The sequence below is a fragment of the Bacillus cereus group sp. N6 genome (genome assembly GCF_016483705.1).
Taxonomy (GTDB): domain Bacteria; phylum Bacillota; class Bacilli; order Bacillales; family Bacillaceae_G; genus Bacillus_A; species Bacillus_A wiedmannii.
Window position 1 is genome coordinate 1 of sequence record NZ_JAEHBI010000034.1, and the last position, 57,671, is coordinate 57,671.

Below are 57,671 nucleotides of genomic sequence, written 5' to 3' on the forward strand. Positions count from 1 at the left end.
GCGGAAGTAGTTCAGTGGTAGAATACAACCTTGCCAAGGTTGGGGTCGCGGGTTCGAATCCCGTCTTCCGCTCCAATAAAATTTAACATGGCGGCATAGCCAAGTGGTAAGGCAGAGGTCTGCAAAACCTTTACCACCGGTTCAAATCCGGTTGCCGCCTTTCTTTTGTGCCGATGTGGCGGAATTGGCAGACGCGCACGACTCAAAATCGTGTTCCTTCGGGAGTGTCGGTTCGACCCCGACCATCGGTATCATGAACGGCGAAAAAAATTCTATACAATTAGTATAGAGTTTTTTTGTATTTTCTTTTCATTATATGACAAAATAAGTACAAAAAGTGTACGGTGAGTAGACTGCGAAACATTAAAAGGATAAAAACAAACATTCATTTTTATCCTTTTAATTGTGATATTCTATAAAATTCCAGCAAAATATTGTATATACAATATTCCCTTCGAGCACTCTAGAGAGAATTTCTCCAACCCGGTGACATGAAGTTAAATCCGACAGCACCAGTAGATATTAGTACATTATCAACGGTTAAGTTTGTAATTTCTAAAAACCTCTTTTCAAACTCTTCTTTGTTGTACTTGTACATAGTTGAGTGGCACGCCCACATGTGCGTTGAAGTACTCAACCAATCTCCTAATTCCTTTAATTCAGGAAATGACTCAAATTGAATTGGTTCATCTAATTTCATGAATCTCACTTGATAGATAGTTGGGTTTAACTTCTCTCCTATTCCTTTCAGACCATGTGCTTTTTTCTCATCTGAATGTGTCATACTTCTCCCTCCATCTCTCTTCAAATTTTTTCCTTTTTTTATTATACAACAATAGAAAGTAGTTATGGGAATATTATGGAAATATGTATCGGCTATATAAAAAGACTCTAACATTTCTGTTAGAGTCTTTTTTGTTAAATTATACTATGTGCTTCTAAAATTCGTAATAAATGTAGAAATTCATGTATAATATAACTTGTCGAAAGAACAAAATGATAGTAATTTATATTATGTCTGTAATATGAATCAAAAATGAACTTTTTATATTTCTTTTAAAAATGTGTTGAATACACATTATATTTCACATTAATATTTTTATGTAGATTTAAAACGGGAAAGAGAGTGGAAAGTATGGGTCGTAAATGGAATAATATTAAAGAAAAAAAAGCATCAAAAGATGCAAATACAAGCCGTATATACGCGAAATTTGGACGTGAGATTTATGTGGCAGCAAAACAAGGCGAGCCAGATCCAGAATCAAACCAAGCGCTTAGAGTTGTATTAGAACGTGCGAAAACATACAACGTACCAAGAACAATTATTGATCGTGCAGTTGAAAAGGCAAAAGGCGGTTCAGAAGAAAATTATGACGAGCTTCGTTATGAAGGATTCGGACCAAATGGATCTATGGTAATTGTAGATACACTTACAAATAACGTAAACCGTACTGCAGCAGATGTACGAGCTGCATTTAGCAAAAACAGTGGTAACATGGGTGTAAACGGTTCTGTAGCTTACATGTTTGATGCGACAGCTGTTATCGGTCTTGAAGGTAAAACATCAGATGAAGTTCTTGAAATTTTAATGGAAGCAGATGTTGATGCACGTGACATTCTAGAAGAAGAAGATTCTGTTATCGTGTATGCTGAACCTGATCAATTCCATTCCGTACAATCTGCACTTAAAGATGCTGGTGTTGAAGAATTCACAGTTGCAGAATTAACAATGCTTGCACAAAGTGATGTAGAACTTCCTGAAGAGGCTCAAGTACAATTTGAAAAAATGGTTGATGCATTAGAAGATCTAGAAGATGTGCAACAAGTTTACCACAACGTAGACTTAGGAGAATAATACGATAGAAGCCCCTGTTCATTTAACGGATAGGGGCTTTTTTTCATGAAGTTAATTAAGAGGATGAATTAGTAAAGGTATTTTGTTTTAGACAGGAAATATGCTTATAGGGATATATGAAATAATCATTATTTCTAGGAGGTTTAATATGGAACATAAAACACCAAAGCATATCGTTGCTGTAGCAGGTTATTTAACAAATGAAAAAGACGAAGTGTTATTAGCTAAAGTACATTGGCGATCGGATACGTGGGAGTTGCCAGGAGGACAGGTGGAAGAAGGAGAAGCGCTCGATCAAGCTGTTTGTAGGGAAATAAAAGAGGAAACAGGATTAACGGTGAAGCCTATCGGTATTACAGGAGTTTATTATAATGCTTCCATGCACATTCTAGGTGTTGTTTTTAAAGTGGCATACGTGAGCGGTGAAATACAAATTCAGCCTGAAGAAATACAAGAGGCTAAATTTGTTGTTTTAAATGAAGAGAATATAGATGAGTATATAACGCGTCCTCATATGAAATCCAGAACGCTTGATGCGATGAGAGCAACACATTGTATTCCGTACGAAACGTGGGAAGTGCAGCCATATAATTTAATAGGTAGATTGTGAAGAAAAGAGTAGCCGGTTTGAGATACAATCAAATCACTACTCTTTTTTGTATACTGTTTAAGAAAAAGGTCAAAATAATAATAGTGCTAGTATTGATTTCAGGAACGTTTGTTCTGTATAATGTATGATATATTGTATACATTTAGATTACTAGATACTTACAAATATATATTTTTGTAGATGATATAATGAAAATAGGATGTTTTAATAGGGAAGTATAGGCTTAAGGTATACTCTGTTATTGGTTTAGCATAATCTATATTCAATATTTCAGATGAATAGTAGATAAAAAAGGACTGTGATACAATACTTTTTTATACCTTACAATGATGTAAGGTACGTGTAAGAGAAATCGATGGGATATTTTTTTACAACAAGGTATTCTTAAAGTAAGAGTTATACGCTGTGTGGAAAAGAGGTGTTTAAGATGAAAGAACGAGTATTATCTAGGGTGAACTATCATCAAAAAGTTGCATTAAATCCAATGACTAAATTCTTTTATAAAGCCATTATTTTATTATTATTGTTAAGTTGTACGTTATTATTCATTGGAAATATAATGATCGAGCAAAGTGATATTAGTAAATTACATGTACCTGCTAAGTTAGAGGTGCCAGAATCATTAACACATGCATTTATTGCGACAGAAGATAAAAGGTTTTATCATCATAACGGTTTAGATTATATAGCGATTGTCAGAGCGTCTGTTGAGAATATAAAAGCTGGTGGTGTTGTGCAAGGCGGAAGCACAATTACACAACAGTTATCCAAAAATGCCTTTTTAACGAATGAACGTACATTTTCTCGTAAGTGGAAAGAAATTTTTTATACGAAAAAAATTGAACGTACATTTACGAAGGATGAAATTTTAAAATTGTATGTAAGTAATATTTATTACGGAGAAGGAGCATGGGGAATTGAAAAAGCAGCAAACCTTTACTTCGGTAAAAAGGTGAGCCAATTAACGTTGGCTGAAAGTGCAATGATGGCTGCTGTAGTAAAGGCACCCGCTTATTACTCACCTGCACAAAATTATGATAAGGCCGTAGAGAGACGAAATGTCGTTTTGAGATTAATGGAGAAAGAAGGCTATATCAATCATAATGAGTATGTGCAAGCAGTTAGTGAGAAGTTAGTAATTCGTCATGATATAAAAACAGAGCAGTCGATGTTAAAGAGTGCTCGTGAAAAAGCAGTAAGCTAAAGGAAGTTCCTACATAGGAGCTTCCTTTTTTTGGATAAATTGTGACAAATTGTGACACAATATCGTCACAATTATTGTGTTTTTGTAATTTATGTGAGCGTGTTCATTGCGTGACGTATATAAGTGTTGATATTATGTGTATTGTGTACAATGCTGTATACAGAATATGAATTTAAAGAGGAATGTATATGAAATCAAATAAACTCATGGCTCTTGGTGTAGTTTTTTCTATCGCAGTATTGATTGTAATCGGAACAATTGCGTATAGCATCATAAATGACAAAAAAGATAAAGGGAATGAGATGTTTGCTTATTCCACACAACAATCTTTAGGGAAAGATGATGCCCCAGTTAAGGTAGTTGAATTTGGAGACTTCAAATGTCCTGCTTGTCGTACTTGGGATGTAACAGTATTACCACGATTAAAAGAAGAGTATATCGATAAAGGTAAAGTGCAGTTATACTTTATTAACTTCCCATTTATCGGAAAAGACTCTGATTTAGGTGCAGCAGCTGGTGAAGCAATTTATAAACAAGATCAAGATTCATTCTGGATTTTCTACGATGAGATTTATCAAAGTCAAAAGAAAGACACGGAAGAATGGATTACAGAAGAATTACTTCTTAACATTGTGAAAGAGAAGCTTCCGAAAGTTGATGTAGAACAATTTAAGAAAGATTTACACAGTAAAGAAATAAAAGAAAAAGTACGTAAAGATTCAGATCGTGCTCAAAAATTAAAAGTTCAAGGTGCTCCTTCAGTATATATAAACGGAAATCTTGCAAACCCTGATTTCGATAGTATGAAGAAGGCGATTGATAAAGAATTGAAAAAGTGATGAGATACTCATCACTTTTTCGACTTTTTTCGATAAAATTCTTGCTTCCGTTTTTTTTACATGCTATACTACTTTACATAAGTTATTCTAATATCTTATATTTATTTCATATTTGCGGGTGTAGTTTAGTGGTAAAACAAGAGCCTTCCAAGCTCTGGTCGAGAGTTCGATTCTCTTCACCCGCTCCAAATTTTATTAAATGTTTTTCTATAAATTGTGATCAACGCAGTGTTTCGTTTCTAAGATAAACGAGGCATTGCGTTTTTTAATGTTTGAAAAACATAATTGTATGCGAAAATAGAAGTAAAGAATAGTATTCCAAAAGTGAATTGCTAACCAATATAGTCGTTACATAAGGGATGGATTCATCTGAGGAGGCGATTAGGAATGGATTTTGAACAATTAAAGCAAGATGTCATTGCGTATAGTAAAACAATTGGTATAGATAAAATAGGCTTTGCTAGTGCCTCACCATTTGAGGAATTAAAGCAGAGGTTAATCCAGCAACAACAATTAAATTATCAATCGGGATTTGAAGAGTCTGATATAGAAAAGAGAACGAACCCACAGCTTCTACTACCTGGTGCAAAATCAATTATTGCGATTGCATTAGCGTATCCTTCAAAATTAAAAAATGCACCATTAAGTAAGCGCGGAGAACGCCGCGGTATTTTTTGTCGTGCCTCTTGGGGACAAGATTATCATCTTGTTTTACGAGATCGTTTGCAAAAATTAGAAGCATATTTAATCGAAAAACTTCCCGATATAGAAGTTAAGTCAATGGTTGATACGGGTGAATTAAGTGATCGAGCTGTTTCGGAGCGTGCCGGTATTGGATGGAGTGGTAAGAATTGCGCTATTATTACACCTGAATTTGGTTCGTATGTATATTTAGGAGAAATAATTACAAACGTTCCCTTCCCACCAGATCAGCCGATAGAAGATCAATGTGGAAGTTGTACAAAATGTATTGATGTTTGTCCTACAGGCGCTTTAATACAAGGAGGACAGTTAGATTCGAAGAAATGTATTGCATTTTTAACACAAACGAAAGGATTCCTACCGGAAGAATACCGCGACAAAATAGGAAATCGTATTTATGGATGTGATACATGTCAGACTGTTTGTCCGAAAAATAAAGGAATGGATTTTCATAATCATCCTGAGATGGAACCAGATCCTGAGTTAGTTAAGCCGTTATTAACACCACTTTTAACAATTAGCAATCGTGATTTTAAAGAGAAATATGGAATTATGTCTGGTTCATGGAGAGGTAAAAAGCCGTTGCAACGAAATGCAATTTTGGCACTTGCGCATTTTAAAGAGGCATCAGCAATTCCAGATTTAATTGGTGTTATGAAAGACGATCCAAGACCAGTACTTCGCGGAACAGCAGCATGGGCACTTGGGAAAATTGGTGGAGATGGCGTGGGCGAAGCTATTGAAAAAGCGATGCAACGTGAGAAAGATGAAGAGGTTCTTCATGAAATGAATCGCGGACTTGAATTGTTAGCGCAGAAAAAAGAGTAGATAATATCTCCCTTCTTCATATTGTAATATGGGAGGGAGACGAAATGGTTGTAAAAATAAATATTGAAAAGCAAGTACAACAATTTTTAGCATATGTAACAGAGAAACGAACAAATGTAGATGGTATTGCTGAAGATTTATTACAAATAGCACAGAGAAAGAAACAATTGTTTCAAAAGCGTAATGCAGAGATAGTGAAAGCAACTGCGGATGTTTCTTTCATGAGACAATTAAATAATAGCAATCATCAAGAAATTGATTATCAAATACATTTTAAATATTTAATTAAGCATAAAGAATTATTTTATATCGAAGAGGAACAACTAAAACGAAGAGTTTGTTTAAATAATAGTCGGGTAATAGGTGATTATGCTATTGAAGTGCCAGAAGCAGTTGGAATGAGTGAGACGTTAGAAAGGGAAGTTACAAAAGAGAAGTATGGTTCTTATCAGTACAACCGTTTAGAGGCAGTTAAATATGCAGAGCGTTGGTGGGATGATCGAAACCCTGTATATCGTAATTTCCCTGATAATTGTACGAATTTTATTTCTCAATGTCTTCATACTGGAGAAGTACCAATGAATGGATATCCTAATATTCGCAAAGGATGGTGGCAAAGGGAGAATCAGTGGAGTTGGAGCTGGGCTGTCGCACACTCTTTTTATTGGTATTTGTCAGGTGCTACAACAGGGCTTCGAGCTGAAGCGGTAGAAAGGCCAGAGGACCTTATTCTTGGTGATGTCATCGCTTATGATTTCGAGGATGATGGTAGGTGGAATCATACGACGATTGTAGTAGCAAAAGACGCAGATGGTATGCCACTTGTAAATGCACATTCAGCGAATAGCCGTCGGCGTTATTGGAACTATGAAGATTCTAGTAAATATACACCACAAATGAAATATAAATTCTTTCATATTATTAATGGGTAGAGATTTTTCGCTCAAGTGGTATAATACGTAGGAGACAAAAAACAGAGGTGAATATCGCGTGGGAGTACATGTTGTTTTATATCAACCAGAAATTCCAGCAAATACAGGGAATATTGCTCGTACTTGTGCAGCAACTGGAACAGAATTACATTTGATTAGACCGCTTGGATTTTCAACGGATGATAAAATGTTAAAGCGTGCAGGATTAGATTATTGGCAGCACGTGAAAGTTACGTATTATGATTCAATTGAAGAATTTTATGAGAAAAATAAAGACGGTGAATTCTTCTATTTAACAAAGTATGGCGAGAAAGCTCATACAGCATTTGATTATAGCAAACGTGAGAAGGATTACTATTTTGTATTTGGAAGAGAAACAAACGGCTTACCAGCTAATGTAATCGAAGAAAATTTCGATCATTGTTTACGTATTCCAATGACTGATAAAGTGCGCTCATTAAATTTATCTAATACAGCAGCTATTTTAATTTATGAAGCATTCCGTCAACAAAATTATCCGGGATTAGATTTAGAAATTGTTTATTAAAAGTCGCCATATGGCGACTTTTTTTCTAAAAATAAAAATAATATGTAATCATACATTTAAAAAAGGGTACATATTCATATAGAATGGGATATATGAATAAAAATAGATTAGACGGGTTGAGATAAATATGAAGGAACAATATAATAATCAAAATACCTTTTTAAGTATGATAGATATGGATTTAATAAGAAGAGGACTATTACATGCTATTCAAGATTTAGTATTTATTGTGAAAGTTATGGATGAGGAAACCTTTAAATATATTTATGTAAATAAGATAGGTATGGATTATGCGAAGCTAGGCGAAGAATGTTATGGAAAAACGTTTGCTGAAGTATTATCAGAAGATACGGCGGAAATATTGCGAGTGCAATATGCAAAAGTAGCGAGCGAAGCGAAAGCACATACCTTTTGTGATGTAGTTAGTTTACCAAAGGGTGAGTTACATTATGAATCTTCACTTAATCCTGTATTCGACGAAGAAGGAGTATGTCAGTTTATTATTTGTATTACGAGGGATATCACAGCTCAGATTGAGGAAAAGGCAGAGATAGAGGAAAAACAAATGTTGTTTAAGTCGTTATTAGAATATAATAATGACTCCATTATATCTATGGATTCTATAGGTAGAATTACATATGCAAATCCAGCAACGTATGAAATATTTGGATATCGATATGAAGAATTACATAATAAATTTATTTTTGAATTTATTAATAAGGAATATGAAAAAGATTTTCAAATTATATTTAAAGGAGCCCTGCAAGGAAGGGCAAAACAAATTGTTTCAAGGAAATATGTTCATAAAGAAGGGTACGAGCTCTATATTTCTTTGAGAACTATTCCGATTATTGTGAACGCCGAAATTGTTGGGGTATATATTGTTACGAGGGATGTTACAAGGCAAGTATTGAATGAAATGCGAACAGAATATTTAGCTTATTATGACCAATTAACAGGATTAATGAATAGAATTTCATGTGCAAATAAGTTAAATGTTTTTTTAAATGATAATACAGAGTTTGCACTTGTTTTTATAGATTTAGATGAATTTCACCTTATTAATGATACTTTTGGTCATAAAGAAGGAGATAAAGTATTACAAAAAGTTACAGAATGTTTAAGCAGTCTTCAAATAGACGGTATGCACTTATTTAGAGAACACGATGATCAATTTGTTATGTTAATAGAAAATATAACGAAAGAACGTGTAGAGATAGTTGCAAAAAGCATACTAAAAAAGATTAGTGAACATTTTGTAATCGAAGAAGAGGACGTCTATTTAAGTGCGTCAATCGGAATTGTAATGGCTCCAACAGATGGAGAGGATGAAAAAATATTATTCCAAAGAGTTGATGCTGCTTTGGAAAAAGCAAAAGAAAAAGGAAAAGGGCATTATCAGTTTTATTGCAGTGGATTAGATTGTGAGCGTGAACAAAGATTTATAATAGAAAACCAATTGCATCGTGCTATAGAAAAAAATGAATTCTGCTTGTATTATCAGCCACAAATGAATATTGAAACGAAAAAAATAGCGAGTATGGAAGCTTTAATAAGGTGGGAGAATAAAGAATTGGGATTTGTCTCTCCCAATCAATTTATTCCGCTAGCAGAAAGAACAGGATTTATTATTAAGCTTGATGAATGGGTAGTAAATGAAGTGTGTCGGCAAATACGTGAATGGTTAAATAAAGGATATGAAGTTGTCCCGATTGCAGTTAATATTTCAGCCAGGCACTTTCGCTCGATTACATTAATAGAGATGATTACACGGGCGTTACATAAGTACAATGTACCAGCTCATCTATTAGCGATAGAGGTTACAGAAGGAGCCCTTATGCATAAAGACATATCGAAAAGGGTATTGCTACAATTAAAAGAACAAAATTTAAAGATTCATTTAGATGATTTTGGGACGGGATATTCATCTTTAAGTTATTTAAAAACGTATCCAATTGATACGTTGAAAATCGATCGTTCTTTTATGGAAGGTATACATGTGGATGAACGTGATACGAATATTACAGCTGCAATTATTCATTTAGCTCATACTTTGGAATTGAATGTAATTGCAGAAGGTGTAGAAAAGGCGGAACAAATACAATTTTTGAAGGAAAAGAATGTGAAGTTTGTGCAAGGTTATTATTATAGCCGACCTTTATCAAAATATGATGTGGAAAATGTGTATTATAAATGATTGATAAAAAAAGTGATGTGCTAAGAAGCACATCACTTTTTTTGTGTACCGGGTTTATCATTGTAACCAGATGTGAAAATAGCTGTAAGAAATGTGAGTGATACACCTAAAATTAATAATAATTTCATACTAATATCCCTCCTATTTTTCAGTTTACGAATCTTAAATATGAATCAAAATGTATGTAAGGTTCTTGGAAGAAAAGAATTTATTTAAAATGAATAGAGGTGTAAAAACTTTAATACCTATATTATACAGAATTTTCTTTGAATTTTGGAGAGAATTTTATAGCACTACTGTATATTTCATTTTGATTTAAAGAATGTTTAAGGACATCCTAGCATACCTTTTATAATAATCCGATTGAACAAGGAGATGGGGGAGGAGCTATAATGGATATTCTAAAAAAGATTGAACAGCATCGAGCAGCAGAAGAACGGTTACAATGGGAAGGTACGTTTGCGGAGTATTTAGAGCTTGTGAAGGAAAGACCATGGGTGGCTCAAACAGCACACTCTCGCATTTACAATATGATAAAAGATGCTGGAATCGAAGAAGTAGATGGTAGAAGAAAGTATAACTTCTTTAGTAATCAGCTATTTGGATTAGAGGATGCTTTAGAACGTCTTGTGGAGGAATATTTTCATCCATCTGCAAAACGATTAGATGTTAGAAAACGTATTTTATTATTAATGGGTCCTGTTAGTGGCGGGAAATCAACATTAGTTACGATGCTGAAACGAGGATTAGAAACATATTCACGAACAGATCGAGGCGCAATTTTTGCAATTAAAGGCTGCCCAATGCATGAAGATCCACTGCATTTAATTCCGCATCATTTACGGGATGATTTCTTTGGTGAGTATGGAGTTAGAATTGAAGGGAATTTATCGCCATTAAACGTAATGCGTCTAGAGCAAGAATATGGTTCAAGAATTGAGGATGTAGTTGTAGAGCGTATTTTCTTCTCGGAAGATCGCCGTACAGGGATTGGTACATTTAGCCCGTCTGATCCTAAATCACAAGATATCGCCGATTTAACAGGTAGTCTGGACTTTTCAACAATCGCAGAATATGGTTCAGAATCAGATCCACGAGCGTATCGCTTCGATGGAGAATTGAATAAGGCAAACCGTGGGATGATGGAATTCCAAGAGATGTTAAAATGCGACGAGAAGTTTTTATGGCATTTATTATCGCTTACGCAAGAAGGGAATTTCAAAGCGGGAAGATTTGCGCTTATTTCAGCAGATGAATTAATTGTAGCGCATACGAATGAAACGGAGTATCGTTCCTTCATAGCAAACAAGAAAAATGAAGCATTGCACTCAAGAATTATTGTAATGCCAGTTCCATACAATTTACGAGTGAGTGAAGAAGAACATATTTATGAAAAAATGATTCGTGAAAGTGATGTATCCAATGTGCATATTGCACCGCACACACTTCGCGTTGCAGCAATGTTTACGATTTTAACTCGTTTAAAAGATCCGAAGCGTCCAGATATTGATTTAATTAAAAAGATGCGTTTATATGATGGAGAAACGGTAGAAGGCTATAATGCGATTGATGTAGAGGAGCTGCAACGTGAATATCAAGATGAAGGTATGAGAGGTATTGACCCTCGTTATGTTATTAACCGAATTTCTTCTACAATTATTCGAAAAGAGGTACCATCTATTAACGCATTAGATGTACTTAGATCGCTCAAAGACGGGTTGGATCAGCATCCGTCAATTAGTAATGAAGATCGAGAGCGTTATATGAATTTCATCTCATTAGCGAGAAAAGAATATGATGAAATTGCGAAGAAAGAAGTACAAAAAGCATTCGTGTATTCATATGAAGAATCAGCGAAGACACTTATGGATAATTACTTAGATAACGTTGAAGCATATTGCAATAAATCGAAATTACGTGATCCATTAACAGGTGAAGAAATGAGTCCAGATGAAAAGCTAATGCGCTCAATTGAGGAGCAAATTGGAATTTCAGAAAATGCTAAGAAAGCATTCCGTGAAGAAATTTTAATTCGCATTTCTGCTTATGCGCGTAAAGGAAAACGCTTTGATTATAATTCACATGAGCGTCTTCGCGAAGCGATTCAGAAAAAACTATTTGCTGATTTAAAAGATATAGTGAAAATTACAACATCAACGAAAACGCCAGACGAAAATCAGCTTAAGAAAATCAATGATGTTGTTGCACGCTTAATTGATGAGCACGGCTATAATTCTTCATCTGCGAATGAATTATTACGCTATGTAGGTAGTCTGCTAAACCGATAGTTTGATAACAAAACGCTGTCTCTTGTATTTTGCGGGACAGCGTTTTATTATCCATTTATATGTGTAAAGTGTCATACCTTGTCCAAATGTAATAAATTAAGATACAATTTCATGAATTTATTGTCAATTATTTTTACAATATGCATATGATAGAGTAACCAACCATTCATACGAAAAAAGCCAACACAATACAATATGTTGCAAAGTGTAAATGTGTGCAACTATGCATTGTGTTTCTTTCTTATCAACGGCTGAATATTTCTTTCTAGTATGTGAGTGGCAAAATTTTGTTTAGGATGCTCGGAGTATTATATGAAAAACGTTATATATGTTTATGGGATGAATTTCGATGGGCAGTTATCTTTCATTCTAGCTTGCACAGTATAAAACAAAATTTCTAGCTTACTGTTCATAAGGGAAGACAATTACAGTAAGGAGGGAAAGAAATGGGTGAAGAAAACCAACCAAATTATACGATTTCACAGGAAAACTGGTCCCTCCATCGCAAAGGATATGACGACCAACAACGCCATCAAGAAAAAGTACAAGAGGCAATTAAGAATAATTTACCCGATCTTGTAACAGAAGAAAGCATAGTTATGTCTAATGGTAAGGATGTTGTAAAAATACCGATTCGTTCTTTAGATGAATATAAGATTAGGTACAATTATGATAAAAACAAACACGTTGGGCAAGGAAATGGTGACAGCAAAGTTGGTGATGTCGTTGCGAGAGATGGATCAGGTGGTCAAAAGCAAAAAGGACCAGGAAAAGGGCAAGGAGCAGGGGACGCGGCTGGAGAAGATTATTATGAAGCTGAAGTCTCTATTTTAGAATTAGAGCAAGCATTTTTCAAAGAGTTAGAGCTGCCTAATTTAAAGAGAAAAGAAATAGATGAAAACCGGATTGAACATGTTGAATTTAATGACATTAGAAAGACTGGATTATGGGGAAATATCGATAAGAAACGAACGATGATATCCGCATATAAACGAAATGCGATGCGTGGTAAAGCCTCTTTTCATCCGATTCACCAAGAAGATTTAAAGTTCCGTACTTGGAATGAAGTATTAAAGCCAGATTCAAAAGCTGTTGTATTAGCGATGATGGATACGAGTGGATCGATGGGAATATGGGAGAAATATATGGCACGTAGCTTCTTTTTCTGGATGACGCGATTTCTACGAACGAAGTATGAAACAGTAGATATTGAGTTTATTGCCCATCATACGGAGGCAAAAGTAGTTCCAGAGGAAGAGTTTTTCTCAAAAGGAGAAAGTGGCGGAACGATATGTTCTTCTGTATATAAAAAAGCACTCGAGCTAATTGATAATAAATACTCACCAGACCGCTATAATATTTATCCATTCCATTTTTCAGACGGTGATAATTTAACATCAGATAATGCTAGATGTGTAAAGCTTGTCGAAGAGTTAATGAAGAAGTGTAATATGTTTGGATATGGGGAAGTGAACCAGTACAACCGCCATAGTACCCTCATGTCAGCCTATAAAAATATTAAAGATGAGAATTTTAGATATTATATTTTAAAGCAAAAAGCAGACGTATTCCATGCGATGAAGAGCTTTTTTAAAGAAGAAACCGGAGAAAAAATGGCATAACCCCCTTAAAAAGGGGTTATTTTTTTGTTAACTTTTTATTTTTTTAGTTGACATTGATAATGAAAATCATTATCATTTATTCGAGATATGATTACATTTAGATTTATATATTTTGGAGGAGATGTAAAGTTGAAAAAAAATAAAAGAAAACATATAAATGCGATGATTATCGCTGCGGCGTTATCACTTCCATTTGCCACGTATTCAACGCCTGCTTTAGCGGCAGTAGCAATTGAGGCTAATAAAAAGGGCTATGCTTTAGAAGATGGTACATATGATGCTGTTATGAAAGCATATAAAGATAAAACGAATGAGGAGTCTATGGCAGCTGTTTATATAAAGGATCCTAAGTTAACGATTGAGAATGGAAAGAAAATGGTAACGGCAACGTTAAGTGATAGTGATTTCTTCAAATACTTGAAAACAGAAGATATTCATACTCCTGGTGTGTTTCATGATGTAAAAGTAATATCAGAAGATAAAAAGAAAAACGGAACGAAAGTGATTCAGTTTGAAGTAGGAGAATTAGGAAAAAGATATAATATGCAAATGCATATTTATATTCCGACAATGGCCTATGATAATAAATATCAAGTGCAGTTTGAAGTAAATGCTTTAAATTTAGAAAATAATGTTCCAGAAAAGCAAAAGGAAAATAAAGAGGATCAACAGGATGAAGACGGAAATGTAATATTAGATAAGCAATTACAAAGGCATATTAATAAGTATAATTTAAATAGAGAGAATCTAAATACGCCAATAACTAAGGAAGATTTATTAAAAGTTAAATCTTTAATAGTCGTTGAAGCGAAAAGTAAAGGAATACAAGACGTAACTGGTTTAGAATATATGACGAACTTAGAAACCTTAACATTGGAAGAAGTTAAGTTAGAAAATATACAATTTATCTCGAGTTTGAGACAATTGAAATCATTAAGTATAACTTATGGTGAACTTAAAGATATTGGACCTTTGGCTGAGTTAGAACATATCGAAAGTTTAAGCTTGAGAAACAATAAAATCTCGGATTTAAGCCCATTGAGTCAAATGAAGAAGATCAAAATGCTAGATTTAAATAGTAATTATATAAAAGATATTAAACCATTATTTACAGTAACAACTTTAAAGACTTTGACTGTAGCAAATAATCAAATTAGTAATGCTAATCTTGCTGGGATTGAGCAATTGAAGAATGTGAAGAGTTTATCTTTAAGCAACAATGGACTGACTAATATTGAACATATTACACCAATGAAAAAGTTAGTAGAGTTAGATCTTTCTAAAAATGAATTAGAAAACATCGAACCTGTATCAAGATTGTCTACCGTACAATCACTTAATTTAGAAGAAAACTATATCTCAGACATAACGCCACTTAGCCACTTAACAGGTTTATACGATTTAAAGCTAGGGTCAAATGAAATTCGTGATGTTAGACCGGTTCAAGAGTTAGGGAAAAGAATGTACATTGATATTCAAAGACAAAAAATCTTTTTAGATGATGTAGAAAAAGATAAGGAAGTTAAAATACCTATCTATAATTTACAAGGAGAGCCACTCGATACTGTTCAATTAAAGAATGGAGATGGAGTAGTTAATAATGGTTCTGTTAAATGGAGTACTACTGGTGAAAAAACATACGAATTTCTGTTGGATATAAAACCAGAAGAGAATCGTATTAAGTTTAATGGAACAGTAATTCAAAATGTTGTTGAAAGGTTAGATGAAATAAAAGGAAATGATGAACAAAAGGAAAATATAATTCTTGATAAAACTTTACAACAACATATTAATAAAGAGAATTTAGGTAGAGAGAATTTAAACGCTCCTATCACAAAAGAAGATTTATTGCAGATTAAAAAATTAGAGATACTTAAAGAAAAAGGGGAAAATATAAAAGATATAACAGGTTTAGAATATATGATGAACTTAGAAAAACTTACTTTAGAAGGAGTAGGTTTGAAGAATATTGAATTTATCTCAAACTTAGAAAAGTTGAACGATGTGAATGTATCTCATAATCAGATTGAAGATATAACACCACTATCTTCATTAAAAAGTTTACAGTGGTTAAATCTTGCTGATAATCAAATTAAAGATGTTTCAGTTCTTAGCCCAATGTTAGACCTACTCAGTTTAAAATTAGCTGGAAATGAGATTCGTGATGTAAGGCCGTTAATACAATTAGGCCAATGGTTTTCAATTGATGCCGGCAGACAGAAAATCTTTTTAGATGAAGCAAAAGTAAATGAAGAAATTCAAGTTCCTGTATATGATTTAGAAGGAGAAATTATTGAGAATATTAAACTGACAAGTGAGGGTGGAACATTTAATAACCGAGTAATAAAATGGAGTACTCCAGGTGAAAAGGTGTATAAATTTGATTTAGATTCGGATGAAATTAGTATAAGTTTTAACGGAACAGTAATCCAGAATATAGTTGAAAAAGAAGAAGAAAAAGAACCAGCAAAAGAAGTTGAAGAATCAAAAGAAGAGCCAAAAGAACCAGCAAAAGAAGCTGAAGAATCAAAAGAAGAAGAAAAAGAACCAGCAAAAGAAGTTGAAGAACCAAAAGAAGAAGTGAAAGAACCAAAAGAAGAAGTGAAAGAACCAACAAAAGAAGAAGTGAAAGAACCAACAAAAGAAATTGAAGAATCGAAAGAAGAAGAAAAAGAGCCAACAAAAGAAGTTGAAGAATCGAAAGAAGAAGTAAAGGAACCGTCAAAAGAAGTTGAAGAATCGAAAGAAGAAGAAAAAGAGCCGGTAAAAGAAACAGGAAAAGAAATTGAAGGTTCAAAAGACGCAGTAAATCAATCCGCAGTAGTTCAAGAAAAAAACGTGGATAATCAAGTTGTGGCAGAAAAAGTAGTAGCGAATCAAAGTGTGAAAGAAAATAAACCAGCAGTTACTAAGCAAGAAGAAAGTAAGAAATCGCTAGGAGCAACAGGTGGTCAAGAAAATAATGTATCTTTATTTGGTGGCTTAGCATTAGTTCTTTCAGCACTGAGTATGTTTGTATTTAGAAAGAGATTATTTAAGAAATAAAAACGCTTAATCTTATTATAATGTAAAACAGTTATATAAGGTGTTAAGAAGAAAGCATGTTTACAACACTATATAATAGAGTAAAACCCATTCGTATGAAAATTATATTTCATACGAATGGGTTTTATTTAATTTATTTTGCAGCCCTCAGTAATAATGGATTCAGGACTAATCGGAGGACCGAATTCTTCTTTAGGAGAGGTGCTAATCGTTACATAACCTTCTTTATTTTTTGCGGAACTTCTTTTGCTTGTAAATTAACATCTTCTTTTCGAAGCTCCTTAAAGAGCGAAATGACCATAAGAACAACTACGATAGAAAATGGTAGCGCGGCAATTATAGCTGCTATTTGCAGTGCATTTAATCCTCCAGCTTGTAATAAAATAGCAGCAATTATCGCGATTGTTAATCCCCATATAAGTTTTAAACTATTTTTCGGTGATAAGCTTCCGTTACTCGTTTGCATTGAAACAACAAATGTTGCCGAGTCAGCAGAAGTAACGAAAAATGTGGCTACTAAAATTAACCCGATAATTGTTAAAAATGTAGAGAACGGTAGGTGTGAAATAACAGCAAATAATCCAATCTCTGTACCATTTTTTGCGATTTCATCAGCTATACCAAGCGATTGGAACATTTCCATATGGATAGCGGTACCGCCAAATACTGCAAACCAAAATGTACAGATAAGAGTTGGGACTAATACAACTCCAATAATAAATTCTTTTATTGTACGCCCTTTAGAAATACGAGCGATGAATGTACCGACGAATGGAGACCAAGATATCCACCATCCCCAATAGAAAATAGTCCAGTTTTCAATCCAAGAAGAAGATTTTTCATTAAATGCTCCTAAATTTAATCCCATACTAGGTAAAGCTCCGATATAAGAACCTAGTGTAGATGTGAAATATTTCATAATAAATACAGTCGGTCCTAAAAGTAAAAAGGAGACGAGTAAAATACCTGCAAGAGAGAAATTTAAGTTACTCAAATATTTAATCCCACGATCTAAGCCTGTTTGTGCACTTGTTAAATATAAAACAGCGAAGATGGCGATAAGTACAAGCTGTGTAAGTACAGTGTTATGAATAGAAGGGAATAAATAGCTTAATCCTCCGGCGATTTGTTGAGCACCAATCCCAACAGATGGCACAATACCGAATACTGTGGCTAAAACAGCCAAAATATCGACTGTTTTTCCGATAGGAGAATTTTTCGATCGATTAAATAATGGAGTAACTGTAGCCCCAATTGTGCTACCTTTTTGTTTACGGAATGTGAAATATGCAATTGTTAAAGCAACCATCGCGTATAGTGACCACGGAAAGAGTCCCCAGTGGAAAAATGAATATTGCATAGCGAGTTTGGCGCTTTCCTCTGTACCTGCTTTTCCTGTTAATGGATCTGTAAAATGTGCAATCGGTTCAGTGATTCCATAAAAGAGCAATCCAATTCCCATTCCTGCTCCAAACAACATGGATAGCCAAGATGGATAACTATACTGTGGTTTTTCTCCATCTTTACCAAGACGAATAGAACCGTACTTAGAAAATGCTAAATAAGTGGCTAAAATAATCATTGCGGTCATAAGTAGAGAGTAAAACCATCCAAATTTATTGAGGATAAATGAGTTTAAGGAAGATGTAACACTTTGCAAATCATAGCCTTGTATCCAACTTGCCGGGGTAATTCCCCATATAATGAATAATGTTGTTAGCAAGATGGAGATATAAAATACACTGTTTTCTTTTTTTATCATAGAATCCCACCTTTGTTTAATAAAGTTAACAATTATATTAACTATAACAATTAAAAGATTAATTGTCAAAAAATTCGATTTTTATCTTGTGTAAAAGGACAGTTTAATCGCTATGGATTCATAATTATTGGAGGTTAGATAAAGGTAAGTCTGTTCACGATATGTACAAAATATAGGAAGAAATAATATGAAATATTGCATTTTATATTGTTGTATCTAGATTTTATGTTAAATTCTTCAAGGGAATATATAAATAGGGGGCAATGATATGAACAAGAAATCAAAGATTAATAAAGTGATGCTTAGTATTAGTACAATGGCGCTATCGTTAGGAGCAATTCAAACGAATGTATCAGCAGAAGAAAAGGTGCCATACAATGTATTGCATTCGAAACCAGTTGGGATTGAAAAACCAGTAGATGAGATTGGACATGTTTCTAAAGCAGAGGAAACATTATCGTTTCAAGAACGTTTAAAAGTAGGAGACTTTTCACAGCGACCAGCATCTATTATGAAGAGCTCAGAAGTAAAGCAAATTAAAGAAAGCTATTCAATGGTTGATTTAAACAAAATGAATAATCAAGAATTGGTTGAAACGCTAGGAAGTATTAAATGGAATCAAATTACAGACTTATTCCAGTTCAATGAAGATGCAAAGGCTTTTTATAAAGACAAAGGGAAAATGCAAGCAGTTATAGATGAATTAGCTCACCGAGGTAGTACGTTTACGAAAGATGATTCAAAAGGAATTCAAACGTTTACAGAAGTGTTACGTTCAGCTTTTTATCTCGCATTTTACAATAATGAATTAAGTGATTTAAATGAGAGAAGCTTCCAGGATAAATGTTTACCTGCTTTAAAAGCAATTGCAGCCAATCCAAACTTTAAGCTTGGTACATATGAGCAAGATGCAGTCGTATCTGCATACGGTAAATTAATTAGTAATGCTTCAAGTGATGTGGAAACGGTTCAATACGCATCGAATATTTTAAAACAATACAATGATAATCTTCATACGTATGTAGACGATCGTATGAAAGGACAAGCTGTATACGATATGATGCAAGGTATTGATTATGATATGCAATCTTATTTATTTGAAACTCGTAAAGAAGCAAAAGATACAATGTGGTACGGGAAAATAGATGGATTTATTAATGAAATAAATCGTATTGCTCTTTTAAATGAAGTAACACCAGAAAATAAGTGGCTCGTTAATAATGGAATTTATTTTGCTAGTCGTTTAGGGAAGTTTCATAGTAATCCAAATAAAGGTTTAGAGGTTGTTACACAAGCAATGCATATGTATCCGCGTTTAAGTGAGCCGTATTTTGTTGCAGTAGAACAAATTACAACAAATTATAACGGAAAAGATTATAGCGGTAATACTGTAGATTTAGAGACGATACGTAAAGAAGGAAAAGAACAGTACTTACCAAAAACGTATACATTCGACGATGGATCTATCGTATTTAAAACAGGAGATAAAGTATCAGAAGAAAAAATTAAGAGACTATACTGGGCTGCAAAGGAAGTAAAAGCACAGTATCATCGTGTAATTGGGAATGACAAAGCATTAGAGCCAGGTAATGCAGACGACGTATTAACGATAGTAATCTATAATACTCCAGACGAATATCAGTTAAACAGACAACTGTATGGATATGAAACAAACAACGGTGGCATTTATATAGAAGAAACAGGTACATTCTTTACATATGAGCGTACGCCAGAACAAAGTATTTATAGTTTAGAAGAGTTATTCCGTCATGAGTTTACTCATTATCTTCAAGGGAGATTTGAAGTGCCAGGTTTATTTGGAAGAGGAGATATGTATCAAAATGAGAGATTAACTTGGTTCCAAGAAGGAAATGCAGAATTTTTCGCAGGATCTACTCGTACAAATAATGTAGTACCGAGAAAGAGCATCATTAGTGGATTATCATCTGATCCTGCAAGCCGTTATACAGCAGAGCGCACATTATTTGCTAAATATGGTTCTTGGGATTTCTATAATTACTCGTTCGCATTGCAATCTTATTTATATACACATCAATTTGAAACATTTGATAAAATTCAAGATTTAATTCGTGCAAATGACGTGAAAAATTATGATGCCTATCGTGAGAATTTAAGTAAAGATTCTAAACTAAATAAAGAGTATCAAGAGTATATGCAACAGCTAATTGATAATCAAGATAAATATAATGTACCGGAAGTAGCAGATGATTATTTAGCTGAACATGCACCAAAATCGTTAACAGCAGTAGAGAAAGAAATTAGTGATACGTTGCCAATGAAAGAGGCAAAAATGACAAAACATAGCTCCCAATTCTTTAATACATTTACACTAGAAGGCACATTTACAGGTAGTGTAACAAAAGGTGAATCTGAAGATTGGAACGAAATGAGTAAACGAGTAAATGAAGCACTAGAACAACTGGCGCAAAAAGAATGGAGTGGCTACAAAACTGTTACAGCATACTTCGTCAATTATCGTGTGAATAGTTCAAATGAATTTGAATATGATGTAGTCTTCCACGGTATCGCAAAAGATGATGGAGAAAATAAAGCTCCAACGGTTAATATAAATGGACCTTATAATGGGCTTGTAAAAGAAGGAATTCAATTTAAAAGTGATGGCTCAAATGATGAAGATGGAAAAATTGTTTCTTATTTATGGGAATTTGGAGATGGCAGCACAAGTGCAGAAGTTAATCCAATACATGCATATGAAAGAGAAGGAATTTATAAAGTAGCGTTAAGAGTAAAAGATGATAAAGGTAAAGAGAGCAGAAACGAAACCACTGTTACGATTAAAGATGGAAGTTTAACAGAATTAGAACCAAATAATCGTCCAGAGGAAGCAAATCGTATCGGGCTAAACACTACTATAAAAGGTAGCCTTATCGGCGGAGATCACACCGATGTTTATACATTTAATGTAGCATCAACGAAAAATATCGATATTTCCGTTTTAAATGAGTATGGAATCGGGATGACATGGGTGCTTCATCATGAATCAGATATGCAAAATTATGCCGCTTACGGTCAAGCTAATGGAAATCATATAGAGGCAAAATTTAATGCAAAACCAGGTAAGTATTATTTGTATGTATATAAATATGATAATGGCGATGGAACGTACGAATTATCAGTAAAATAAGTGCTTTTCCAATGTATGTTTAACTTTACTTTTTGTGGAAAATAGTATATTATATAGATATATAATATATCGGTTATTTACTAGGAGGAGCCTGTCACAATAGGTTTCTCCTGTTCTTTTTTAGGGGCCTGTCTTACAGGCTTTTCTTTAAAGGGTAAATAACTGAAAATTAAGAACTATAATCTTTGAAAGAGGTGGGCATACACATAATAAAAAAGGGATTGTTTAAGAGAGGGGGATAAGAAATGGCTTTGTTTGGTTATCCACTTGAAACAATTTATTTATACGGATTTATTATTGCTACTATACTCACTGTTATTTATATCTTTTTTGGAGATATATTTGAATCCATATTTAGTTTTGGAGGCGGATCTGTATCCGTTGTTACTTTATTACTTAGTTTTTTCGCCATGTTATGTGGACTTAGTTATATAGGAGAATATTTATTTTCCTTTAATAGCATTCTTATTTTCGGGTCTGCATTTGCTATATCCTTTATTGGTGTTTTCATAATGAAAATATTAATTTTAAAGCCGATTGCAGAAGCAGAACAAAACACTGTGCAGCGTATGGATGAATTTATTGGTTGTAAGGGAGAGGTCATTACGACTATTCCTACAGAAGGGTTTGGTGAAGTATTAATTTCCTCCCAATTTGGAAACAATGCAATCCTAGCTAAAACAGTTGGAAAGAAAGATATTTCACAAGGAACTGAAGTTATTATCGAGGGAGTCCAAGATGGTGTTCTGCTTGTACAGAACATTGCTTATTCTTTAAAGAAACCAAAATTATAAGGGGGAATTTACATGACGATTCCATTAATTATCGGTGGAGTATTACTCGCAATTTTAATTCTACTCATTTTAGTATTCATTACAAAGTATCGAACAGTTGGACCAGATGAAGCATTAATTGTTACTGGAAACTGGCTTGGTGGCGGGAAAAATGTAGTTACCACTGATGATGGAAAGAAGATTAAGATTATTCGTGGCGGCGGTACTTTCGTAGTTCCGATTATGCAAAGAGCAGAGCCTTTAAGTCTATTAAACTACAAATTAGAAGTGGGAACACGTGATACGTATACGAAACAAGGTGTACCGATTACAGTAAATGGTGTTTCTATTATTAAAGTAGGGTCTACCATTGAAGAAGTTTCTACAGCAGCTGAACAATATTTAGGAAAAGAAACAGAAGAGTTGAAAATAGAAGCAAAAGAAGTTTTAGAAGGGCATCTACGTGCTATTTTATCTTCTATGACAGTAGAAGATGCCTATAGTAATAGAGAGCAATTTGCTCAAAAGGTACATGAAGTAGCTTCTACAGATTTAAAGAAGATGGGACTTCGCATCGTTTCCTTTACAATTAAAGAAATCATGGATAAGAACGGTTACTTAGATGCACTTGGTCAGCCACAAATTGCGATGGTTAAGCGTGATGCAACAGTTGCAAATGCAGAGCGTGAAAAAGAGGCGCGAATTGAAAAAGCTCGTGCTGAGAAAGAAGCGAAAGAAGCTGAGTATCAACGTGATGCACAAATCGCTGAAGCTGAAAAACATAAAGAGTTAAAAGTACAATCTTATAAGAGAGACCAAGAACAAGCTCGCGCAGATGCAGATCTTTCCTATGAATTACAACAAGCAAAAGCGCAACAAGGTGTTACAGAAGAGCAAATGCGAGTTAAAATCATTGAGCGTGAAAAGCAAATTGAATTAGAAGAAAAAGAGATTGCGCGTCGTGAAAAGCAATATGATGCCGAAGTAAAGAAAAAGGCAGATGCAGATCGCTATGCTGTTGAACAATCAGCAGAAGCGGAAAAAGTAAAACAAATGAAAAAAGCAGATGCAGATCAATATAAAATTGAAGCGGAAGCAAGAGCACGTGCAGAAGAAGTTCGTGTAGAAGGTTTAGCGAAGGCGGAAATCGAAAAAGCGCAAGGTCAAGCAAAAGCAGAAGTACAAAAAGCACAAGGTACAGCGGAAGCAGATGTTATCAGATTAAAAGGTTTAGCAGAAGCGGAAGCAAAACAAAAAATTGCAGAGGCATTTGAGTTATATGGCCAAGCGGCGATTATGGATATGGTTCTTAACATGCTTCCAAGTTATGCGAAGGAAGTTGCAAGCCCACTTAGCAACATTGATAAAATTACAGTTGTCGATACAGGTGGCGGTGGTAAAAATAGCGGTGCCGGAAAAGTTGCAGGTTATGCGACTGATTTAATGGCAACGATGCAAGAAACATTAAAAGCTTCTTCTGGCATTGATTTAAAAGAGTTATTAGAAGGATTTGCTGGAAAAGGAGCAGTACAACAATTATCAAACGATAAACCTGTTGTATCTGTAGTAGAAGATGCGAAAAAAGAAGTAGAAAAAGATAAAGAATAGTAAAGCGGTAGGAACCTCTAGTAAGTGAGATACTAGAGGTTCTTCTGTGAATTATAATATTTCGAATAATATACATTTTTATATATTGTTTTAATTATTTAATTTATATAGAATGAAAAAGGTATGTATCAACTCTTCAATAGAGAAAGAGTTGATACATTTGAATCGTATGATTTATATAAAGAAATTAAATGTAAAACAATTACATTTAAAACGGTATGGAGGGGGAGAAATATGTTTCAAGGGAAATTAAGGAGTAGTAGTTTAAAAGCAAAGTTACTTGTGTCATTTGTTATCATTTTGATTCTTCCAAGTATTGTAATTGGTTGGACGTCTTATCAGCAAGCAAAGACAAACTTTAATGAGACGATTTCACAATCGGCGAAAGACAATATAAAAATTTTGGATAATGTAATTAATAAAGAATTGGATAGTAAAAAAGTAGATGCAGTTTATTTTACGAAACTATTTACACAATCAAGTTACCAAACGGATCAAATACAAAATATCCAAAATAAACTAGAAGAATATAATAAGTTACATCCAGAACTGGAAGCCATCTATACTGGATCCAGCAATGGGCAGTTTATTCAATCACCGTCTATTCAAATGCCAGAAGGATATAATCCTACAGAAAGAGATTGGTATAAAGAGGCAGTGAAAAAAAGTGGAGAAGTAATTATTACAGCTCCATATAAATCAAAAACGACAGGAAATATTGTTATTACAATAGCAAAACAAAATGAGGATAAGAGCGGTGTTCTTGGTATTGATTTAATTATTAATGATATCGTAAACACTTCAAAGATGGTTAATATCGGTAAAAGTGGATATGTAGCAATTTTTGATCAAGATAAAAATGTGGTAGCACATCCAACGATGAAGCCAGGTGATAAGGTAGAAGAGAAACTTGAAAAAGAGTTGTACAAACAAGAAACAGGTGATTTTAATTTCAGATTAGATGGTGAAGATCGTCATATCACTTTTAAAACAAATAAGATAACTGGATGGAAAATAGCAGGAATTATGCCTGCAAAAGAAATTATTGAAGCTGCTGAACCTATTTTCTATAAAACGATAACTGTTATTGGTATTTCATTAATAATTGGCGGGATTTTAATTTACTTCATAATTGCTTCTATTATTAATCCGTTAAAACAACTTGTTATATCGTCGAAAAAGATTAGTGAAGGCGATTTAACAGAATCCATTACAGTTCATTCTAAAGATGAAATTGGACAGTTAGGAGAAAGCTTTAACGAGATGGCAGCATCATTACAGAATGTCATTTCCAATATAAATACTTCAGCAGGTCATGTAGCGGCATCTTCAGAAGAATTAACAGCTAGTATGAAGCAGACGAGTGAAGCAACGGAACAAATTACACAAGCGATAGAGCAAGTGTCGAGTGGAGCGAAAATACAAACGAAAGAAGTCGAAGAAGGCGCAACATTATTAGAAGAAGTTACAGAAGGAATTCAACGTGTGGCAGACAGTTCTTCATTAGTATCCACAGCATCTATGTATACGAAGAAAAAGGCTGAAGATGGTGGGAAGTTAGTTGAACAAACGGTGAATCAAATGCAATTAATCCATGAGTCTGTTTCACAATCAGATAAAGTTATTGTTTTGCTAGATGATAAGTCGAAACAAATTGGAGCAATCCTTGAGGTAATTCAACATATTGCAGAGCAGACAAATTTATTAGCATTAAATGCTGCAATTGAGGCTGCGAGAGCTGGAGAACAAGGAAGAGGATTTGCAATTGTAGCAGATGAAGTGCGAAAGTTAGCAGAACAATCAGGACAGTCTTCTACGGAAATTGGAAAACTAGTAAAAGAGATACAATTTGACATAAAAGAAACAGTAAGCTCTATGAAGCAAGTTGGAACAGAAGTACAATCAGGACTTGTAGTTGCAAATGAAACGAAGCAAAGCTTCGCTGAAATATTGAAGTCTACAGATGATACAGTTGTACAAATTGATAGTATGGTAGAAGTAGCGGAACAAATGACAGTAGATGCAAAACAAGTTAGTGCATCTATTAATGAAATTGCAGCTACAATTGAAGAAAATGCAGCAAGCGTTCAAAATATTGCTGGTTCTTCAGAAGAACAATTAGCTTCGGTAGATGAAATCAATGCAGCAGCAGTTCATTTATCGCAAATGGCAGAAGAATTACAAGAGATGATTGGGAAATTTAAAGTGTAATAAAAAATGTTAAGAAACGAGGTAGTAATTGTACTTCGTTTCTTTTTTTGTGAAGATAAAAATAAAGAAATATAGAGTAACCGTGTTATGATTAGTTGTAATCGCAAAAGACTGTAAATTCATTAAATTCTATCTTTAATTATGTTAGGGGAATGGTTTTGAAATTTAAAAAGTTAAAACTACAACCGAGAATCACAATAACAATTAGTACACTTATTCTAGTCGTACTTCTATTAACAAGTTATTTATTTTATTACATATTGTCTGAAACGGTAGAAGAGCAAATTGGGAAACGGGCTTTGCATGTTGCGAAAACAGTTGCTGCTATACCTGAAATAACGGAAGCTTTTCAAAAAGAAAACCCAGCTTCTATCATTCAGCCAATTGCAGAAAAAATTCGAATTGATACAGATGCTGATTTTATTGTAGTTGGAAACAAAGAGGGGATTCGATATGCACATCCTAAGCGAGATAAAATAGGAGAAGCAATGGTTGGTGGAGATAATAAAGGAGTTCTAGTAGAAGGAAAATCTTATATTTCGAAAGCAACTGGATCATTAGGTCCTTCATTACGCGGCAAAGTTCCAATCCGTAATCAGGAAAATGAAATTATAGGCGTGGTGTCTGTTGGATTTTCAATGGATGATATTCATGGAGCGGTAGAAGTATATGGAAAGCGTGTATTTTGGATTACAGTAATAGGTCTTTTAATCGGGATAATTGGTTCTATATATTTAGCCGGAAGTATAAAAAGAATGATGTTTGGGATGGAGCCAGAAGAAATTTCATCTTTATATGAAGAGCATAGTACAGTGATTCAATCTGTACGTGAAGGGATTATTGTAATTGATCACAATGGCATGATTAGTTTAGTCAATCAAGCGGCTTATGATATTCTTTCGTTAGATGAACAGCGTAATATTATTGGAGAATTTATTTTAAATGTAATTCCTAATTCAACGATACTAGATGTACTTCAAACTGGTGAAGAACAGTTTGATCGTCAATTAAATATAAAAGGGCAGGCTGTTATTGCGAACCGTCTACCTATTAAAGTGAAAAATAAAGTAACTGGCGTCGTATCGAGCTTACGTTTGAAATCTGAAATGGATCAGTTAACAGCAGAGTTATCTCAGACGAAGCAATATACAGAGGCATTACGAGCGCAAACGCATGAATATAACAATTTGTTGTATACGCTTTCAGGTCTTATCCAGTTAGAATCATATGAAGATGCTTTAGAGCTTATTCATAAGGAAACAGCGGTATATCAAGATTTTGTTCAATTTATTATGAAGCGAATTCAAAATCCATGGTTAGGTGGAATTTTAATTGGATTCTATAATAGAGCGCGAGAGTTAAAGATTGATTTTATGCTAGATCGAGAAAGTAGCTTAGATAAATTAAGCCCGCATATTGAGAGTAATTACGTCGTTTCTATTTTAGGAAATTTAATTACGAATGCATTTGAAGCAATTGAAAGAAATGAAGAGAATGATAAGAAGGTAAGGATGTTTGTAACTGATATTGGAGAAGAGATAGTAATTGAAGTGGAAGATTCAGGACAAGGGATTCATGATGAAGTCATTACTAGCATATTTTATAAAGGCTTCTCGACGAAAGAAGGCGGGAAACGAGGATATGGATTAGCAAAAGTGAAAGAGTTAGTAGAAGATTTAAATGGAAGTATTGCAATCGAAAAAGGGGATTTAGGTGGTGCATTATTTATTATTGCATTACCAAAAGAGAGAGGCGAATTGTAATGGGTGAGGAGATTGAAGTATTGATTGTAGAAGATGATATTCGAATTGCGGACATTCATCGTCGTTTTACTGAAAAGATTGAGGGATTTAAAGTAATTGGAACAGCAACGACTGGAGAACAAGCGAAAGAATGGCTAGAGTTTGTGAAGCCACAACTCGTTTTATTAGACGTGTACTTACCTGATATGCAAGGAACCGAACTTGTCACATATATTAGGAATAATTTGCATGATACAGATATTATTATGATTACAGCTGCATCGGAAACAGATGTAGTGAGGCACGCTCTACGAGGCGGAGTAACAGATTATATCGTAAAGCCACTTATGTTTGATCGATTTAAAGCGAGTTTGGAAAGTTACCAAAAAAAGATTGTGCAGTTAAAAAAAACTAATCAATTATCTATAGAACAAATTGAACATTTATGGTCTCAAAGAGGCGTAAAGGGAAATGAAATAGAATATGCCCCGAAAGGGATAGATCCTTTAACTTTAGCAAAAATAAAAAAGCATATGTTAGCAGTTGATGAAGAAGGTATTACGGCAGAAGTGTTAAGCTCAATGGTTGGGGTAAGCCGATCAACAGCGAGGCGTTATTTAGAGTATTTAATATCTGGAAAGAAAGTTCATGCGGAGCTTATATATGGGAGTGTAGGGAGACCAGAAAGAAGGTATTTTCTTGTTTCTTCATAACAAAAAAACAGTAGAGAATTACATTTCTTCTACTGTTTTTTTACGTCTTATATTGGAATAATTCCGATTACAATTCCCGTAATTAACATCACCATTGTCGTTCCAACAGCCCAAAGTAACGTAAAGCGTTGATGTTCACCAAAATCAACTTTGGCCATTCCGACTAATAAATAAGTGGAAGCGACAAGAGGACTTAATAAGTGAACAGGTTGCCCGAGTAATGAAGCACGTCCCATTTCAGCTGCACTAATTCCGTAAGCAGCGGCAGCTTTCGTTAAAATAGGTAATACTCCGAAGTAAAATGCATCATTGGACATGAAAAATGTGAACGGCATACTAAGAAGAGCTGTAATAATCGGTAATTGTGGTCCAAGAGCGTCTGGTATAAGAGTGACTACACTTTGAGCCATTGCATCTACCATTTTTGTTCCTGATAAAATACCAGTGAAAATTCCAGCGGCAAATACGAGAGAAACAACGGCTAATACGTTTCCTGCGTGAGAAGCAATACGTTCTTTCTGTTGTTCTAAGTTCGGATAGTTAAGCATAACAGCAATGGCGAAAGCGATTGTAAATAAAACAGGTAACGGCATAACTTCTAGTATGAGACAGACAAGTAAGGTAACAGTTAATAAAAAGTTAATCCATAGAAGTTTAGGGCGTTTATGAACGGCAGCTTCTACTGTGGCAGCTTGCTCATCCATCGTTTGCATTTGTTTTAAGTATTGTACATCCATAATTCCTAATCGTTTTCTTTCTTTTTTGCCAAGATAGTAAGCAACGAAAACGACCCAAATTGCACCAGCGATCATTCCTGGTATAAGTGGTGTAAAGAGCTCTGATGCGTCTAGTCCAAGAGCACTCATAACCCGAGCTGTCGGTCCGCCCCACGGTGTAAGATTTGTCACTCCTGCTCCTAACATAACAACCCCAGCTAATATAAGTGGATTCATTCCAAGGCGTTTATATAATGGGTACATTGCGGAAACCGTAATCATATACGTTGTTGTTCCATCCCCATCTAATGAAACGATAATAGTAAGAATCGCTGTACCAACAACAATTTTTAAAGGATCTCCTTTTACAAATTTCAAAATCCTACTAATGACAGGATCGAATAAACCGCTATCAATCATAATTCCAAAATACAAAATAGCAAACATAAGCATAATACCAGTAGGTGCTAGTTTTTGAATTCCTTCTAACATCATAGGTCCCATATTTGCATAAAAACCGCCAATTAATGCGAAAGTAATTGGAATTAATATTAATGCTACTAGTGCTGACATACGTTTCGTCATAATTAAAAACATAAAGACAAATACCATCGCAAATCCAAGTAGTGCTAACATGTAATCTCCCCCTCAAGAATGATTGCGCTTTCAAAATGTAACGAAAATTCAGAAAAAGTGTTTTTTATTTATCATAAAAGCATTCATTCAAATGGTAAATAATTTGAAAAATAACATCATTAGAAGCATAATTTTTATTTTGGTCATTTTGTTCACGGTAGTTAATTTGAATTTTTAAAAAGTAAGCTGCTCTCCGTAAGAATGGTAGAATAAGATGAAAATATTGAAGTGTGAAATAGGGAGTAGATTTTATATGAAAACGAGAATTGAAGAGATTTATAGTTCTTATGAAGGAAAAGTAGAAGAGATTTTTGTTAATGAATCTTCTTACGTATATGAGTGGGAAAATTTAATGATGATCCGAAAAAATAACGGTGAGCTTGAAAAAGTTGCGGTCGGTATTAGTGGAAATATAAGGTTAGTAAATGTAGTTGTTGGTCAGCAAATTAATACAGATACATTATTAGTTAAGTTAGAAGACGATTTATTAATTACAGGTTGTGAATGATGAGAGATGTGTAGAAATGGCTACACATCTTTTTTGGTCTTTATATTACAAAAAGTACATTATTTTTTCACAAATCTCACACAACTTTTTGATATGCTCCTTGTGGAAGATACGGTTAGGGAGGAAGTAAAATGAGAACAAAGTATGTGACACTTGCTATATGCTTATTCTTGGTCTTTACAATAGTAGGATGTGGTAAGAAACAAGCAGAGGCTGTAGCAATTGATGAGAAACATGATAAGTGTGATATTTGCCAAATTGGGGTAATGGATAATCAATTTGCAACAGAAGTCATTTTAGAAAATGGAAAAGCGTTAAAGTTTGATGATATCGGTTGTATGTATAAATGGATGGAGATTAATCCAGGTGAAAAGACGAAAGAAAAATTTGTTCGAGATTATGATTCGAAAGAGTGGATTTCGTTAGAAGATGCGACTTACGTATATGATAAAACAATAACGACACCGATGGCTTATAATGTCATTTCATTTGAAAATAAAAAGGATGCAGAAAACTTTGTGTCTAACTATAAAGGGAAAGTTCTTTCATATAAAGAGCTAGCAGAGCATAAATGGGAAATGAATAAAGAGATGATGGGGAACCCGAAAAAGGGAAATCACGGTGGTCATCATTAATACTAAAAAAGACAACTACATAAGTTGTCTTTTTTAGTATTACTCAGGTGCAAATATAGAAAAGGTGTAAAAATTTTAGAAGAACGGTTACAATGGAATATAGTAACCTAAAGCAATCATTTATGTACTTTTTAGAAATGTATACAAATGCGGTAAAATCGTGCTAAACTAATTGCTTCATAATGTTAATGATGAGGCCATCAGGCACATCATTCCAATAGGTTGAGAAACATAGTATAGGTTTTAAGATAATCCGATTAAAGAAGGAATATAAAGGGCTTATGGATAAATGTACTCAAGAAGAGTTATTGTATGTGATGGAGGAATGGTTAAGAAAACATTATCTTTCATAGGAGCTGTAGTTGTGAGAAAACAAAAAATTTTATTATGTATGTTATTAGGACTTTTAATGACGGTAGTGGCTTGCGATAAGCAAGAGGAGCCAGAATCGAAACCGGTTCATGTGAAAAACGAAAAGAAAAAAGAAAAGCATAAAGAACAGGAAGAACCTAAAGAAGAAAAAAGTATAAATTTAATGGACAAACAGTTGCTACTTTCTGCGACTCTTGGAGACACGGAAACAGCTATGAAGCTGATTCAAGATGGAGCCAATATAAACGTAGAAGGTGACAACGGAGAAACTCCTATCCTTGCAGCAACGTATCAAAATCATGTAGAGACAGTTAAAGCATTAATTGGTGCAGGTGCTAATATTGAAAGGAAAGATGAGAAACAAAGTAATCCATTTCTTTATGCAAGTAGAGAAGGATATACAGACATTGTAAAGCTACTAATTAATGCAGGGGTTAATACGAAAGAAACTACTAAATCAGGTGGAACAGCACTCATTTCTGCATCTGAACGTGGCCATGTAGAGGTCGTAAAAGAGTTATTAGAGCATACAGATATTGATGTGAACTATAGAAATGATCGTGGTGGAACAGCTGTAGTAGAAGCAATCGTATTAGGAAATGGTAGTGAAAATCATAAGAAAGTAATTCAAATGCTTATTGACCACGGGGCAGATGTAAATATGGCCAATAAGGAAAATATTACGCCACTGCAATATGCTGAAAAAAGAGGTTTTAAAGATATTGCAAATATGTTGAGGTTAGCTGGAGCGAATGAAGTCGTACAGCCACAACCACAACCGGTGGAATAACAAGATAAAGAAATAAAAAGTACGAAATAATCTCATTTAGATAGACAGAATGAAGAAGTCATTTAGTATGATGGATTCAGTAATGTGTATTTGAATGGGATTTTTGTTTTGAAAAAATTGTTTGAAGAGAGGGTATAGTAAATAAGGAGGATAAAACAATTTAAGCCGAGATTTTACTTGTTTATAACCAACTAGGAATAATAAAGTGTGTAAATGAACATGGCAATAAGAAAGCCGTATCCCAAAAAAGGATACGGCTTTTTTTACAAGGAGATAAGGGATCAAAAAAATGAAGAAGTCTTATCTCTTTTATATGAGTAAAGGGTCTAGAATGAATCTTGTCCTTTTCATTATTTATTTAACTCCATTGCAACTTGTTTGCCATTTACGAAAACCTCTGCCACCGCTACTACAACTTCCATCACTTTTTTCATGTCTCATCTCTCCTTGTTTTTTGTTTCATTTCTTACTTTTAGTATAAGGAAATATAGCACTTGCAACTATCGAATTGGATGACAAGAGACTTACATTGTTGTAAGGACAATCGTTTTATTTGTAATAAATGTGATTTCGAATATGGATTCAGAAATTTCTGTTGTTTTGAACTATAATTAGAAAGAGAGTGGCTTAGAAAGAAGGGGATAATATGAAAAGAATTCTTGTTATTAGTGATATTCATGGAGAAATAGAAAAGTTCGAACAGTTATTAGAAGAAGCTCAATATGATGCAAGACAGGATCAATTGATTTTATTAGGGGATTATGTAGATCGTGGTCCCAATGCGCGTGCTGTAATTGAAAAGGTAAAAGCGTTAAAAGAAGAGGGAGCCCTCGTTCTAAAGGGTAATCATGAAGATATGATGATTAAAGCGTTAACGACTGATGAAGAACGTTCATGGAACCATTGGGTAAAAAGGAATGGTGGAGATAAGACTTTATACAGCTATGGCTTTGTAGAAGAAGATATTGTGGTTAATGAAGAAGCCTTCCAAAAACCAATTTTACAATCGCATGTTTTAGAGGAACATGTAAAATTTATTCAAGAATTAGATCATTACATTGAAACAGAAGAGTATATATTTGTACATGCCGGTGTTGAGCCATTGAAGCGAGTTTCGGAATGTGAACCATATACGTTAATGTGGATACGTAATGAGTTTCATAGTGGGTATAGTGGTGAAAAGGTTGTTGTATTTGGTCATACGGAAACAAAAACGTTTCATGGTAGTGAGAATTGCGGCGTGTATTTTGGGAGTAATCGTATTATAGGGATTGATGGCGGTGCTGTATATGGTGGCCAGTTAAATTGTTTAGAATTGCCGAGTAAAAAGGTGTACGTAGTAAAAAGTTGAAAGAGATAAGGGGAGTCTTATTTCTTTCAATTTTTTATTAAGAAAAATTTAAGAAAGAATTTTTATAATAAATCATTCAAATTTTATATTGAGAAAAACGTTAAAATATAATTATAAATAGAATTGAACAATATGGTGGAAGGTGAGAATATGCGCTTACTCGTAGTAGAAGATAATGCTTCTTTATTAGAGTCTATTGTCCAAATATTACGCGATGAATTTGAAGTAGATACAGCATTGAATGGGGAAGATGGATTATTTCTAGCGTTACAAAATATATATGATGCCATTTTACTTGATGTGATGATGCCAGAAATGGACGGTTTTGAAGTAATTCAAAAAATACGTGATGAAAAAATTGAAACACCAGTCCTATTTTTGACAGCGAGAGACTCTTTAGAAGATCGCGTGAAAGGCTTAGACTTTGGTGGGGATGACTATATCGTTAAGCCATTTCAGGCTCCAGAGTTAAAAGCGAGAATTCGTGCTTTATTACGACGAAGCGGTAATTTAACAACAAAGCAGACTATTCGTTATAAAGGGATTGAACTGTTCGGAAAAGATAAAGACGTTCAAGTAGATGGACAAAGTACGAAGTTAACATTAAAACAATATGAGCTTCTAGAGTACCTTGTTCAAAATAGCGGAAAGATTTTAATGCGTGAACAAATTTTTGATCGTGTTTGGGGATTTGATTCAGATACGACAGTAGCAATTGTAGAAGTGTATGTACATCATTTACGTAAAAAATTAGAGCCATTCGGTTATCAGAAAGATATTCAAACTGTTCGAGGTATTGGATATATATTAAAAGAACAATGAAAAAGGGAAGCATGTTTCAGAAAACACGCATTCGATTGACTATATTGAATTCATTAGTATTTATTATCTTGATAGGTGTATTAGGCAGTATCATTTATTCATACACATATAATCGTATTTATAATGAAGTAGATAAATCGATAGGAAAATCCGTTCAGCATAGAAAGAATTCAGATGATAAAAAACTACCTAAAAAAATTAGGGGATATCCTCCGATTGGGGATCCAAGGATAACGGAGTTAACTTGGCTTGGAAACACAGTGGAGATAGGTATTGAAAACGGCAAACGCCGTTTTATCTTTGAAGATAATTTGGAAAAGTTTTCTCCAAAGAAATTAGGAACTTTGCAAGATATAGAAGTGCAAGGGCAATATTTTAGAACGTTTGCATTTCAACAAGATACAAAAATAGTTCAAATTGTACGCGATATAACAGCTGAAAAAGAAATGTTAAATACTTTATTTTTAATTCTTGCTATAGGTTGTAGCGTAGGAAGTTTATGTGCAATAGGCATCGGCTTTTTCTTAGCCGGCAGGGCACTCATACCCATTCAAAATTCGTGGGAAAAACAGCAGCAATTCGTTTCGGATGCATCACATGAATTAAGGACACCACTTGCGGTTATTCAATCAAAAACGGATGTGTTATTCCAGTCACCATCTGCGACAATAGAAGAAAAAGCGATGGATATTTCTACGATTTCAAAGGAGTGTAGACGGTTATCTAAGCTTGTAACTAACTTATTATTGTTAGCACGTTCGGATTCTAATCAAATTGAGATGGATAAGAGAACATTTGAAATGGATAAATTGTTAGAAGAAATAGTAGATCCATATAAGGAAATTGCTTCATATCAAGAAAAAGAGATGATATTGAAAGTAGAACATGACATATCATTTATGGGTGATAGAGAGAGAATTCATCAAATGATGGTCATATTGTTAGATAATGCGATGAAGTATACAAATGGGGGCGGGCATATTCAAATCGATTGTACGCAAATGAGCAGCTCAATTCGTATACGGGTGAAAGATGACGGGATAGGGGTTAAAGATGAGGACATCCCAAAATTATTTGATCGTTTTTATCAAGGTGATAAAGCGAGAAGTGCGTCAGAAGGAGCGGGATTAGGCCTTTCAATCGCAAATTGGATTGTAGAAAAGCATTATGGGAAAATATTAGTAGATAGCAAATGGGGAGAGGGTACTTGTTTTGAAGTGAATTTCCCTAAAAATCAAAGAATATAAGTGAGAAGACGATCTTGTTTTTACAAGGTCGTCTTTTTTTAAGGGAAAGTTAAGAAACTATTTATAACATGTATGATATACAGAAAGTTCGCCCTATGAAGAAGCGATTATAAAAAGGTATTTGAGCAGATTATATCGATCATAATGTTATTTCGATTATGTATAGGGAATGATGGAAAAGAAAGTGTAAGAGGGAGGAATTAATTTTGAAAAAGAAAATGATGACGGTATTCACTATTGGAGTAATGAGCTTAAGCATATTAGGGGGTGCCTCTCCTTCTGAAACATCACAAGGAAAGACAAATTACACGCAGCGCAGTAAAGAACAATTAAATAATGGAAAGATACATGCGGTGCATACAGAAGAAAAGGCGGAGAATCTAGGTATTGAAACGGAAGGGAAAGAACAAATTACGCTAGAAAAAGAAATTCATGAGACGGAAGTAGGAAGAGAAGCTGAACAGTTAGGAATTTCGATTGAAAGAAAAGACGTTGGAACTCTTTCAGAAGAAATCTATGAAACAAAAGTGAAGCAAGAAGCGTTAAAGCTAGGCATATCTATAGAAAATACAACGATTGTAAATTTAATTAATCAAATTAATACGATTAAAATTAATGATGAAGCGGATAAATTAGGCATTTCGACAAATGGAAAAGAAATAGAAGACATTGCGGAAGAAATCTATGGAACGAAAGTAAGAGAGGAAGCAGGGAAGTTAGGTATTTCACAAAAAGAAAAAGAGATAGAAACGTTAGCGCAAGAAGTGTATGAACAAAAGGTGCAGGAAGAAGCAAAAAAATATCATATTGATTTGTATGGTAAAGATATATATCAAGTATTAAGCGAAATTAATGAACAAAAAGTGTTACAAATGGCAGATGAGCTTAATATGGATAAAACGAATATGAACGTTCAAGAATTAGCAGAAAAAATTAAAAAAGATCAGCCTGAAAAAGGAAAAGAACTAAATTTTGTACCGGTGATTCGCACGGATGCTGATGCGTTTTATTCTTATTTAACGAACTAAAAAGGGTGTGAGAGTGATACGGAGATGGAAGTGGTATATATGTATGGCTTTACTAGCTATAGCAGTATGGAATGTATATAAAAATGGCATTACAAAGTATGTGGAGAAGTTAACATTCTTCAATATACAAAGCGGAAAAGAAGCAGATTTTAGTAATAATGATGAAAAGGTCATCTTATCGAATGTACCTTTAATTCAGCAATTACCAGAGCTAGATAGAGGCTGTGAAGTGACTAGCTTAGCGATGATGTTACAATATGCAGGCATTACAGTGGATAAGATGCAATTAGCAAATGAAATAAAGAAAGTTGATTTTATGAACGATGGTGTACGTGGAAATCCGAATGAAGGATTTGTAGGGAATATTTATACCTTTTCTGAATCTGGATATGGTGTATATCACGGACCACTTTTTCAATTAGCGAAAAAGTATTTACCTAATAAAGCTGTGGACTTAACAGGGAAGAGTATAGAAGAACTTTATAAGAGTGTACAATCAGGACAACCGGTAGTTATGATTACGAATGCAACATTTGCGCCATTAGATGAAGATGAATTTACTACATGGGAAACAAATAGCGGAGATGTTTCTATTACGTATAATGAACATTGTGTAGTACTGATTGGATACGATGAAGAATTTGTATATATTCGGGATCCTCTCGAGGATAGCCTAGATGTAAAAGTGCCGAGAGGAAAATTTGAAAAGGCATGGATGCAAATGGGGAGTCAGGCGATTAGTTATGTGAAAAGCTCTAAATGAATTAGTAAGGAAATAGATGTAAGGAACTGTAAGAGGAGTTTTTGTGGGTGTTTTTTGTTAAGAAATAAGCTGAGGTTCTCTTATTTTTTATGATTAAATATTTAGAAGTAGTGAATATGTAAAAATGCATAATTGACAAAAAAATTACATGTTATCATTATATATTGTTTTATATATGTTACTTGTATAAAATTACACAAGTATCCACATTACATAAAGGAGGATTATTATGCAAAAAATATTTAACTGGGTTAAATGTATGAGTGTTAAGAAAAAATTAATCATTTCATTTTTTCTTATTTTAACTATACCAGGACTTATTATCGGTGGTGTTTCATATCAAACTGCCAAAACAAATTTTGAACAACAAATTACAGGTAAAGCAAAGGAGAATATTTCAGTTTTAAATACTGTTATTTCTCAAAATATAGAAGAGAAATTTGTTGATGCGGCGTACTTTGCAGACATTTTAACAGAGGATACATATCCAAACGGACAAGAAGAAATAGTAAGAACGAAGTTAACGCAATATATAAAACTTCATCCAGAAGTAGAAGGTATTTATATTGGAACACAGGCAGGAAAGTTTATAAGAGAACCATTTATCCAAATGGCTGATGGGTATAATCCAACAGATAGATCTTGGTATAAAGAAGCACATGAAAATAAAGGGAAAGTAATTGTTACTGCACCATATCAATCAGCATCTACTAAAAATATGGTAGTGACAATTGCTAAAGAAGTAAAAGATGGTAAAGGTGTTATAGGAATTAACTTAAATTTAGATAACATCTTAAAAATTTCCAAAATGATTAACATTGGTGAAAAAGGTTATGCAGTTATTCTAGATCAAAATAAGCAAATTGTTAGTCATCCATCTAGAAAACCAGGTGCAAAAGTTACTGATCCGTGGATTAAACCAATTTATGAAGAAAAACAAGGAAATGTGTCTTATACAGAACAAGGTGATAAAAAGAATTTAATCTTTGCAACAAATGAGAAAACAGGATGGAAAGTAGTCGGGGTTATGTTCGACGAAGAAATTACCGAAGCTGCGAATCCAGTGTTTTATAAGACTTTGATTGTCATTGCTATAGCTATTGTATTTGGTAGTGTATTAATTTATTTCATTACAAAGTCTATTACAAGACCATTAAGAAAAATAGCTGACTCGGCACATAAAATTAGTAAGGGAGATTTGACAGAGAAAATTACAATCCATTCCAAGGATGATATAGGGAAATTAGGGAATTCATTTAATGAAATGTCTGCCTCTTTACAAGATGTGATTACTCAAATTAGTTTTTCAGCAGAACATGTCGCTGCATCGGCTGAAGAGTTAACAGCGAGCGTACAGCAAGCAAATGATGCGACAGATCAAATTACAATTGCAATGGAACAAGTATCAGGTGGGGCTGAATCACAAAGTCAAGGTGTTGAAGAAGGTGCGGCTACATTACAACAAGTAAATACAGCAATTCAAGATGTAACTGGAAGCGCGGAATCAATTTCTATCTCCTCATTACATGCGAGAGAAAGAGCTGAAGAAGGGGAAGAATTGGTTGAACAAACAGCAAAACAAATGCAGTCTATTTCTAAATCGGTATCCGAGTCAGATGCTATTATTAAACTTCTTGATGAGAAATCAAAGCAGGTAGGAGCTATTTCTGAAGCGATTCAAAACATCGCTACTCAAACGAACTTATTAGCTTTAAATGCGGCTATTGAAGCGGCAAGAGCAGGTGAACAGGGCCGAGGGTTTGCTATTGTAGCTGATGAGGTTAGAAAATTAGCGGAGCAATCAGGAGAATCATCTGGAGAGATTGCAAATTTAATTGCAGAAATTAAGGCGGATATTGAACATACTGTTAAGGCGATGGATAATGTGAATGGAGAAGTTCAACAAGGCCTTGATGTTGTAACAAAAACGAAAGCAAGTTTTACGGAAATTTTAAGTTCTACTACACATATTGTTTCTCAAGTTAATCAAATGGTAGAAACAACGAAGAGAATTGCTGGAGATGCAAATGAAGTGACAAATGCTATTGATGAAATTGCAGCGGCTGCAGAAGAAAATACAGCTAGTATGCAAAGTGTTGCTGCTTCAACAGAAGAACAAGTGAATTCAATGGAAGAAATTAGTTCAGCTTCGCAAAACTTAGCTGGGATGGCCGAAGAACTACAAGCGATGACTAGTAAATTTAAAGTATAATAACAGCAGATAAGTAAGGTGATATTATTTTCACCTTACTTATTTTTCTATTCAGCAATTAGGGGAGTCATTAACGGGATGAAAAAAAGAAAAAGACTATGGAATTTATGGAAAACGATTACATTGTTAGTTTGTACAGTTGTAATTTTTTCTTTACTTGTGACAGATATATTAATTAGTCATAATGTAGAACGGACGACGGAGGATAGCCAAGCAGAGAAAGCAAAAACAATTGCACACATTGTGGCGAATGATTCAATTGTAATCGATGGTTTGATTGGGAAGGCAGATACTTCTGCAATCCAAACGTATACAAATAGAATATTAAAAAACACAGGTGTTCAATTCATTGTAGTTATGGACATGAATGGAATAAGAAAATCACATCCAAATCCTCAAAAAATAGGCTATCATTTTATTGGGGGAGATGAAGGGCCTGCATTGAAAGGAAAGGAACATGTATCGCTGGCAGAAGGAACTTTAGGTATTTCAATGCGAGTGTTTGTACCTGTATTTTCTGAAACAGGTGAACAACTTGGAGCGGTGGCCGTTGGTATTTCAGCAGATAATGTAAAAGAGAGAGTTAGGGAAAGTAGACATATCATTTACATTGGTGTCGGAGTTGGAGTACTAGTTGGAATTATAGGAGCAATATTGCTAGCTAGACATATAAAGAAAAGTTTATTCGGTCTTGAACCTCACAGGATAGCGAAAATTCTTGAAGAAAGAAATACGATGCTACAATCTGTAAAGGAAGGTATTATTGCTGTAGATAAAGAAGCCAATGTAACTTTAATAAATAATGAGGCAAAACGATTGTTTAAGAAAAGTGGACTTGAAGAAGATTTTATCGGTAAAGATGTTGAGTTGTATATGCCTAATTCACGTATAAAAGAAGTATTACAAACGGGAGAGGTACAATTAAACGAAGAACAAAATATTTATGGAATTACGATTGTGACGAATCGTGTTCCTTTATATGTAAAAGGAGAAATAGTTGGTGCAATTGCAACATTTCGTGATAAAACAGAGGTTAGAAAATTAGCAGAAGAATTAACTGGTATTAGACTATATGCGGAAGCATTACGGGCACAATCGCATGAATTTATGAATAAAATGCATGTCGTATTAGGACTTACACACATGAAGCAGTATGAAGAATTACAGAAGTATATAAGCGGTATGGTATCAGAGCATCAATATGAAATTGGTGGGGTTATGGAGAGAATAAAAAGTCCAGTATTTGCTGGTTTTTTACTTGGGAAACTTAGCTATGCTAGAGAGAAAAATATAAAATTAATCATAAGTGAAGATTCTTACATGCCGGAAATAGATGATGAAAGTATTATTCATGAACTAATTACGATTGTCGGAAATTTAATTGATAATGCATTAGAGGCAGTGATGAATTGTAAAAAGAAGCAAGTTGAACTTGAGATACAATATGGGGATACATTAATCATTACAGTACAAGATACGGGGAAAGGTATACCAGAAGAAGAAATAGGGGCATTATTTACGAAAGGTTATTCCACAAAGGGAGATAACCGTGGTTATGGTTTGTATCTTGTAAAAGAAAGTATACAGCGAATAAATGGGGAAATTCATATGCATTCATTAGTAGGAAAGGGAACAACGATAACAATTGAAATACCTAAAGGTAGGGATGAGAGGCAAATATGATTAAAGTTTTAATTGTAGAAGATGACCCGATGGTAGCAATGTTAAATACGCATTATTTAGAGCAAGTAGGAGGGTTTGAACTTGTTCAAGCAGTTAACTCCGTTAAAGAAGCGATAGAAGTATTAGAGGAATTACGAGTAGATTTAGTATTACTTGATATTTTTATGCCTGAAGAAACTGGATTTGAGCTTTTAATGTATATTCGGAACCAAGAAAAAGAAATCGATATTATGATGATTTCAGCTGTACATGATATGGGGAGTATTAAAAAAGCATTACAATATGGTGTAGTAGATTATTTAATTAAACCATTTACATTTGAACGATTTAAAAAGGCGTTAACTATATATCGAGAAAAGCTTACTTTCATGAAAGAACAACAAAAAATTAGTCAATCGGAATTAGATTCGTTAATTTTGCAAAAAGAAAAAAGAGAGCCTACTGTCACTAAAGAGCTTCCGAAAGGATTAACGAAGCAAACGATGCAATTAATTTGGCAAAAGATCGAGTCGCTGAATGGACGAGCGTTTACAACAGATCAAATGGCGCAATTAGTTGGAGTTTCAAGAGTTTCTATTCGAAAGTATGTAATGTTTTTGACTGAAATTGGAGTATTAGAAAACGAAATGGTGTATCAACATGTAGGAAGACCAGTGAGTAAATTAAGATGTATTGACCAAAATAAAATAGAGTTTTACGTATAAGCGACTTATTATAAGTCGCTTATACTTTTTTTAATTACAAAATCAATTACAAAACTTACAAAAACTATTTTTACTATTGAAAGCGTTTTAATATTGTTATTAAGAAAACAAGGAGGTGCCATATGGGAATTCAAAAGAATGTGGAAGCGGTATCATTTTCTGGAGGAAATGAAGTACAAAGAGAATCTTTCACTTCTAAAATTATGAATGTAAAAATCGGTGTTATACCTTTACCGTTATATGTAGTATTGGCTGCTATTATTTATGGGGCATCTGTATATAATAAATTGCCAGCAGATATGATTGGTGGATTTGCAGTTATTATGATCATGGGTATTTTCTTAGGCGACATTGGAATGAGAATTCCAATTTTAAAAAATATCGGCGGCCCGGCAATACTTTCATTATTTATTCCATCATTACTTGTATTTTTTAACTGGATGAATCCAGCTTCAATGGAAGCTGCGACTATGTTAATGAAAAAATCGAACTTTTTATATTTATATATTTCTTGTTTAGTAGTCGGAAGTATTTTAGGAATGAATCGTAAAGTATTAGTACAAGGTTTCGTTCGTATGTTTATACCTTTAGTAGTAGGGACGTTAGCTTCTGTAGCGGTAGGATTATTGGTCGGTTCACTATTTGGATTTGAAATGAAGCAAACATTCTTCTTTATCATCGTACCAATTGTGAGTGGTGGTATTGGGGAAGGGATTTTACCATTGTCGCTAGCTTATAGTGATATTTTAAATGAATCATCAGCAACGTTTGTATCACAACTTATTCCAGCGGCTATTATTGGAAATATGTTCGCAATCGTGAGTGCAGGGTATATGAAGCGTTTAGGTGAGAAGAAACCGGAGCTTAGTGGTAACGGTGTATTAGTGAAAACAGACAATCAAGCAGAGTTATTAAAAGAACAAAATACAGAGAAGCCAATTGACTTCTCATTAATGGGAGCAGGTTTATTAATTGCGTGTACGTTCTTCATCTTCGGAGGATTTGCTTCTAAGTTCATCGGTATTCCTGGGGCAATCATTATGATTTTCTCAGCAGCACTTGTGAAATACTTTAAATTAATGCCAGCAAAAATGGAGCAAGGAGCATTCCATTTATATAAATTCATTTCGAAGAATTTAACTTGGCCGTTAATGGTTGGATTAGGATTGCTATATATTCCGTTAAAAGACGTAGCAGCAGTTCTTTCAGTAGGATATGTTGTTGTGTGCGCATCAGTTGTTCTTACAATGGTAGCATCAGGTTTTCTTGTAGGGAAAGTGATGAAAATGTATCCAGTTGAATCAGCAATTGTAACGGGATGTCATAGTGGTTTAGGTGGAACTGGAGATGTTGCTATTTTATCAGCTTCAAATCGTATGGAATTAATGCCGTTTGCGCAAATTTCAACACGTTTAGGCGGGGCAGCAATGGTTGTAACAGCGACAATTTTATTGAAAATGTTTTCATGATCAAACAAGCTAGCTATATTCATATAGCTAGCTTGTCAATTTAAGGGGAGATTATAAGTATGTTAGATAATCAAATTAATGAAAGATCATTGTTACTGCATAAAGAATTAGTAGGGAAAATTGAAATTACAAGTAAAGTAGAAGTAAATTCAGCGGATGATTTAAGCCTGACATATACACCAGGTGTAGCGGAGTCTTGCAAAGCAATTGCGGCGGATGAAGAAACAGTGTATGACTATACGGCACGCGGTAATATGGTGGCAGTTATCTCAGATGGAACAGCGGTACTTGGTTTAGGGAATATTGGACCGAAAGCAGCTATGCCTGTTATGGAAGGGAAGAGTATTTTATTTAAGAAATTTGCGAATGTAGATGCTTTCCCGTTATGTTTAGGTACGACTGATGTGGATGAAATCGTTACTCTTGTGAAAAATTTAGAGCCTACGTTTGCAGGAATTAACTTAGAAGATATTGCGGCACCACGTTGTTTTGAAATTGAAAAGCGATTAAAAGCAGAAACAAATATTCCTGTATTCCATGATGATCAACATGGGACCGCTATTGTCGTCTTAGCAGCTGTTATTAATGCATTAAAAGTTGTTAGCAAACAAATGGATAATGTGAAAATTGTTATTAACGGTGCGGGTTCGGCAGGAATTGCAATTGGAAAATTATTATTAAAAGCTGGTGCAAAGCGCATTACGTTAGTTAGCTTAGAAGGTATTGTTTGTGAAGGTGAATCATGGATGAACGAAGCACAAATTGAAGTTTCCAAAAAGACAAATCGAGAATATGTGCGTGGAACGTTAAAAGAAGCGATTCATCAAGCTGATATTTTTATTGGCGTATCTGCTCCTAACGTATTAACGAAAGAACTTGTACAAACGATGAATGATAAAGCAATTGTGTTTGCTATGGCGAATCCAATTCCAGAAATCTTCCCAGAGGATGCATTAGAGGCTGGGGCAGCTGTAGTAGGAACCGGACGCTCGGATTATGCGAATCAAGTAAATAATGTATTGGCGTTCCCAGGGATATTCCGTGGTGCGTTAGATGTGCGCGCGACTGATATTACAGAAGAGATGAAATTAGCGGCAGCATATGGGATCGCTAACATCATTACGGACGAAGAACGTAATGCGAATTATGTAATCCCGAATCCGTTAGATAAAAGAGTTGTTCCAAGTGTTGCGGAAGCTGTAGCGAAAGCGGCCATTGATTCAGGTGTGGCGCAAATTATGAAAATACCAAGTTATTAATAGCTAAAAGCAGTGCCTAAAAAGGCACTGCTTTTTTGAGATAAGAAATCAAAATAATGAAGAAGTGTAAAATTATTTATTTGTGTGTCTTCACTATTTATTTAATTCCATTGCAACTTGTTTACCATTTACTAAAACCTCAGTTACTGCTACGATCACTTCTATCATTTTTTTCATCTCTTATCTCTCCTCATGTCATTTCTTACTTTAAGTATAAGAGAAGGGAGATACTTCAACTATCGAAGTATATGACGTAGAAATTACATTGTTGTAAGAAAGGGTTTTAGTTTTGTCACTTTACTCAGCGGTAATTAAAAACTGATCATAATATTTTTCATTCACATATATATTTAATATCCATAATCCAGATGAAGGTAGTGACATAGTGAGAGGGAGTTCGTTTGTAGTAGAATCAATTGTATTTGAAGTAGTCCAAGTTGGTTTGGAAGTTTCTTGTTGAAAGAGTACGGGTGTTGGAGTTATTGATCCTTGTTTTAGTGCAATAATAGATAGTTTTCCAGTTGGCATTTCAGGATCTAAAAAGTACCACATTATTTCATTTTTTTCATTTGCGATAATAGGACTATCAGCCATTGCGATTTTTTCTTCGATGCCTTTTAAAGGTATTTTTTCTTGTATGAAGGAGGGTGTTTCTTCCCAATTTACATCTTTTAAAACGCTAAGATGAAAGAAGGAAGGTGCATTAACTTGAGTGGATGACGTTGCGATGGCTTCTTTTTTAGGTGCTTCTGAATCAGGTTGCGCTTGTGTGCATCCAGCGATGAGAAAAGAGAAAAGTAGCATAGTTCCGATTTTTTTCATGGTGTCACACTCCTAAATTTTATTGTTAGTGTAATTGTATTTGCTAGAAAGCGGGACAATTCCTTTAAAGTATAAAAAGAGGTCGTAAGTTTTGTACGACCTCTTTTGACATTTTCTATATTTGTTCAGTTGAAAAGGCAGGTTTATTCTCTTTTTGTGGCATCGTTAAGAAAATAACAGAAAGAACGATACATACGCCGCCTAATAATTGATATGCTCCAAAGGATTCATTTAGCCAAGCGATTGAAACGATGGCAGCTACAAGTGGTTCAATGCTAGATAAAATGCTCGTTTCTGTTGCTGCTAAATATTTCAGACTACCGATATAAAGGAGGAAAGAAAGAGTGCCACTTATGATGATAAGAATAAGCATAGAAAAAGTTCTTGATGTAAAAGTTTGTGAAAGCTGATTCCATTCAAACGAGCGATTACAAATAAGCAGGGCAATACCGCCAATTAACATTCCCCAGCCAATTACTACAGTTGTTCCGCATTCTTTAATAAGAGAGGCTGGATGAAGGGTATAAAATGCAAATCCAATTGCAGTTAATAGACCAAAAATAATGGCTTCTTTTGATAAAACAATATTTTCAATTGAACCATTTGTAATAATAAAGTATGTCCCCGTTAGTGCTGTTATAATTGCGAGCAGTTGCATAGACGCTGGGAATTTTTTTTGTCCAAATGCGACATAAATGGTAATAAGAACAGGGCCAAGAAATTGAAATAATGTCGCTGTAACGGCGTTACTAACATGAACTGTTTCAATAAAGGCGTATTGCGCACCAAGCATGCCGAGAATAGAGAAAATAATAAGTTGTATAGAATATCTAGGGTGTTTCCAAATTTGAAATATGTTTTGTTTCTTTATAAGTAAGAAAGACAAAATAAATATTCCTGCAAGCAACAAGCGAATTGTTAAAAAATCAATTGAGGATACATTAGTATGCTGAAATAGCCACTGAATCATTGGACCAGATAATCCCCATAATGTAGCCCCTATAATAATCATAATGAGTCCGATACGTCTACCATTGTTCATTATCATGTTTCTCCTCTCCGGTATTTGATTTTTTATGTGTGACATGATAAAAGGAATTATATATAACTTCTGGTACTGTAAAAAGTATCAGATTTTAGTTTTATTAAGGGGTCAGATATTGTGTTAGAATTAACGCCTAATTTAAATGTGAATAGTAAAAGAGCATTGTACGTGCAATTGTATGAGTATATAAAAAAAGAGATTAAAGATGGAACGATTCCGGCTTTAACAAAATTACCTGCAAAAAGAAAGCTGGCAAGCTATTTACAAGTGAGTAAGAATACAGTAGAAGCGGCTTACGAGCAATTACTTGCAGAAGGTTATATTGAGTCAGCATCGAGAAAAGGTTATTTTGTATGTAAAGTTGAACAAATGATTTATGTAGAAGGAAGTGAAGCGAAAGTAGAAGAGGTTCCGTTTAGGGAGGAAAACTATAAATTTGATTTCACCCAAACAGGAGTTGATACGAATACGTTTCCGTTCACTACGTACCGCAAGCTTATAAATGATGTATGGCAACCACATAATAATGAATTGCTTTTTCTTGGACATCCTCAAGGGGAATTGAGCCTGAGGGAGGAAATTGCCAACTATTTGTATGAATCTAGAGGTGTGCGTTGTTCAGCTAGCCAAATTGTATTAGGGGCGGGAACACAAATATTAGTGAAGTTACTTTTTCAATTGTTGAAGGGAAGTAATTATGCTGTTGAAAATCCAGGTTATCATAGGAAAATGGTCGTTTTTGAACAGGGAGAGAAGAAGGTTCAAATGTTGTCTTTAGATAGAGACGGAATTTGTATGGCAGATTTAGAAAATAGCGATGCGAATGTTGTATTTGTAACTCCATCTCATCAATTCCCATATGGAATGATTATGCCTATTACGAGAAGGACGCAGCTTTTACAATGGGCGAAGAAAGAGGAAGACAGGTATATTATTGAAGATGATTACGATAGTGAATTTCGTTATTCAGGAAAGCCAATTCCGGCACTACAAGGTTTAGATACAGATGGGAAAGTTATTTATATGGGGACGCTCTCAAAAGCTTTGTTGCCCTCATTACGGATGAGCTATATAGTATTACCGAAGAATGTAATTGAAAAATATCAAAAGGAATATTTGTTTTATACACAAAGTGTTTCAAGAATGGACCAAGAAGTGATTAGAAAGTTTTTAAATGAAGGCTATTGGGAAAAACATATTCATAAAATGCGCGTCGTCTACCGAAAAAAGAGGGATCGACTTGTTTTTGAAATAGAGAAGTATTTCTCTAATCGTGTTGAAGTGATAGGAGAAGATTCTGGATTACACATTTTATTAAAAGTGCATAATGGAATGCGAGAAGAAGAACTAATTAAAGAAGCTGCAAAATATAGTATTAAAATATATCCTGTTTCTACGTACTATAAAGACGGTACTGCGCCTGAAAATGTAGTTTTACTTGGGTTTGCAATTTTATCAGAAGACGAAATTGCGAAAGCGGTTCAATTATTACATAAGGCATGGTATACAAGAAAGTAAAAAACATCCTCCAGGCATGAGGATGTTTTTTATTATTTATTTTCATCTAAGAATAAGACCATATGCTCTTCGTCCCAATACTGTCCGTTATATTTCAGTGAACGTTCTTGTACACCGAATGTTTTAAAACCTAATGATTCATAAAGTTTCTTCGCACCATCGTTGCCAACAACAACATCAAGCATAACTTGTTCTACTTCTAAAGATTTAGCAAGTTCAAGACATTCTTTAATAAGTGCTTTTCCTGCTCCAAGTCCGCGTGCTTTTGGAGACACATATACAGAACCAATTTTAGCTTTATGTTCTTGTTTTACATATGGTTTCGTTTCCAGCGTTGCAACTCCGATTAATTGTCCATCTTTAAATGCACCTAGCGTATAGTTTTCATCTTGTGCTAATTTTTGTGCTTTATATTCAATCGCACACTCTTTATTAATAATATCTTCATAAGAAGAGCTGAAAGCTTCAGGGTTTTGCTTTAATCCTTCTACACGAAGTTCTAAGTAAATTTCTGCTTCATCTTTTGTTAATACATGGATATCCAATTATATCACCCTCCAAATCTTTGCAAATGTACCTTTACCCCGCTATTTGCGGGCAGTAAGAATCCAACTTTAAAATCCGGCGAATGCGCGGAATTTAGGTGGGAGATAACTGCCCGTAAATGCCCGATTGGTTAAAGTTTTACTTTATTTTATATTGAAATAAGAATAATTTCAAAAGGTTAGCTTATATGAGCTGATTTTATGAACAAAATAACACCAGTAGTGTTTACTACTACTGGTGTTTTCACACGCATCTTATTCAAAAGGTAGCTCGATTCTAAAGTTTGTTCCTACTCCTAATTGGCTTGTTACTAGAATAGAACCGTTATGCAATTCTACAATTTCTTTTGCAACAGCTAGCCCGATACCTTTTCCTCCAGTAGCTCTCGTTCTCGATTTATCAACACGATAAAAACGATCAAAAATATGCGGGATATCTTCTTCAGGAATACCTTCTCCTTCATCGGCTACACTTATTGTAAAAGAATCTGTTTCTGTGAGTACGCGTATCGTAATAGTAGTGTTTTCTGGCGAATGTTGATAAGCGTTGTGTAATAAATTTAACATAACTTGTTCCATACGTCTTTCGTCTATGCAAACTTCTAAATCATCTTTGCAATATACATGGAGTTGCATTTGTTTATTTGTTAATGTTGTTTTTGTTTTTTCAACCATTCGTTCTAAAAATGGTTGAAGAATCACTTTTTGTTTTTTTATAACAAACTGGTGTTGTTCTAATTGCACCAGCATAAATAAATCTTGGACGAGATCGGTTACACTATCTGTTTCATCCTCAATGATTTGTAAGTATTCTTCACGCTCTTCTTTCGTTAAAGAGTCTCTCTTTGCTACCTTCGCATAACCTTTCATATAGGTCAATGGAGTTAATAATTCATGGGCGACACTAGCGAGAAACTCATTGCGTTCTTTTTTCATATAAGTCAGTTCACTGGATAAATCTTCAATCGTCTTTGCTAAGCTTCCAAGTTCATCATTCCGTTTAATACCTAATTGAATTGGTTTATTTAATTTTGACATTTTTTCTGTTGCCCGCTTCATTTTTATAAGCGGTTCTGTAATAACACGAGAAAAAACAAAGACAGAAATAGTCGTTAAAATAACTGTCAAAACACTAATGATAAGAAATTGCTTCATGAGTTTAAGTAACATATTTTCTAAGAAAGATGTTTTTAATAACATATATAACTTTCCTTGAAACTCTGCTGTGTTAAGTGGGCTTACCGTTGTGATGAATTTTGATTTTTTCCAGTTCTTTTCGACAACCAATCCGTTTGCTGGAATAGGTTCTGTTTTACAAGTAAGCTGTTTTTGCATTACCTTTGTTACAGGTTCTGAAGTGGAAATAATTTTGCCATTATTGTCAGTTATAATGATAGCTATATCAGAGTTAGCAATTGCTTCTGATTCGACTAAGTGTTCAGCTTCAGTGTTGATATCAAACTCGGGGTATACAGCACGTTTAGGCCGTTTACTGTGTTCAGCGCTTTCTGTGAGTCTCTTTTCTTTAGAATATGCATTCCACTTGGCGCGGTTTTTAATCATGTTACTATAGCGATTACCCTTTTCTAAAAGAGCAAGTGTTTCCTCCTCAATGCGCATGTTTGAAATGCTTTTGTAAAAAGATACGAAAGCAATTGTTTCAATACATAAAGCTAGTATTAAAAAGTATGTCCCAATTTTAAGTGAAAGTTTACTCATTTTCTCACCATACCTTATTTCATATAAAGGGTCAGTGGTATACTATTGTCCACTGACCGAAGTAATTATTCACTTTTCCATTTATATCCGACTTTATAGACAGTTTCTAAGTAATTTTCAACTGGAAATCCTTTTTTGCGTAATTTATCACGGATATTGCGAATATGTGAATCGATTGTTCTATATTCAATGTCTGTTTCATAACCCCAAATTTTTTCGATTAAATCATCTCGGCTATAAGCACGGTTTGTATTTTGTAAAAATAGTCCAAGTAACGAAAATTCGATAGGAGTCAGTGAGATTTTTTCATCATATACTGTGACAGTATGTTTCGTTTTATCCCACTCAATACCATTGAAGCTAACGAAGCCGTCTTTCTTTGTACGGCGTAATATAGCCTCGATTCTTGCGACTAATACATGCTCATCAAATGGTTTTGTAATATAGTCGTCCGCGCCCATAGTGAGACCTTTCACCATATCGTAGTTTTGATTACGAGCTGTTAGCATGATGATCGGAACGTTGGAAATTTGACGGATTTGATAGCAAGTATCCCATCCATCCATATTCGGCATCATAACATCTAACAAAATAATATCGAAGTCTTTTTGTTCTATTAACTTTAGTGCTTCAAGGCCAGAGGTAGCTTTCATACAAAAATAGCCACGAGGACTTAAGAACAGATCTAATAATCGTAACATGCGTTCTTCATCGTCTACTAATAAAATTTTAACCATAATATTGTGCACCCCAAACTGTTCATTCTACTTGTATAGTTTACATGAAAATAATAAAAAACTCTTTTTATGTGATTAGGTCGAAGAGTTATTTTTCGCTCAGAGTAATTGACATAAAAAATGCACTAGTTTTGCACAACTATTTTTTATAATAGAAAACGTAGCGACACAAAATACCCTATGTTGCGACATAACGTCATGTCATTTTATTTATAAAATGACAATTCCATTCTATTGTGTATGTGAGATAGAGAGGGTTTTCGTATTCACCTCGCATCGGATAAGAAAAATTTCCTATCTCACACTTTTTTTAAAAGGAGATCATACACATGAATCCAAAAGAAGAAATTTCAAAAAAAGAAAAGCAAGATCGTAATACGGTTGTCATGTGCATTGCCGTATCTATGGTTATTATTATAAGTTGTGTAAATAAAATTTTGGGGATTTTATAATATAGAAAAAGCTTATTGCTTCTTAAGAAGCAATAAGCTTTTTTTCGTTATTAGGGGAATAGTTTTATATAATAAACCAAGGTAAAATTGCTAACCCAGAAGTTACAATTGCTGTAGTAAATATTAAAAGCATAGCTCGTTTGTTTTGTTTCATGTCACATTCTCCTTTATATATCAATTGAATGCTATACGTTCATTTCATGATTGGTACCTCACTAATGAAAGTGTCACTTTACCCCGCATTAATGGGCAGTAAGAATTCCATCTAAAGATTTAGTGGATGCGAAGAAGTTAGATGGAAGATCAACTGCCCATAAAAGCCCGATTGGTGAGGGCTAATACTCAGTGGAGGTAAAGCTTTCCACTGAGTAAAGTTTCACTTTATACTTTTAGTATAATGAATGGAAAGGTTTGGTACGATCGATAAAGGTGACATGAAGATTACATTGTTGTAATGAAAAAAGCACCTTCCTTAATAAGAAGATGCTTTTAAAAAACTATATTGAAGTATTAATCATTTAAGAACAGAACCATATGTTCCTCGTCCCAATATTGCCCGTTATGTTTTAATGAACGCTCTTGTACGCCGTAAGTTTGGAAGCCTAATGACTCATATAATTTTTTTGCGGCATCGTTACCAACTACAACATCGAGCATAAGTTGTTCTACATGTAATTTATCGGCATTTTCGATAATTGCTTTAATTAGAGCTCTTCCTGCTCCAAGGCCACGCGCTTTTGGGGAAACAAAAACGGAACCGATTTTTGCTTTATGTTCTTGTTTAATGAAAGGCTTTGTTTCTAAAGTAGAAATGCCGATTAAATCGTTATCTTTGAAGACCCCTAGAGTATACTTATCCGGATTGCTTAATCGTTTTGCCATAGCAGCTACAGGATCCTCATGTTTAAGAACATCTTCATAAGAAGAGCTAAAAGCTTCCGGGTTCTTCGTTAAACCTTCCATACAAACTTTTAAATATATTTCTGCGTCCTCTGTCGTTAATAAGCGAATTTCCATAGTTATAACCTCCTTGGTCGAAATAAATCCATTACTTCAATAAGATTGTGTATGCGTTTTGTTAACAGTCTCTTTTAATTTGTAAAAGAATGAAAAGATATATGCTACAATGTTTTGTTTTTAATATGTAATGAAATTATATATTAACTTCATTAACTATTCAAGTCTTTAATATATTACATTTTTATAACTAAAATAACTCCTCAACCGAGGAGTTATTTTAGTTATTCGATTGATAACCATCAATTCGATGTGGATGTGTGTAAATATTGCAAGATTCATTTCTAATAAATCCTACGACTGTAATGCCTAAATCGTGAGCAAGTTGTAATGCTAATTTTGTTGGAGCGGATTTAGATAGAACCATTTCACATCCGATTTTTGAAACTTTGAGTAAAATTTCGGATGAAATACGCCCGCTAAATGCGATGATTTTTCCTTTAACGGATATATCGTTGCGTAAACAATGACCATATATTTTATCTAATGCATTATGTCTTCCAATATCCATTCTTGATAGGAGGATATTGTTTCGATCACATAGCGCGGTATTGTGAACCCCACCGGTTTGGCGAAAGGTAGTGGAAGATTGTTGTAAAGTATTCATTAAGTGAAAGCATTCTTCAGGAGTAATTTTTACATGTATATCATGTAAATCTTTTGCTTTTACTGCATCGTTAACGAAAATAAAACCTTGTCTACCTTTTCCGCAGCAAGAAGTGATGTATCGTTTATTATATAAAGTTTGATAGAGTGGATTTACTTTTGATGATGTTACATGGACAATTCCGTTATCTTTTTGCACCCATAGTTCTTCAACATCTTTATAGGAAGCAATAATTCCTTCAGAAATTAAAAAACCAATTACCATATCTTCAATATAATTTGGTGTGCATACAACTGTTACATATTCTTCACCATTTAATTTAATAGTAATAGGAGATTCTGTAACAATCTCATCCAGTTGTTTTGAAAATGTACCAGATTGATAGCGTACAATTGTATAAGTCTCTTGCGTAGGCCCCATATTAAATTCCCCTTTTATATGTATTTCTCTCCCATATTTATCATAAAACAATGGGGAAATAAAAACACCTATTAGCAAGGAAATCACAGATTATTTTGGTTATTATTGTATATGTACGATATAATAGAACTGTAGAATAGTGATATTTTCAAGCTTTCGTAGTTATACCTTATAACATCTAGAATCGACTTCATAAGAAAAGTATTCGGGCAGAGCGTTTCAAAAATATGTACAGTAATACGATTTTGAAAACGGATTCATAATTGTGTTGTACAGTTGGTTGTAAGGAGAGGGGAAACTATGGCAGAACAGACAGTCCGTGTAACCGTGGATGGTAAAGAATTTTCCACATCGGGTGAAAAGACGATACTACAATTATTTAACGAGAGTAATTTGGAACATCCTCAAATTTGTCATGTACCAGAAGTAGATCCAATTCAAACTTGTGATACGTGTATTGTAGAAGTAAATGGGAAGTTATTACGTGCTTGTTCAACGAAATTAGAGAACGGTATGCATATTGAAAGACAGTCCCAGCGTGCAAAAGAGGCACAGACTGAGGCAATGGATCGAATATTAGAGAATCATTTATTGTATTGTACCGTTTGTGATAACAATAATGGTAACTGTAAAGTCCATAACACGGTACATATGATGGGAATTGAAGAACAGAAATATCCGTATGAGCCGAAAGTAAGTGCTTGTGAAGTGGATATGTCACATCCGTTTTATCGGTATGATCCAAATCAATGTATTGCTTGTGGACAGTGTGTAGAAGTATGTCAAAACTTACAGGTTAATGAAACTATATCGATAGACTGGAACTTAGATCGTCCACGTGTTATATGGGATCATGGTGTAAGCATAAATGACTCATCTTGTGTAAGTTGTGGGCAGTGTGTAACAGTATGTCCATGTAATGCGTTAATGGAAAAAACAATGCTAGGTGAAGCTGGGTTCATGACTGGATTAAAACCAGATGTGTTAGATCCAATGATTGATTTTGTAAAGGATGTAGAGCCTGGATATAGTAGTATTTTAGCGGTTTCAGAAGTAGAGGCTGCGATGCGTAAGACGAAAGTTAATAAAACAAAAACAGTTTGTACATTTTGTGGTGTCGGTTGTTCCTTTGAAGTATGGACAAAAGATCGCCATATATTAAAAGTGCAACCTGTTTCAGATGCACCTGTTAATGGTATTTCCACATGTGTAAAAGGTAAATTTGGATGGGACTTTGTAAATAGTGAAGATCGAATTACGAAGCCATTAATTCGCCAAGGAGATATGTTTGTTGAAGCTTCATGGGAAGAAGCATTAGAAGTTGTTGCTTCTAACATGCAGCATATTAAATCTCAATATGGCAGCGATGCATTTGGATTCATTTCTTCATCGAAAGTAACGAATGAAGAAAATTACCTTATGCAAAAACTAGCCCGACAAATATATGGAACGAATAATGTGGACAACTGTTCTCGTTATTGTCAATCTCCAGCGACAGACGGTTTATTTAAAACTGTCGGTATGGGCGGGGATGCTGGAACAGTGAAAGATATAGCTGAAGCAGGCCTTGTTATTATCGTTGGTGCGAATCCAACAGAAGGACATCCTGTACTTGCGACGAGAGTAAAACGTGCTCATAAATTACACGAGCAAAAACTGATTGTAGCAGACCTTCGTAAACATGAAATGGCAGAGCGTGCGGATCTATTTATTCATCCGCGCCAAGGAACGGATTACGTATGGCTTGCAGGTATTACGAAATATATCATTGATCAAGATTGGCACGATAAAAAGTTTTTAGCTGAAAATGTGAAGAACTTTGATGAATATAGCAAAATGTTAGAAAAGTATACGCTTGATTACACAGAAGAAATTACGGGGATTTCTAAAGCTCAGTTAAAAGAAATGGCCCGTATGGTATATGAAGCAGATGGTACTTGTATACTTTGGGGAATGGGTGTAACTCAAAATACAGGAGGAAGTACGACATCAGCAGCAATTTCAAATTTACTACTTGTTACGGGTAACTATCGTCGTCCTGGTGCAGGTGCATACCCATTAAGAGGGCATAATAACGTACAAGGTGCTTGTGATATGGCAACATTACCAAACTGGCTCCCTGGTTATCAAGCAGTATCAGATGATACGCTTCGTGCGAAATTTGAAAAAGCATACGGTACAACTATTCCGAAAGCACCAGGATTAAATAATATTGCAATGTTACTTGCAGCGGAAGAAGGAAAACTACGCGGTATGTATGTCATGGGTGAAGAAATGGCTTTAGTCGATTCAAATGCGAACCATGTGCAACATATTTTATCAAATTTAGACTTCCTCGTTGTTCAAGATATGTTCTTATCAAAAACAGCTCGTTTTGCTGATGTTATTTTACCGGCAGCACCAAGCTTAGAAAAAGAAGGAACGTTTACGAATACAGAGCGCCGTATTCAAAGATTATATGAAGTATTGAAACCGCTTGGTGATTCCAAACCAGACTGGTGGATTTTGCAAAAAGTTGCTCGTGCACTGGGCGGGGATTGGAATTACGAAAGTCCAAGTGAAATTATGGACGAAATCGCATCACTTGCACCGTTATACTCTCAAGCGACGTATGACCGTCTAGAAGGATGGAATAGTTTATGTTGGGGTAGTCATGATGGTAGCGATACACCGCTATTATATGTAGATGGATTTAACTTCCCAGATAAACTTGCTCGTTTATCATTAGATGAATGGGTACCACCGGTTGTAGCGCCAGATGAGTATGATTTACTTTTAAATAATGGTCGTATGCTAGAACATTTCCATGAAGGGAATATGACGAATAAGTCGGCTGGTATTTTATCTAAAGTATCTGAAGTATTCGTTGAAATTTCACCTGAACTCGCTATAGAGCGCAATGTAAAAGATGGTGGTCTTGTAGAATTAGCATCACCATTTGGGAAAATTAAAGTACAAGCGCTTATTACTGATCGTGTAACGGGGAAAGAGCTATATTTACCAATGCATGCAACAGTAAATGAAGAGGCAATCAATATTTTAACTGGGACGGCAACAGACCTTTATACGTGTACACCAGCATATAAACAAACGATGGTGAAAATGCGTGTGTTACGTGAAAAAGGAAATCGTCCGTTACCATCTTCAAACCCGCGAGATAAAAAGCGTAATCCGCAAAATGGTGTTGAAATCGAGCAAAAGTGGCAAAGAAAACAATACGTATCACTTGTGGACTAGGGGGCGGAGATAGTGGCGAAAGAAATTACGTTAATTAAAAAGAAAGTTGTAACAGAGGAAGAACAGAAACAGCAATTAGCAGATGAACTTCTACATGAGCTATCTAATAATCGTGAAGCAGTAGAAGAAACGATGCAGCTTTTAGCACAGTTGCAGAAGGCTGGGATATTAGATGCAGCGATTAGTTTACTTGCTGCGAAGGAAGATGTTTCAAAAATCGCTGTGGAGCAATTAAATCGTGAACCCGTTAAAAATGCACTCAACAATATGATGGGGGCGGGGGAAGCGCTATCTGCAGTTGACCCAGAAGTAACGAAGCAAATCACATCGAGTTTAGTTACTGGATTGCAATTTGCAACAGATGAATTAAATAGTGGTAAAAAAACAAAAGTGATGGATTTCTTTAAAGTGTTAAAAGATCCAGATATCAATAGAGCCATTACATTCGGTTTTAGCTTCTTGAAAGCATTTGGGCAAGGATTAGAGAAAAAATAGGGTAAATGAAAAAGTGATGGGACGTAGCCATCACTTTTTTCATTGTATGTATAAGAGTGTTCATGTTAAGCGGAATATATTATTATTAAAAAGATGGATTAGAAATGGAAATATGGAATCCATCTCAAATATCGTTTTAGAATATGGAGGAATATATGCAACACCGTAAAAGACTATCTATACCAGGAGTAATGAGACATTCCTTTCAAACTGTTAGA

At 34.4% G+C, this 57,671-nt stretch carries 45 protein-coding genes, 4 tRNA genes and 2 pseudogenes (1 of these 51 running past the window's edge); 41 read left to right on the forward strand and 10 right to left on the reverse strand.

Going from position 1 to position 57,671, the window contains the following annotated elements; all coding sequences use genetic code 11:
* The 3 genes from JDS99_RS20925 (at position 1) to JDS99_RS20935 (ending at position 251) form a co-directional block, all read left to right on the forward strand.
* Positions 1–75 (forward strand) — tRNA-Gly (locus tag JDS99_RS20925).
* A 14-nt stretch (positions 76–89) separates the two neighbouring features.
* Positions 90–160 (forward strand) — tRNA-Cys (locus JDS99_RS20930).
* Positions 161–169: 9 nt separating this feature from the next.
* Positions 170–251: transfer RNA gene (locus JDS99_RS20935), tRNA-Leu, on the forward strand.
* A gap of 212 nt (positions 252–463) precedes the next feature.
* Here the strand turns inward: JDS99_RS20935 and JDS99_RS20940 are convergent.
* Entirely contained in the window at positions 464–784 is a 321-nt protein-coding gene (locus JDS99_RS20940) for a DUF3884 family protein (RefSeq protein WP_199695641.1), read from the reverse strand.
* A 351-nt stretch (positions 785–1,135) separates the two neighbouring features.
* Between JDS99_RS20940 and JDS99_RS20945 the strand changes: the two genes are divergently transcribed.
* The 12 genes from JDS99_RS20945 (at position 1,136) to JDS99_RS21000 (ending at position 16,669) form a co-directional block, all read left to right on the forward strand.
* A complete protein-coding gene (locus JDS99_RS20945) occupies positions 1,136–1,855 on the forward strand; it encodes a YebC/PmpR family DNA-binding transcriptional regulator (RefSeq protein ID WP_088610249.1) in 720 nt (239 codons plus the stop codon).
* Positions 1,856–2,003: 148 nt separating this feature from the next.
* Positions 2,004–2,465 (forward strand): NUDIX hydrolase, encoded by a 462-nt coding sequence (locus JDS99_RS20950; RefSeq protein ID WP_088610250.1) that lies wholly within the window; start codon positions 2,004–2,006, stop codon positions 2,463–2,465.
* 427 nt (positions 2,466–2,892) lie between these two features.
* Complete coding sequence (locus tag JDS99_RS20955; protein WP_088610251.1) at positions 2,893–3,669, forward strand: transglycosylase domain-containing protein; 777 nt, start codon at positions 2,893–2,895, stop codon at positions 3,667–3,669.
* 188 nt (positions 3,670–3,857) lie between these two features.
* Positions 3,858–4,508, forward strand: a complete 651-nt coding sequence (locus JDS99_RS20960) for a DsbA family protein (protein WP_000841323.1) — start codon at positions 3,858–3,860, stop codon at positions 4,506–4,508.
* A gap of 114 nt (positions 4,509–4,622) precedes the next feature.
* Positions 4,623–4,696 (forward strand) — tRNA-Gly (locus JDS99_RS20965).
* Positions 4,697–4,895: 199 nt separating this feature from the next.
* Positions 4,896–6,038 (forward strand): tRNA epoxyqueuosine(34) reductase QueG, encoded by a 1,143-nt coding sequence (gene queG / locus JDS99_RS20970; protein ID WP_048541846.1) that lies wholly within the window; start codon positions 4,896–4,898, stop codon positions 6,036–6,038.
* Positions 6,039–6,082: 44 nt separating this feature from the next.
* Entirely contained in the window at positions 6,083–6,970 is an 888-nt protein-coding gene (locus tag JDS99_RS20975) for an amidase domain-containing protein (protein WP_000260555.1), read from the forward strand.
* A gap of 58 nt (positions 6,971–7,028) precedes the next feature.
* A complete protein-coding gene (gene trmL / locus JDS99_RS20980) occupies positions 7,029–7,517 on the forward strand; it encodes a tRNA (uridine(34)/cytosine(34)/5-carboxymethylaminomethyluridine(34)-2'-O)-methyltransferase TrmL (protein WP_000538149.1) in 489 nt (162 codons plus the stop codon).
* A gap of 127 nt (positions 7,518–7,644) precedes the next feature.
* The gene (locus JDS99_RS20985) at positions 7,645–9,714 is read left to right on the forward strand and encodes a sensor domain-containing protein (protein ID WP_088610253.1); all 2,070 of its coding nucleotides are present in this window, start codon (positions 7,645–7,647) and stop codon (positions 9,712–9,714) included.
* A gap of 392 nt (positions 9,715–10,106) precedes the next feature.
* Positions 10,107–12,002, forward strand: coding sequence for a PrkA family serine protein kinase (locus tag JDS99_RS20990; RefSeq protein WP_000353275.1), 1,896 nt, complete (start codon positions 10,107–10,109; stop codon positions 12,000–12,002).
* Positions 12,003–12,448: 446 nt separating this feature from the next.
* Entirely contained in the window at positions 12,449–13,624 is a 1,176-nt protein-coding gene (yhbH, locus tag JDS99_RS20995; protein WP_046957378.1) for a sporulation protein YhbH, read from the forward strand.
* Between the two features lie 129 nt (positions 13,625–13,753).
* On the forward strand, positions 13,754–16,669 hold the full coding sequence (locus JDS99_RS21000) for an NEAT domain-containing protein (protein ID WP_199695642.1): 2,916 nt from the start codon (positions 13,754–13,756) through the stop codon (positions 16,667–16,669).
* A gap of 211 nt (positions 16,670–16,880) precedes the next feature.
* On the opposite strand, the gene opuD is transcribed toward JDS99_RS21000, so the two are convergent.
* Positions 16,881–18,431 (reverse strand): glycine betaine transporter OpuD, encoded by a 1,551-nt coding sequence (gene opuD / locus JDS99_RS21005; RefSeq protein ID WP_199695643.1) that lies wholly within the window; start codon positions 18,429–18,431, stop codon positions 16,881–16,883.
* Between the two features lie 268 nt (positions 18,432–18,699).
* On the opposite strand from opuD, the gene colA reads away from it, so the two are divergent.
* From colA to JDS99_RS21035, 7 genes and pseudogenes are all read left to right on the forward strand, one after another.
* The gene (colA, locus tag JDS99_RS21010) at positions 18,700–21,597 is read left to right on the forward strand and encodes a collagenase ColA (RefSeq protein WP_199695644.1); all 2,898 of its coding nucleotides are present in this window, start codon (positions 18,700–18,702) and stop codon (positions 21,595–21,597) included.
* Positions 21,598–21,842: 245 nt separating this feature from the next.
* Positions 21,843–22,391, forward strand: coding sequence for an NfeD family protein (locus tag JDS99_RS21015; RefSeq protein WP_001173145.1), 549 nt, complete (start codon positions 21,843–21,845; stop codon positions 22,389–22,391).
* Positions 22,392–22,403: 12 nt separating this feature from the next.
* Positions 22,404–23,978 carry a flotillin family protein gene (locus JDS99_RS21020; RefSeq protein WP_000154996.1) on the forward strand — a complete coding sequence of 525 codons (1,575 nt, stop codon included), beginning with the start codon at positions 22,404–22,406 and terminating at the stop codon, positions 23,976–23,978.
* Between the two features lie 234 nt (positions 23,979–24,212).
* Positions 24,213–25,247: pseudogene (locus JDS99_RS32800) on the forward strand (HAMP domain-containing protein); the annotation flags it as partial.
* A gap of 81 nt (positions 25,248–25,328) precedes the next feature.
* Complete coding sequence (locus JDS99_RS32805) at positions 25,329–26,189, forward strand: methyl-accepting chemotaxis protein (protein ID WP_472926335.1); 861 nt, start codon at positions 25,329–25,331, stop codon at positions 26,187–26,189.
* Between the two features lie 152 nt (positions 26,190–26,341).
* Positions 26,342–27,952, forward strand: coding sequence for an ATP-binding protein (locus JDS99_RS21030; protein WP_088061766.1), 1,611 nt, complete (start codon positions 26,342–26,344; stop codon positions 27,950–27,952).
* Entirely contained in the window at positions 27,952–28,644 is a 693-nt protein-coding gene (locus JDS99_RS21035) for a response regulator (RefSeq protein WP_088061768.1), read from the forward strand. The genes JDS99_RS21030 and JDS99_RS21035 overlap by 1 nt, the downstream gene beginning before the upstream one ends.
* A gap of 47 nt (positions 28,645–28,691) precedes the next feature.
* Here JDS99_RS21035 and JDS99_RS21040 read toward each other — a convergent pair whose 3' ends face one another.
* Positions 28,692–29,996: a CitMHS family transporter gene (locus JDS99_RS21040; protein WP_000880452.1), complete on the reverse strand. Its 1,305-nt coding sequence runs from the start codon at positions 29,994–29,996 to the stop codon at positions 28,692–28,694.
* Between the two features lie 253 nt (positions 29,997–30,249).
* Here JDS99_RS21040 and JDS99_RS21045 point away from each other — a divergent pair, with 253 nt between their 5' ends.
* From JDS99_RS21045 to JDS99_RS21105, 14 genes and pseudogenes are all read left to right on the forward strand, one after another.
* The gene (locus tag JDS99_RS21045; protein WP_087983445.1) at positions 30,250–30,504 is read left to right on the forward strand and encodes a hypothetical protein; all 255 of its coding nucleotides are present in this window, start codon (positions 30,250–30,252) and stop codon (positions 30,502–30,504) included.
* A gap of 131 nt (positions 30,505–30,635) precedes the next feature.
* A complete protein-coding gene (locus JDS99_RS21050) occupies positions 30,636–31,139 on the forward strand; it encodes a nitrous oxide reductase accessory protein NosL (RefSeq protein WP_149213944.1) in 504 nt (167 codons plus the stop codon).
* Between the two features lie 289 nt (positions 31,140–31,428).
* A complete protein-coding gene (locus tag JDS99_RS21055) occupies positions 31,429–32,301 on the forward strand; it encodes an ankyrin repeat domain-containing protein (RefSeq protein WP_097857531.1) in 873 nt (290 codons plus the stop codon).
* A 646-nt stretch (positions 32,302–32,947) separates the two neighbouring features.
* Positions 32,948–33,652 carry a metallophosphoesterase family protein gene (locus tag JDS99_RS21060; protein WP_048562841.1) on the forward strand — a complete coding sequence of 235 codons (705 nt, stop codon included), beginning with the start codon at positions 32,948–32,950 and terminating at the stop codon, positions 33,650–33,652.
* Between the two features lie 150 nt (positions 33,653–33,802).
* Positions 33,803–34,474, forward strand: a complete 672-nt coding sequence (locus JDS99_RS21065; RefSeq protein WP_088061772.1) for a response regulator transcription factor — start codon at positions 33,803–33,805, stop codon at positions 34,472–34,474.
* A complete protein-coding gene (locus JDS99_RS21070) occupies positions 34,471–35,721 on the forward strand; it encodes a sensor histidine kinase (RefSeq protein WP_472926334.1) in 1,251 nt (416 codons plus the stop codon). The genes JDS99_RS21065 and JDS99_RS21070 overlap by 4 nt, the downstream gene beginning before the upstream one ends.
* 206 nt (positions 35,722–35,927) lie before the next feature.
* Positions 35,928–36,749, forward strand: coding sequence for a transporter (locus JDS99_RS21075; protein ID WP_088061776.1), 822 nt, complete (start codon positions 35,928–35,930; stop codon positions 36,747–36,749).
* A 13-nt stretch (positions 36,750–36,762) separates the two neighbouring features.
* Positions 36,763–37,512, forward strand: coding sequence for a C39 family peptidase (locus JDS99_RS21080; protein WP_142291672.1), 750 nt, complete (start codon positions 36,763–36,765; stop codon positions 37,510–37,512).
* A 259-nt stretch (positions 37,513–37,771) separates the two neighbouring features.
* Positions 37,772–38,785, forward strand: a pseudogene (locus JDS99_RS32810) (HAMP domain-containing protein); the annotation flags it as partial.
* 120 nt (positions 38,786–38,905) lie between these two features.
* Positions 38,906–39,724 (forward strand): methyl-accepting chemotaxis protein, encoded by an 819-nt coding sequence (locus tag JDS99_RS32815; protein ID WP_434087966.1) that lies wholly within the window; start codon positions 38,906–38,908, stop codon positions 39,722–39,724.
* A 78-nt stretch (positions 39,725–39,802) separates the two neighbouring features.
* Complete coding sequence (locus tag JDS99_RS21090) at positions 39,803–41,407, forward strand: sensor histidine kinase (RefSeq protein ID WP_149213941.1); 1,605 nt, start codon at positions 39,803–39,805, stop codon at positions 41,405–41,407.
* Positions 41,404–42,111 (forward strand): response regulator, encoded by a 708-nt coding sequence (locus JDS99_RS21095; RefSeq protein WP_088061782.1) that lies wholly within the window; start codon positions 41,404–41,406, stop codon positions 42,109–42,111. The genes JDS99_RS21090 and JDS99_RS21095 overlap by 4 nt, the downstream gene beginning before the upstream one ends.
* 122 nt (positions 42,112–42,233) lie before the next feature.
* Entirely contained in the window at positions 42,234–43,580 is a 1,347-nt protein-coding gene (locus tag JDS99_RS21100) for a 2-hydroxycarboxylate transporter family protein (protein ID WP_098096008.1), read from the forward strand.
* Positions 43,581–43,639: 59 nt separating this feature from the next.
* Positions 43,640–44,839: an NAD(P)-dependent malic enzyme gene (locus tag JDS99_RS21105; RefSeq protein ID WP_199695647.1), complete on the forward strand. Its 1,200-nt coding sequence runs from the start codon at positions 43,640–43,642 to the stop codon at positions 44,837–44,839.
* 297 nt (positions 44,840–45,136) lie between these two features.
* Here the strand turns inward: JDS99_RS21105 and JDS99_RS21110 are convergent, their stop codons facing one another.
* Both JDS99_RS21110 and JDS99_RS21115 read right to left on the reverse strand, forming a co-directional pair.
* Positions 45,137–45,661, reverse strand: a complete 525-nt coding sequence (locus JDS99_RS21110; protein ID WP_087983429.1) for a DUF4871 domain-containing protein — start codon at positions 45,659–45,661, stop codon at positions 45,137–45,139.
* A 115-nt stretch (positions 45,662–45,776) separates the two neighbouring features.
* The gene (locus tag JDS99_RS21115) at positions 45,777–46,703 is read right to left on the reverse strand and encodes a DMT family transporter (RefSeq protein ID WP_199695648.1); all 927 of its coding nucleotides are present in this window, start codon (positions 46,701–46,703) and stop codon (positions 45,777–45,779) included.
* Positions 46,704–46,823: 120 nt separating this feature from the next.
* Between JDS99_RS21115 and pdxR the strand changes: the two genes are divergently transcribed.
* Positions 46,824–48,224: a MocR-like pyridoxine biosynthesis transcription factor PdxR gene (gene pdxR, locus JDS99_RS21120; protein WP_199695649.1), complete on the forward strand. Its 1,401-nt coding sequence runs from the start codon at positions 46,824–46,826 to the stop codon at positions 48,222–48,224.
* Between the two features lie 32 nt (positions 48,225–48,256).
* On the opposite strand, the gene JDS99_RS21125 is transcribed toward pdxR, so the two are convergent.
* The 3 genes from JDS99_RS21125 to JDS99_RS21135 all read right to left on the reverse strand — a co-directional run bounded on the left by JDS99_RS21125 (position 48,257) and on the right by JDS99_RS21135 (position 51,225).
* A complete protein-coding gene (locus JDS99_RS21125; RefSeq protein ID WP_000351216.1) occupies positions 48,257–48,769 on the reverse strand; it encodes a GNAT family N-acetyltransferase in 513 nt (170 codons plus the stop codon).
* A gap of 255 nt (positions 48,770–49,024) precedes the next feature.
* The gene (locus tag JDS99_RS21130; RefSeq protein ID WP_199695650.1) at positions 49,025–50,488 is read right to left on the reverse strand and encodes a sensor histidine kinase; all 1,464 of its coding nucleotides are present in this window, start codon (positions 50,486–50,488) and stop codon (positions 49,025–49,027) included.
* Between the two features lie 65 nt (positions 50,489–50,553).
* Positions 50,554–51,225 carry a response regulator transcription factor gene (locus JDS99_RS21135; RefSeq protein WP_000238949.1) on the reverse strand — a complete coding sequence of 224 codons (672 nt, stop codon included), beginning with the start codon at positions 51,223–51,225 and terminating at the stop codon, positions 50,554–50,556.
* Between the two features lie 329 nt (positions 51,226–51,554).
* Here JDS99_RS21135 and JDS99_RS32420 point away from each other — a divergent pair, with 329 nt between their 5' ends.
* Positions 51,555–51,677: a hypothetical protein gene (locus tag JDS99_RS32420; protein WP_001068388.1), complete on the forward strand. Its 123-nt coding sequence runs from the start codon at positions 51,555–51,557 to the stop codon at positions 51,675–51,677.
* A gap of 510 nt (positions 51,678–52,187) precedes the next feature.
* Here the strand turns inward: JDS99_RS32420 and JDS99_RS21140 are convergent.
* Together JDS99_RS21140 and fdhD are read right to left on the reverse strand one after the other, a co-directional pair.
* Positions 52,188–52,694, reverse strand: a complete 507-nt coding sequence (locus tag JDS99_RS21140) for a GNAT family N-acetyltransferase (RefSeq protein WP_000405878.1) — start codon at positions 52,692–52,694, stop codon at positions 52,188–52,190.
* Between the two features lie 220 nt (positions 52,695–52,914).
* Complete coding sequence (gene fdhD / locus JDS99_RS21145; protein WP_199695651.1) at positions 52,915–53,721, reverse strand: formate dehydrogenase accessory sulfurtransferase FdhD; 807 nt, start codon at positions 53,719–53,721, stop codon at positions 52,915–52,917.
* A 300-nt stretch (positions 53,722–54,021) separates the two neighbouring features.
* On the opposite strand from fdhD, the gene fdhF reads away from it, so the two are divergent.
* From fdhF to JDS99_RS21160, 3 genes are all read left to right on the forward strand, one after another.
* Complete coding sequence (gene fdhF, locus JDS99_RS21150) at positions 54,022–56,958, forward strand: formate dehydrogenase subunit alpha (protein WP_000840694.1); 2,937 nt, start codon at positions 54,022–54,024, stop codon at positions 56,956–56,958.
* A 12-nt stretch (positions 56,959–56,970) separates the two neighbouring features.
* Positions 56,971–57,453 carry a helical membrane plugin domain-containing protein gene (locus JDS99_RS21155; protein ID WP_048541641.1) on the forward strand — a complete coding sequence of 161 codons (483 nt, stop codon included), beginning with the start codon at positions 56,971–56,973 and terminating at the stop codon, positions 57,451–57,453.
* A gap of 155 nt (positions 57,454–57,608) precedes the next feature.
* Positions 57,609–57,671 carry the 5' portion of a glycerophosphoryl diester phosphodiesterase membrane domain-containing protein gene (locus tag JDS99_RS21160; RefSeq protein ID WP_199695652.1) on the forward strand. 1,809 nt of this gene lie beyond the right edge of the window, so only the first 63 of its 1,872 coding nucleotides appear in the window; its start codon is at positions 57,609–57,611; the stop codon falls past the right edge of the window.

Coding starts and splice junctions, on each gene's coding strand:
- JDS99_RS20940 (WP_199695641.1), bottom strand. CDS start 784: ATGACACATTCAGATGAGAAAAAAGCACATGGTCTGAAAGGAATAGGA.
- JDS99_RS20945 (WP_088610249.1), top strand. CDS start 1,136: ATGGGTCGTAAATGGAATAATATTAAAGAAAAAAAAGCATCAAAAGAT.
- JDS99_RS20950 (WP_088610250.1), top strand. CDS start 2,004: ATGGAACATAAAACACCAAAGCATATCGTTGCTGTAGCAGGTTATTTA.
- JDS99_RS20955 (WP_088610251.1), top strand. CDS start 2,893: ATGAAAGAACGAGTATTATCTAGGGTGAACTATCATCAAAAAGTTGCA.
- JDS99_RS20960 (WP_000841323.1), top strand. CDS start 3,858: ATGAAATCAAATAAACTCATGGCTCTTGGTGTAGTTTTTTCTATCGCA.
- queG (WP_048541846.1), top strand. CDS start 4,896: ATGGATTTTGAACAATTAAAGCAAGATGTCATTGCGTATAGTAAAACA.
- JDS99_RS20975 (WP_000260555.1), top strand. CDS start 6,083: ATGGTTGTAAAAATAAATATTGAAAAGCAAGTACAACAATTTTTAGCA.
- JDS99_RS20985 (WP_088610253.1), top strand. CDS start 7,645: ATGAAGGAACAATATAATAATCAAAATACCTTTTTAAGTATGATAGAT.
- JDS99_RS20990 (WP_000353275.1), top strand. CDS start 10,107: ATGGATATTCTAAAAAAGATTGAACAGCATCGAGCAGCAGAAGAACGG.
- yhbH (WP_046957378.1), top strand. CDS start 12,449: ATGGGTGAAGAAAACCAACCAAATTATACGATTTCACAGGAAAACTGG.
- opuD (WP_199695643.1), bottom strand. CDS start 18,431: ATGATAAAAAAAGAAAACAGTGTATTTTATATCTCCATCTTGCTAACA.
- colA (WP_199695644.1), top strand. CDS start 18,700: ATGAACAAGAAATCAAAGATTAATAAAGTGATGCTTAGTATTAGTACA.
- JDS99_RS21015 (WP_001173145.1), top strand. CDS start 21,843: ATGGCTTTGTTTGGTTATCCACTTGAAACAATTTATTTATACGGATTT.
- JDS99_RS21020 (WP_000154996.1), top strand. CDS start 22,404: ATGACGATTCCATTAATTATCGGTGGAGTATTACTCGCAATTTTAATT.
- JDS99_RS32805 (WP_472926335.1), top strand. CDS start 25,329: ATGAAGCAGACGAGTGAAGCAACGGAACAAATTACACAAGCGATAGAG.
- JDS99_RS21030 (WP_088061766.1), top strand. CDS start 26,342: ATGGTTTTGAAATTTAAAAAGTTAAAACTACAACCGAGAATCACAATA.
- JDS99_RS21035 (WP_088061768.1), top strand. CDS start 27,952: ATGGGTGAGGAGATTGAAGTATTGATTGTAGAAGATGATATTCGAATT.
- JDS99_RS21040 (WP_000880452.1), bottom strand. CDS start 29,996: ATGTTAGCACTACTTGGATTTGCGATGGTATTTGTCTTTATGTTTTTA.
- JDS99_RS21045 (WP_087983445.1), top strand. CDS start 30,250: ATGAAAACGAGAATTGAAGAGATTTATAGTTCTTATGAAGGAAAAGTA.
- JDS99_RS21050 (WP_149213944.1), top strand. CDS start 30,636: ATGAGAACAAAGTATGTGACACTTGCTATATGCTTATTCTTGGTCTTT.
- JDS99_RS21055 (WP_097857531.1), top strand. CDS start 31,429: ATGTACTCAAGAAGAGTTATTGTATGTGATGGAGGAATGGTTAAGAAA.
- JDS99_RS21060 (WP_048562841.1), top strand. CDS start 32,948: ATGAAAAGAATTCTTGTTATTAGTGATATTCATGGAGAAATAGAAAAG.
- JDS99_RS21065 (WP_088061772.1), top strand. CDS start 33,803: ATGCGCTTACTCGTAGTAGAAGATAATGCTTCTTTATTAGAGTCTATT.
- JDS99_RS21070 (WP_472926334.1), top strand. CDS start 34,471: ATGAAAAAGGGAAGCATGTTTCAGAAAACACGCATTCGATTGACTATA.
- JDS99_RS32815 (WP_434087966.1), top strand. CDS start 38,906: ATGGAACAAGTATCAGGTGGGGCTGAATCACAAAGTCAAGGTGTTGAA.
- JDS99_RS21090 (WP_149213941.1), top strand. CDS start 39,803: ATGAAAAAAAGAAAAAGACTATGGAATTTATGGAAAACGATTACATTG.
- JDS99_RS21095 (WP_088061782.1), top strand. CDS start 41,404: ATGATTAAAGTTTTAATTGTAGAAGATGACCCGATGGTAGCAATGTTA.
- JDS99_RS21100 (WP_098096008.1), top strand. CDS start 42,234: ATGGGAATTCAAAAGAATGTGGAAGCGGTATCATTTTCTGGAGGAAAT.
- JDS99_RS21105 (WP_199695647.1), top strand. CDS start 43,640: ATGTTAGATAATCAAATTAATGAAAGATCATTGTTACTGCATAAAGAA.
- JDS99_RS21110 (WP_087983429.1), bottom strand. CDS start 45,661: ATGAAAAAAATCGGAACTATGCTACTTTTCTCTTTTCTCATCGCTGGA.
- JDS99_RS21115 (WP_199695648.1), bottom strand. CDS start 46,703: ATGAACAATGGTAGACGTATCGGACTCATTATGATTATTATAGGGGCT.
- JDS99_RS21130 (WP_199695650.1), bottom strand. CDS start 50,488: ATGAGTAAACTTTCACTTAAAATTGGGACATACTTTTTAATACTAGCT.
- JDS99_RS21135 (WP_000238949.1), bottom strand. CDS start 51,225: ATGGTTAAAATTTTATTAGTAGACGATGAAGAACGCATGTTACGATTA.
- JDS99_RS32420 (WP_001068388.1), top strand. CDS start 51,555: ATGAATCCAAAAGAAGAAATTTCAAAAAAAGAAAAGCAAGATCGTAAT.
- JDS99_RS21140 (WP_000405878.1), bottom strand. CDS start 52,694: ATGGAAATTCGCTTATTAACGACAGAGGACGCAGAAATATATTTAAAA.
- fdhD (WP_199695651.1), bottom strand. CDS start 53,721: ATGGGGCCTACGCAAGAGACTTATACAATTGTACGCTATCAATCTGGT.
- fdhF (WP_000840694.1), top strand. CDS start 54,022: ATGGCAGAACAGACAGTCCGTGTAACCGTGGATGGTAAAGAATTTTCC.